Here is a 57671-nt window from a genome sequence, read left to right on the forward strand (position 1 = left end):
GTCTAATTTCGGATAACAATCATCCGTATTCAAACTTGAAGGTGTTTTTATTTGTCTCATCTTATGGGGTCAGTCCCACCGGGAGAGGTTTTTTTATGTTTCACGTGTAACATATTTCGACAAAATGGAACAAGGTATATTAATGTTTATCATCAGGGATGCTTATAAGCATACAGAAAGAAAAAACGGCTTAGCAGTGGTACGATGTTGATGAGGTGACAGTGATGATTTCATTAAGCATATTAGATCAATCTCCTGTATCAGAAGGGAGTTCCGCGGAAAGCGCGCTGCGGGATACAGTAAGACTGGCGCAGGAGGCGGAAAAGCTTGGATATAAGAGGTTTTGGGTGTCAGAGCATCATTTTTCAGAGCGGTTGGCGGGTTCAAGCCCTGAAGTGCTGATCAGCCATATTGCGGCGAAAACGAATGAGATTCGTGTAGGCTCGGGCGGTGTCATGCTTCCGCATTACAGCGCATATAAGGTGGCGGAGAATTTCCGCGTGCTTGAAGGGTTGACGCCGGGCAGAATCGATCTCGGATTAGGGAGAGCGCCGGGCGGAATGCCGATCGCATCATGGGCGCTGAATGACGGCGGGAAGCGTAATGCTGATCAATATCCGCAGCAGCTTCGTGAGCTGGCGATGTATTTGCATGATACAGCTGATGACAATCACCGTTTTCCGAATCTGACCGCATCACCCCTTATTAAGACGGCGCCGGAAGTCTGGCTTCTCGGTTCTTCGGGGGAAAGCGCGCTTCTGAGCGCAGAAATGGGAGCAGGCTATATGTTTGCCCATTTTATTAATGGAGAAGGCGGAGAAAGCACGACAGCACAATATAAGCGCAGATTTAAACCTTCCGCATTAGGAAAAGAACCAAAAACGGCCGTGGCTGTGTTTGTGCTGTGCGCGGACACGGAGGAGAAAGCGGAGGAACTCGCGGCCGTCATGGATTATACGCTGCTTGCGGGTGAACAGGGGATTCCGCTTCACGGCGTACCGTCTTACGAAACCGTCCGCGGAAATACGTATACACCGTATGAACAAAGACGAATTGCCGATAATCGGAATCGAATGATCATCGGAACGAAGCAACAAGTGAAAGAACAGATTCTGGCTCTCAGTAAAGCATACGGAACGGAAGAAGTGATGGCTGTAACCATTACTCATCATTTTGAAGATAAACTTCAGTCATACCGCCTGCTTCGAGAAGCTTTTGCCGAATGATCAGAAAGAAACCCTGCTGATGCTCCAGCAGGGTTGTTCGGTTATTCAATGATAAAAGGTTTTTCAGTCAGCACCTGGCTTGATTTCCCTTTGTTCGCGGCATAGGCCAGCATATAATATTCTCCTGCCGGCAGTGCGGTGTCACCATTGACTTTGCCGTTCCAGTCGAAATATTGATAGCCTTTATCCTGCTTTTTGTAGATGCCGGCTTGGCCGACAAAGTCAAGATTGCTGTCATATACAAGGAAGGCAAGCTCTTCGGCTCCCGCCGGAAGATAGGTTTCAATTTGGTAGGTTCCCTGCGTTGTGCCGTCCTGCACGTCGATTGACGTCACGCGCGGATAGTCCGGCTCTTTTACAATCAGCAGCGTCGGCACTTTTGCAACTGTTTTTCCGCCTTCTCGCACTGTGACGGTTCCCTCATAGGTGCCTGCCTTTACTTTTTTGGCATTGACCTTTACTTTCGCATTGACCTTTCCGGTTTGATGAGCGGGGATCACGACCCGGTCTGTGCCCGAAACGGTAATGCCCCTGCCGTTGAAAGAGTACTCGAGCTGATATGATTTTCTGATGGACGATTGATTTTCAATCGTAAAGGTTTCTTTTTTCGTTTCATTGCCTTTGTCTTTCATAAACGTTCCGTAAGAATAACTTCCCGGGGCGACAAGGGAGTCTGCTTTGATCGCCTTCATGATTCTGATGCTTCCGGCACCTTGCGCATTATGCGGGTATACGTCACCGTCCGCGTCCGTTAAGGTTTCCGCCGTGTTCATGAGAGCGGCTTTTATTTGTTCCGGGCTCCATTTCGGTTTGGCCTGCTTGATGACGGCAGCTGCGCCGGCTACATGCGGGGAAGCCATGCTCGTTCCCTGCTTCGATCCGTAGCCGTACGGGTCGGCCGGATCATGGGTCGGAATGGTGCTGACGATGTTTACGCCGGGAGCGGAGACGTCAGGTTTAATCATCCACGTGTCCATAACCGGACCGCGTGACGAAAAGTCTGCCATTTGTTCAGTGAGCGATTTAGCCACGGATAAATTGAATGTCGCTTTTGTGCCGCCCGCTTTTAATTGGCTGACGAGTTTTTCGCCGTCTTCTGATGAAAGCTTAATCGTCGGCACGGACATGCCCGGTACGTTGGCTTCAATTTCTCCCGGGGCATTGTTATACACAACCATACCGATCGCGCCCGCTTTTTTGGCGTTGTCTGCTTTATCCACAAAGGCGATGCTGCCCCGTTTGACGACAGCGACTTTTCCCTTCAGATCTTTGCCTTCAAAATCCTTTTGCTCGCCGATACCCGCCTCTATGAGCTCTGTTTCTTTTTTATTCAGTGCTTTTATGTCATCTTCTTTGTTGTAGCCCATTACTTTCGCTGAGGAATAGGAACCGAAGGACACGGCGTACTCGTTCAGCGGCAGCTGGGTCGCTCCGACGGAGATGGCTTCTCTGGACGTTCCCGGAGAGCCGACGGTCCAATTGTTCGGCCCGCTGTTTCCGTTTGATGTAACGGCCGTGACGCCTTCTGACATCGCCCAGTCAAGCGCCGTGCTTGTCGCCCAGTCTGGGTTATTCACAGAATTGCCGAGAGAAAGGTTCATGACATCCGCTCCGTCCTGTACGGCGCGTTCGATGCCGGCGATGACGTTCTCCGTTGTTCCGCTTCCGCCCGGACCGAGCACACGGTAGGCAAGGAGTGTAGCATCCGGGGCGACGCCTTTGATCGTTCCGTTTGCCGCTACCGTGCCCGCGACATGGGTTCCGTGGTCAGTCGACGCGCCTCTCGGATCACCGGACGGCGTTTCTTCAGGATCGTAATCGTTATCCACAAAATCGTATCCTTTATATTGTCCGAAATTTTTCTTTAAGTCAGGGTGTTTATATTCGACACCGGTGTCAATAATGGCAACCTTGACGCCTTTACCCGTATAGCCGAGCTTCCACGCGTCATTTGCCCCTATATAAGGCGCGCTGTCATCCATCTGCGGAGACACGGCATCCTTAGATAGGGTGATGTCTTTATCTTTGAGCTGATCGGTATGATAGGTGACATTCGGATAAACCGCTTTGACATCCTGATCACTCAGCAGTTTGGGGATTTCATTTGCCGGGAGTTTCATGGAGAAGCCGGAAAACACTTGCTCATATTCCCTGTTAATTTTTCCGTGTTTAATGGTTTTGAGCGCTTTCTTTTTCACTTTTGCGCGTTCGCTTTTCAGCTTGCTTTTTGTCTGTGCTTTGCCGAGTTCCTTTGCTTCCGCCAGTGACTTTTCCTTCAGCTCCACGATGACTGTCGTTTGTTTGCCGGTGGTCATATCAATGTCACCGAACACCTCAGCCTTCTCAAGATCAGGAGTTTGCGGTTTTGAAGCCGGCGCAGCCTGTGAACTTGTGGATAAGGTAAAGGATAAGACAAAAGCCGGAAGCAGATAACGGATGATTCCTTTTTTCAATCGTGTTTCCCCCTTTTTCTTTATCTAAATTAGAAATCTAGTATATATTTCTTGAAAATTCAAAATAATCCTTGTGTCATATGACTCATTTATGGAAATTGGTCTGTGAATAAGGAGGGAGTTATACACAGAATCCTGTGTATAACTGAATAAATTTGTGTATATATATTGTTGGGAACGAGTGTTCCTATACAAAATATAGATCGAGTTTGTGGATATGTGGATATACCCTGTGTTTAAGCTGTGCTTAACCAAGGGATAAGGTGTGTATAACTTTTTTTATCGGCTTTTCCATTTTTCAGGTCATTTCCATCAGCTTTCAACAAAACTTCTGAAAACTAGTTTGTTTTTTCACTCATATTGTGACAAACAATTCGCCCGGCCGCGTCTATCATAGAGTCATAGGGTTGCTAGACCCGCTAGTTTTTAGCGGAGAAGGATCGGCCGCCTTTTCCGTTAAAGCGGAGAGAAAAACAGGCCTGCGAACAAGCTGTCTGTCAAAAAGAAGCGGAGGGATGATTTGCAATGAAACGTTTGCTAGTATCTTTACGGGTGTGGATGGTCTTTCTGATGAACTGGATGGCGCCGGGTAACGGAAGATATCCATTAGCCGCCGTGTACGGAAACCAAGCGGCTTATCATAAGAAAGCGAAGCGGACGGCTGGGGCTTTTTCGTTTGTGAGCCGTGTCCGATCGGCGGATTTGACCGATGAAACGAAATCGGCCCGCGGCAGGCTGGATAAAAACCGATGGATGCCTGTCCGCAAAGAATTGCCGAAACGGGAGCGCGCGGGTCCGGCACCTTTACATCATATGAAAAAGAGGGTACAATCCCACTAAACATATGAACGGGAGCGAACCTCTTGAGAATAGACAAAGTATTAAATAACAATGCGGCGTTAATAAAAGAAGACGGACGGGAAAAGATCGTAATGGGTCCCGGAATCGCTTTTCAAAAGAGAAAAAATGATGTGATTCAAAAACATAAAATTGAAAAAATATTTGTCGTGCACGACGAAAATGAAAAGTTCAAACAAGTGTTAGAAACGCTTCCCGAAGAGCATATAGAGGCGGCTGAAGATATCATCAGCCATGCGGAGGGAGAGCTTGCGGCACCTTTGAGCGATCACATCCACATTGCGCTGGCGGACCATTTATCCTTTGCGATCGAAAGGATTCAAAACGGCCTTCAGGTGCATAACCGATTGCTTCATGAAATTAAGGCGCTTTATAAAAAAGAATATGAGATCGGCCGCTGGGCGGTTGAACACGTGAAACAAACCCTCGGTATATCATTGCCTGATGATGAGGCGGGGTATATCGCGCTTCATATCCACACTGCCAAGGCGGATGCCAAAAGCATGTATTCGGCGATGAAGCATACAACCATGATCAAAGAAATGATCGAAAAGATCGAATCCTTTTTCGAACAGAAGGTGGATGAAGACAGTATTTCCTATCAGCGCCTCGTCACGCACTTACGGTATGCGGTCAGCCGGTTGGACTCAAATGAAGCACTCCATTCCATGGACGAGGAGATGCTTTATTTCATCCAAAAAAAGTATCCGTTTGCTTATCGGTGTGCGCTTGAACTGGCGGCGTTTTTAAAAACTGAATATGATTTGGAGCTGCCGGAATCCGAGGCCGGCTATATCACGCTGCATGTCCAGCGTCTGCAAAAAAACCCGGAATAACGCGTCTGTTTCGAGAAACAGACTTTTTTTTTGAAAACATATTGACGAAAGCGCTATCATGAAATAGAATGAAAGCGCATTAAAAAAACTGAATCCGGCGGGATTGTGACTGGTAATGCAGGCAAGACCTAAAATTTGCGTACATGAAAAAGGGATCATGCTGACCTTTTTCGTTGGCGAATTTTAGGTCTTTTTTGATTTTAGAAAGGGGGATACATCATGAATTATCAAGAAACGGCAAAACAGCTTATCAAACATATCGGAGGGGAATCAAATGTCATCAGCGCGACACATTGCGCGACGCGGCTCAGGCTCGTCATTCAAGATGAACAGAAGATCAGCCAGGCCGGCATTGAAGAAATAGAAGGCGTAAAAGGGGCTTTCAGCAGCTCGGGGCAATATCAGATTATATTCGGCACCGGTCTCGTGAATAAAGTGTATGACGCTTTTTCAAAAGAAGCCGATTTGGGGCGGGAAGATCGTGAGACACATCAGGACGCAGCGAAAAAAAAGCTGAATCCGGCCGCAAGATTTGCGAAGACACTGTCTAACATATTCGTTCCCATCATTCCGGCTATCGTGGCAAGCGGACTTTTAATGGGGCTGCTTGGCATGATGAAGGCTTTTCACTGGGTGTCTGAACAATCATCGCTGTTTAAGCTTTTAGACATGTTTTCAAGCGCGGCGTTTATCTTCCTGCCCGTATTCATCGGGTTCAGCGCGGCGAAGGAATTTGGCGGTAATGCCTATCTCGGTGCCGTGCTCGGGGGAATTATGATCCATCCGGCGCTTTTGAATCCGTGGGGGCTTGCGGATGCATCGCCTGATTTTATGCAGCTCTTCGGCTTCGACATTGCGCTGCTCGGCTACCAAGGGACGGTCATCCCCGTACTGTTAGCCGTTTACATTATGAGCAAAGTGGAAAAGGGCACGAGAAAAATTGTGCCTCACGCATTCGATTTATTGGTCACGCCGTTTGTCACGGTGATTGTCACAGGATTTATTACCTTTATCGCAATCGGTCCGCTTGGCAGGGCGATCGGATCAGGCATTACCGTCTCGCTGACATATGTGTATGATCATGCGGGCATTGTTGCCGGACTGCTTTTCGGCGGTCTTTATCCGCTTATTGTGCTTACCGGTGTGCATCACAGCTTTCATGCGATTGAGGCCGGCCTCATCGCTGATTTGGGCAGAAACTATATCCTTCCTATCTGGTCGATGGCGAATGTCGCTCAGGGCGCGGCGGGACTGGCTGTATTTTTCCTGACGAAAAAAGCGAAAATGAAAGAAATCGCTCTGCCGGCCGCATTTTCTGCTTTTCTCGGTGTAACCGAACCAGTCATTTTCGGTGTGAACCTAAGATACCGCAAGCCGTTTATCGCGGGAATGATCGGCGGAGCGCTGGGCGGAGCCTATGTCGTGGTGACCGGTGTCGCCGCCAATGCCTACGGTCTGACCGGAATTCCGATGATTGCCATCACGGCTCCGCTCGGTTTAGGAAATCTTATAAACTATCTGATCGGAATGGGCATCGCCTCTGTCTCGGCGTTTATTGCCGCTTACATTATGGGAGCTAAAGAAAAGGAGGCCGTCAAATGAGGATACCGGATCAAGAGCTGCGCCTGCAGGCTGAGGAAGCAAAAAAGAAGCGGGGAGAAACAGCCGCGTCAGATCCATACCGCCAGAACTATCATATTATGCCGCCGGTCGGGCTTTTAAATGATCCGAACGGCGTGATCCAATGGAACGGCGTATATCACTTGTTTTTTCAATGGCAGCCATTTCATACGGGGCACGGCGCGAAATTTTGGGCGCATGTGACGACGAAGGATTTCGTTGAGTGGAAAGAGGAAGAAATCGCGCTTGCGCCGGGTGAGTGGTATGACAAAAACGGCTGCTATTCCGGAAGCGCCATCGAAAAAGACGGGCGGCTCTGCCTGATGTACACAGGCAATGTCCGTGACGGAGAAGGCAATCGGGAAACGTATCAATGCCTCGCCGTATCCGAAGACGGGATCGTATTTGAAAAAAAAGGAGTTGTCGCGCGTCTCCCGGAAGGCTATACCGCTCATTTCCGTGATCCGAAGGTTTGGAAGAAAGACGGAGCGTATTACATGGTGCTTGGCGCGCAGACAGAAAAACTCACCGGAAGCGCTGTGTTGTTCACATCAGAGGACTTGACGGATTGGACGTTTCTCGGTGCGATTGCGGGAGCGGACTCCGGCGGTCTCGGGTCATTCGGTTATATGTGGGAATGTCCCGACTTGTTTTCCCTTGACGGAACCGACGTGCTGCTCGTATGTCCGCAGGGGCTTGAAGCCGACGGGATAAAATATCATAACAGCCACCAGGCGGGCTATTTCCTCGGCAGGCTGCATACAGAGCCGCCAGAATTTAAGCACGGTGAATTTACGGAGCTTGACAGAGGATTTGATTTTTATGCGGCGCAGACGCTGGAAGATGATAAGGGACGGAGGATTCTGTTCGCGTGGATGGGCGTTCCGGATCAGCATGAGGACAAACATCCGACCCATGCGTATCACTGGATTCACTGCTTAACGATGCCGAGACAGCTGTCACTGTCCAACGGTAGAATCATACAGCGCCCGCTTTCGGAAATGAAATCACGCCGCACGGATGAACAAAAGCACCGTCTTCAATTGAATTGCTCGTCTGTAAGCCTCCCGGTGAAAGATGCGTCCCGGGCTGAAGTGCTGCTGGAGGACATCACTTGCGAATCCGGTTTTGAAATCTCAATTCGGGGCGCGGCCCGGTTTATATTTCATCAGGAAGAGGGGCTGGCTGTGCTGGAGCGCACCGCTTTCAGCGGAGAAGAAAAAGAAAAGAGAAGCTGCTCCATCAGCGAGGTGCATTCCGTGCAGCTCTTTCTGGATGCATCCTCGATTGAATTGTTTTTGAATGATGGAGAAGAGGTATTCAGCGCCAGATATTTTCCTTTCCCGGGAAATGATGACGTAACCGTCACTTCGGCAGGAAAAACGGAAATAAATGGCTCAATTTGGACACTTTTGTAGAAAATCGTTCTTTTTTCTTATGTGAAACCTATGCCATCTGTGCTATTCTTCAAACGAAAGCCTATGATTCCAGGAATAAAAGGAGTTGTTTTCTCAGTTTTGAAAAATCAGAAGATGACGCCGAAATGTTTACTTGTCAAAGCCGCAGAGCAAGTGGAAGATAAGCGGGAAGAATATAAAGAAGTATTGCTTCAGCTGAATCGCATGCTCAAGAGAGCTGAGCCGCACAATGAATGGAGTGATCGGCTGATGCATACATATGAACAGATGAAGGAATATGCGCTGTTTGTGCAGTCTATTGAGATGTTTTTGCGGTCATCCGCGAAAAAAATGAAATAATCCCCCTCGGGTAATGAGGGGGATATTTATTTTATTTTCCGCTAAGACGCATCGCCGAATGTTTAGTCGGTCCGATGTATTGGTTCAGCGGGAAGGATTCTTTGATTGCCGCGGTGATAAATTCTTTTGCCGCATAGATGGCTTCCTTCACTTCAGAGCCTTTGGCCAGTTCTGCCGTCACGGCGGCGGAGAATGTGCATCCGGCTCCGTGCGTGTAAGGTGTATCAATCATTTCGCTTTCTAATACTTCCGCGGTTTCTCCGTCATACAGCACGTCGATCGCTTTTTCATGTTTCAATTTGCCTCCGCCTGTAATCAATACATATTTCGCGCCGAGTTCGTGAATTTTCTTGGCCGCTTCTTTCATGTCTTCCACCGTTTTTAATTCATCCATACCGCTCAGCTGGCTTGCTTCAAACAGGTTTGGCGTGATGACGGTTGCCAGAGGCGCCAATTGGGTGCGAAGCGCTTCGGCATGCTCCGGATACAGCACTTCGTTCGCTCCTTTGCAGACCATGACAGGATCGATAACGACATTCTTCAGCTGTTTTTCTTTAATCGTTTTCGCCGCAAGCTCTATGATCTCCACGGTAGGGAGCATTCCCGTTTTCATGGCGTCTACGCCGATTCCGTCAACAATCGTCGCCAGCTGTGCGCGAATCGTATCGGCATCGATCGGAAATACTTGATGATCCCAGCTGTTCTCCGGGTCCATCGCTACGATCACGGTCAAAGCCGTCATTCCGTATACGTTTTTTTCTTGAAATGTTTTTAAATCGGCCTGAATTCCCGCGCCGCCGCTGGAATCAGAACCGGCAATAGTAAGTGCTTTGTGCATTGACATATCAATGGCCTCCATCAGTGTTTTATATCTCATTATAGTTAGATTTTCTTTCGATCACAATACGGAAGGCTTGGAGGAATGATTTGACAGCCACGGGGGATGTGCGTACAATACCTACATAAGATTACTAGGTAAGGGTGAGAAAATAAATGCTCAACAGGGAGCTTGTAAAGGGAAGCACGGTCATTCTGGTGCTGACGCTGCTGAATGAACGGCCCATGTACGGGTATGAACTTGTGAAAGAAATGGAGAAAAGAAGCGGGAATGAACTGCAAATGAAGGAAGGCACGCTGTACCCATCGCTTCATAAGCTTGAACGCCAAAGCTATATTTCTTCTTACTGGGAAAAGCAGACCAAAGGGCCGGACCGAAAATATTACCGGATCACCGATGAAGGAAAAAACATTCTAGCCGAACGGACGAAGGAATGGAATCTGTTCTCTGCTCTGATGGACCGGATGCTGAAGCGGGGCGGGCAGAATGGATAAGGACCTTTATGTGCAGGAAATCAGAAAAGGGCTGGAAGGCAAGGCCGGAAGCCGTGAATTATTAAAAGAAATCGAAAGCCATATTCATCATGCCATTTGTGATCATCTGGAAAAAGGCAAAACCGAAAGCGAAGCGATGGCGCTTATTCTGCGGGAAGTGGGGACTCCGTCTGAGATTATCTCTGCTTTTCAAAAAGCTTCGGCGATGCCCGCGCGGACTTTTATGCTCTTTTATCTGTTCTGCAACTGCGGTCTTTTTGTGATGGGGGCGATGATTACGATGATGCACGCGTGGAGGATTCATCCCGCTGTTGACGCGCTGTGGAAAGGGATTTCCGTGTCAGTATGGCTGATTATGATCGGTTATGTGCTGTATTGGTTCCAAATCGGCTATCAAGCTGGCAAAGAGTTCGGGGCTGGCGGAAAAAAGCTTGCTGAGCGGACGGTATGGGCTTCAATGGTGCCGAATCTATGTTTTATGTTTGTCTTTTTGTTCAACCTGGTTCCGGCTGGGCTGTTTCCTTCGGCGGTCACACCGAGTTTTGCGGCAGTATGCGCCGTTGTGACGGTATGTTTTCCGTTTTGCGGAAAAATAGGTTTTTACGCAGGCAGGCAGAGACTTGCCTGATCTTTTTCACTATATACATAGGGAATCTATATAGGGGTGTTAAAATGAGATTAGGTTCGTGGATGTACGGCGCGTGCGCCCAAATAGCCGTAACCGTATTTACCGTCTGCAGCTTGGTTCTTGCATTGCCCGTTGTGAGTCTTTTTATTATGGTTCTGAATGGGATGCAAGACGCTGTTTTTGTTGTTTTCAGTATTTTGCTTCTTCTATTATTTTATGCGCTGGGATGGATTTGGGCCGTTTCGTTTGCGCGTGAGTGGAAGGTGAAACTTTTCGAGCTGCAGATCAGTTCGCTCATTCCGCTGGCGGGTATATTATACTTGTACATTGACAGCGGGGTGAGTATACCGGAACTGATTCATGATTGGCATGAGGATGGATGTGCGCTTGTCCCGCCGGCTTTTGTCTGCTTGTGCACAAGCTATGCGATGGTGTTGGTGCCTGTTTATCAATCAAAACTTTGGAACGCCATGGAGGCGGGCAGACTTAATGCCAAGGCGGTATGCACTGTTTGGGGAGACCTTCTGATCATTCTCGTTTTGCTGGCGGGCATGACCTGGATTTGTTTCTGAATGGGCCGAAATCAAAAATCCCCCCTGATCTCTTCGCCGCTTTATGTTTTAATAGAACATGAGAAAAAGCAGAAGGAGCGGATCATGAATATATCAATTGTCATAGTCACGTATAATCGGATTCCGGCTTTGTGTGAGCTGCTGGAGTCGATTTCCATGCAGACCATAAAGCCTTATGAAGTGATCATTGTAAATGATGCCGGGGAATCGGTCGAACAAGCGAAGCAGCTGTACAGCGATCTGCCGATTCAGATTATTGATTTAGAACAGAATGTCGGACATGTGGAAGCGCGGAACGCAGGTGTGAAAAAAGCGTCGGGTGATTGCATCATGCTGTGCGATGATGATGATTTCATTACGCCGGGCCATTTGGAAAGAATGGCGGCTGCACTTGCTGATGCGGATTTTGTCCATTCTGACGCGGAAATTGTGTCATTTGAAGAACGGGGCGGCACGAGATACCCGGTGTCACGAAAGCCTTTCGCCTATACGGCGGATTATGCGGATATGCGGGTATTTTCCACGTACGTTCCGTCAGGCAGCATGTACAGACGTTCTCTGCATGACACGTTAGGGTATTTTGATCCGGATGTCCATAATTATTGGGACTGGGACTTTTATTTGCGCGCCGCGAAACAGCACCGTGTGAAGCGTGTTCCTTGCGCGAGCGTCATATATGCGTTTTTTGAGGGAGGCGGCAATCAGTCCGCGGATCTCGGCGGCAAACGGAAGCGGTACTTAGACCGGTTAAGCGAAAAGCACGGGCTTGGGGAGCTCCCGACGAAAAACTTCGCGGTTCTTCTTGAAGAGCCGGACATGAAGAGGCGGGAGGCGCCGACTGACATTGTGTGGGACGGAAAGCCCGTCCATTCAAGACTGCACAGTTCATAAGGGGGACGGACAGTTTGAAACAGCTTTTAAAGGACAGCTGGTGGAATCAGCTGAAAGATGAATTTGACAAACCGTATTATCAAGAGCTGAGAGAGATGCTGAAACAAGAATACAGCAGCCAAACGATTTATCCTGACAGCCATGATATTTTTAACGCCTTGCATTATACGCCCTATGAGGATGTAAAAGCGGTCATTCTCGGACAGGACCCGTATCACGGGCCAGGACAGGCGCACGGGCTTAGTTTTTCCGTTCAGCCCGGGGTCAGGCAGCCGCCGTCTTTGAAAAATATTTTCATAGAGCTTCAGGACGATATCGGCTGCTCCGTACCGAACCACGGATCGCTCGTCAGCTGGGCGAAGCAGGGAGTGCTTTTGTTAAACACAGTGCTTACGGTTCGCCGCGGTCAGGCCAATTCCCACAAAGGCAAGGGATGGGAGCGGCTCACTGACCGCATCATTGATGTGGTGAATGAAAGAGAGAAGCCGATTGTCTTTATCCTATGGGGGCGTCACGCGCAGATGAAAAAAGAGCGCATTGACACATCGAAACACATTATTATTGAATCGACTCATCCGAGCCCGTTTTCGGCAAGGAACGGTTTTTTCGGGAGCAGACCGTTTTCCCGTACAAACGCCGCCCTTGAAAAAATGGGGGAGCAGCCGATCGATTGGTGCATCCCCGACCTGCCGCAATAAACGGTTTTTTTGAGGCGCTTCCGCCCGGCGGAAAGCGCCTTTTTTGGCGTTCAGGGCGGTATGCCGTCAGAAAAAATAACAAACTCAATTCTGCGATTCGCTCAGAAATTTGATAAAATGCAGGAAGAAGACAAATTACTGCTGGAGGATTTACTCATGAACATACATATCTCTGCTTTGATTCAGAAGATGGAAGAAGAACTGAGGCAGGCGAAAACGGCGACCCACACCGAGGAGGTCAAAATGCACGCGGCCGCCATCCGCTCTCTGTGTGATGTCGTGCTCGGCACTCAGACGCACACCGCTCCGGCGCCTGTGCAGAATCCGATTCCGAAAGCGGCGCCGAAACCTTCCGCGTCTCCTTCGACAGACCCGCTGCTGCTTGAAAAAATGATGGGCAGCGCCGGGCTGAACCAATATCAGAAAAAAGCGAAAGACGAACGTGAGGAAGACGGAAACGGGGATTCCATTTTCGATTTTTAACAGGAGAGGTTGATTGACTTGAAACTGATACTCGGGGGTTTGCAATGGACGGCATTTATGATTGCGGCTGCGATTGTAGTTCCTGTCGCCATCGCACAATCATTTCACTTGAACCATGCCGATTCTGCCGCATTGATTCAGAGCACATTTTTTGTGCTTGGCGTCGCCGCGGTCATCCAATGTCTCCAGGGACATCGTCTGCCGATTAATGAAAGCCCGGCAGGCTTATGGTGGGGCGTATACACGATTTACGGCGGACTGACTGGCACGGTGTTTGCGACATTCGGCGAGACGCTGCGGGCGCTGCAGGGGGCGCTGTTATTAAGCGCTGTCTTTTTCTTTTTGTTCAGCCTTTTTAAAGTGATTGAACGGCTGGCCGTGCTGTTTACGCCGGTTGTGACCGGTGTGTATCTGCTGCTGTTGGTCATGCAGCTGAGTCAGCCGATTGTGAAAGGCCTTTTGGGCATCGGCTATTTAAAAAACAGCGTCGACGGCCTTGTATTCGGGCTCGCCATGGTTGTGACGGCGGCGATGTTCATCATGTCCCGATCGAATGTTACGTTCTTAAGACAGTATGCGATTCTCCTTTCGCTTGCCGGCGGATGGATCTTATTCGCCGTCTTTGGCGCTGCCAAACCGATTCAAATACCGGACCGCGTGATTCAGCTGCCGGCTCTTTTTCCGTTTGGAAAACCCGTGTTTGACAGCGGCCTGATTATTACATCACTCTTCATTACCGTGCTTTTGATTGTCAACATGCTCGCGAGCATCCGGGTTGTAGAAGCGGCGGTGAAAAAATTCGGCGGCACCGTCGGGAAACGGCGTGAGCGTCCGGCTGGGTTTGCGGCTTCGATCAGCCACCTTTTGAGCGGACTGTCAGGGGGCATTGCGCCTGTGCCGATTTCAGGGGCGGCCGGTTTTATTGAGACGACGAAGCTTCCTTCGAAAAAGCCGTTTCTTTTGGGAAGTGTATTTGTCGTGATCATCAGTATGATCCCGCTATTTATGAATGCGTTTGCGAGTCTGCCCTCACCGGTCGGCTTTGCGGTAAACTTCGTCGTTTTCTCCACGATGGCCGGTCTCGCCTTTACGGAGTTTGACTCTTATGAGAAAGCGGAGCAAAAACGAATCCGCTCCATTATCGGTCTGGCGCTCCTGACGGGGGTCGGCGTAATGTTTGTGCCGGAGAGCGCGTTATCGGGGATGCATCCGATCCTGATTTCGCTCTTAAGCAACGGTCTTGTGCTCGGGACGCTGCTGGCGATAGCGATTGACCGAATCCAGCTTATCAAAAAGAAAAAATCCGACAATCTCGTGTCATCGGACGGCGGACGTTGAATTTTGCCGATGTTGGGTTATGATTGAATTGGAAACTTTAACGAAAAGGCGGGAGAAAAATAGATGAAAGTGTTTATTATTCTTGGTGCGATTAACGCTTTATTGGCCGTGGCGCTGGGCGCTTTCGGCGCGCATGGGCTTGAAGGGAAAATCCCCGATAAATATTTGCAGGTGTGGCACACAGGCGTGCAATATCATATGTATCACGCGCTCGGTCTTCTGGCTGTCGCGTTTTTGGCCGAAAAGCTTTCTGGCGCAGGCAGTGTTTCTGTTGCGGGCTGGCTGATGTTTGCGGGCATCGTTCTGTTTTCAGGAAGCCTGTACGTATTGAGCGTGACGCAGATTTCCATTCTCGGCGCGATTACACCGCTCGGCGGCGTGGCGTTTATCATCTCTTGGATTATGATTATCGTCGCGGCCGTCAAATATTTATAAAGAAAAAAAGCCAATCCTCTGTCAAGTGAGCGATTGGCTTTTTGATTTATCTCGGAGAATAAGAAGACATGGAGTACGGATAAGTATAAGCGATTTCCTCATCAAACGTGATGTAATCAAGGTAAATGGTCAGAAGCAGATAGCGGGTGCCCGTTTTCGGATCGCTGATGATGATATGGTCACGTCCCGCCGCCTGAATCACACCGCGGAAAATCTTTGAATTCCATTCTTTGCTGTTTTCAAATGTCATATAAATCGTCGCTGTTTTGCCCCGGTTCAACCGCAGAATATTTTCAATGTATGACTCTTCAATCGGCAGCATGCCGGGAACGTTTTGTGACGATGATGGACCTGACGGAATCTGAAAGCTGCCGCCGCCCTGCTGCTGCGGCTGGCCGGGGAACCCCCCGCCGAAGCTCTGCTGGCCTTGCTGCATCGGCATTGTCATTTGCTGCTGCATCGGCATCATTTGTGATCCTTGGCCCTGAGGCTGCGGATAAGGATTAGGCCCGAGCTGCGGCTGGTATCCTTGCATATCCATTCCCATTCCCATCCCCATCCCCTGCATTTGCTGATATTGATTCTTTTTCGGTTTCATATTGTTCCTCCTTTGATGAAAACCTCTTGATGCTGAAACCTCCTGACAAGTATCAGACAGCCGACAGAGCGGCTGCTGTTTTTATCTATTCCACCATATGAGCCCAAAGAAAGATTTATGCGGAAAAAGAAAATACGCTCCAATGAGTCCGGACATCAGAGCCGGCTTTTTTTGTGCGCGCAATGCTGACTTTTCACATAATAGTCTGTATTCCTAGCGCATCTTCCGCATAAGGAACATATGATAGCGGTAGTTTCAGGTGCGAAAAGGGGGTGACGAGTTGCCTAAAGTGTCAGTGATCATGACGAGCTATAACAAAAGTGACTATGTGGCCCGCTCTATTAAAAGTATTCTGTCTCAGACGTTTACGGACTTTGAGCTGTTCATTATGGATGACAACTCAAATGAAGCGACATTGGCGGAAATACGTCCTTTTCTCACGGATGACCGCGTCCGGTTTTATCAAAGCGATGTATCGGGCGTCAAAGAAAGAACGGAAAAAACACGCTACGCCGCCTTGATTAATCAGGCAATAGAAATGGCGGAGGGCGAGTACGTGACGTATGCGACCGACGACAACACGTATGTGCCGGAACGGCTTGAGAAAATGGTGAAAGAGCTTGATGAAGACCCGGAAAAAGCCGTCGTGTATTCAAGTTCCAAAACCTATCATCTGAATCAGCGGAAAGAGACGGTGAAGGAGACGGCCAGGCCCGCCGAACGGATCGTGTGGAACGCGCCGTGCGCCATTGACCATTGTTCGGTCATGCACCGGTTTTCCGTGCTGGAACAGGTCAAATCGGCATTCGGTTCCTATTGGGATGAAAGCCCGGCGTTTTACCGGATCGGTGACGCCCGTTTCTTCTGGAGAGTGAATCATTTTTATCCGTTTTACCCGATTTCTGAGGAGCTTGATATCAATTATATTACCGATCAATCCATCCATTATCAGCTTTTCGCGGCGGAGAAAAACGAGTTTGTGAACAGCCTTCCGCAGCAGACCACGTGCCGGGAGCTGAGGGAATCATTAAAAAAGCTTGGAAAGGGGTGAGGGCTTGTCGGCATACTTAGCGAACTATTGGGTGCTGTACCGGCAGTATATTGACCTTTTTCAGTCACTTCGCTACAAAGACATCCCGCTCGCATTAATCAGTAATTTTTATCAATATATCAGTCCGGCGCTTCGGGAGAGCATGGAGCAGAACCCAGAGCTTTTCGGTCCGGCTGATCAGCATATTCCTGAAGCCGGTATACAGCCATATTATGATCAAAAAAGGCAAAACATTAAGAAAACAGATGAGAAACCGGTAAACGGAAAGGTCATTCTGCATTTCGATCATCTTCGGTTCACCGAGGGAAACTACCGGCAGTTTGATCCGGCAAAAACAGCGGTACTGGCCAGATGGAGTCTGCCTGACCATTACGGGCTGCCCGTTATCTGCAAATTGGAGCTGACGGGAATGGGGCAAAAAGGGAACCCCGTCCCTTATATTGAAAAAGCCCATTCCATTTTGAAAGAGCTTCACAGCCATCCCGCTTTCGGAAACAGAGAATTTCAGGAACGTTTGTATAAAGACATCCCGTTATTTATTGAAGCGATTGACGCCATTGATATTTTGTTTACGGCCGAAAAGATTTCCGCCGTTGTAGTCGGCACGACGGAGGATATTTACAGCCGTGTGCTGGCGCTGATGTCCGCGAAAAAAAACGCCGTCAGCATCTGTCTGCAGCACGGAGCGCTCATGGGAGATGAAGCGTTTCTGCCCGTATTTACGGACTATCAGGCCGTATTCGGGGCTTATGAAGCGGAGTGGTATAAAGCAAAAGGCTGCAGGGATGAACAAATCATCATCACGGGGCATCCCCGTTTCGACGAGATTTTCTCAAGAGAGCCGATAGATCAGGACACGTTTTACCGCAAACTTTCTTTTCTCCCGTCACAGCGGACGGTGCTGATCGCCACGCAGCCGTTTTCTGATGAATTTTATACGGGCGTGCTTGAAGAGCTTGCCGGGCAAAAGAACATGCAGCTCATTATTAAACCGCATCCGTGGGAAATTGGCAAAAACAAGCTGGATGCTTACAATCAGGTGCTGCGGAAATATAAAGCAGGCAAAATCATCAAAAAAGAGATGGAGCTGTATGATATTCTCCCGTATGTTGACGCTGCGGTGACACAGACATCAACGGTCGGTCTTGAAGCGATGCTGTTTCAAAAGCCCGTGCTGATCGGAAAATCAGCGGGAACCCGCCGATACCCTTATTATCATTCACTTGGAGAATTTGTTTTTGAGGACCCGCAGGCACTCGCTCAGGAATTAATCCGGATATGCGAAAGCCCCGCAGAATATCAAAAAGCGGAACAGGCGCGCCGTGCTTTTGTCGCCGCGAACTACCCGGTTCAGGATTCGCTTGCCGCTTTATGCCAAGTGCTTCAGGAAAAAACCGGAGTCAGCTTCAGACGGGTTGACCCTTCATAAAAAAGATAGGAGCGCAAAGAAAATGGTGCAAAAAAGATCAGCTTTTCTTCCCTATTCATTGCCCATGATCGGGAAGGACGAAATTCAGGAGGTTATTGATACGCTTGAATCGGGCTGGCTTTCAAGGGGACCGAAAGTAGAGGCGTTTGAAAAAGCCTTTGCCGCCTGGACGGGGGCAAAGCACGCGATCGCGCTGAACTCATGTACCGCCGCTTTGTTTTTGGCCCTGAAAGCGAAAGGGATCGGTCCCGGCGACGAGGTCATCACGTCTGCCGTGACGTTCAGTTCAACGGCCAATACAATCGTGCACACAGGCGCCGTTCCGGTGTTTGTTGACATCGATCCGCTTTCGCTGAATGCGGACCCTAAAAAAATTGAGGCGGCCGTCACCCCGCGGACAAAAGCGATTGTACCCGTTCATTTCGCCGGCCAGTCGTGTGATATGGATCAGATTCTGGCCATTGCCGAAAAGCATCAGTTATTTGTCTTAGAGGATGCCGCACATGCCGTGTATACCACGTATAAACAGAAAATGATCGGATCAATCGGCGATGCGACGGCATTCAGCTTCTACGCGACAAAAAACCTGGCAACCGGTGAAGGCGGCATGCTGACGACGGACGATGACGGGCTCGCCGATCAGATCAGGGTGCTCAGCCTTCACGGCATGAGCAAAGGCGCGTGGAACCGCTATTCTTCAAACGGAAGCTGGTACTACGAGGTCGAAACGCCCGGCTATAAAATGAATATGTTTGATCTTCAGGCAGCGCTTGGGCTTCATCAGCTGAAACGGATTGACAGCATGCAGCAAAGAAGAGCCGACATTGCGAGCCGCTACCAGGACGCCTTCAGACACATGAAAGGGCTGACCATCCCGCATGTCAGTGATGACGGGCGGCATGCATGGCATCTGTATGTTCTTCAAATAGAGGAGCAGGAGGCCGGGGTCAGCCGGAACGATCTGATTTCCGCTTTAAAAGACCAATATAATATCGGCACAAGTGTTCATTTTATTCCGGTTCCGTTCCATCCGTATTATCAAAAAACGTACGGGTATAAGGAAACTGACTTTCCGGCCGCGGCCGCGTATTATCACCGCACCGTGTCACTCCCTCTTTATCCGTCAATGACAGATGACGACGTTGAATACGTCATTGCAGCCGTTACGGATATCGTCAAAGGGGCTGATTAGGTGTACAGACTGAGGGAAAATCTTGCGCAGGACATGATTCATACCTTCCTGCATCAGAAGGGCATCCAGCCGGAAGCCTATGAATCGTCGCTCTGTTTATTGGAAGAAAACAGCCTTCAAGGCGTGATTTTATATGAAAACTCTTCGTGGGAAAGTCAATTGTTTCGAAAAAATATCATCAATGTGAAGCTTGCAGCCGCAAACAGCGCCGGACAGCTCAAAAGGCTGTTTCAGGAATTTTACGCGGCAAGGCGGGCGGCAGGCACTGATTTTATATTTATTAAAATACCGGCTGAAGATATCGGCGCGATGCAGGTCGTTCAGCAGCTTCCGAACGCTTATTTTGTAGGGAGTCTTCTCAAGCTCGTCAGTCCGGTGCGTGTATATAACAGCACGCCGCCATTTGAGATTACAGAAGCCGGACCCGGCGACACGGAAGCGATCAGCCGGCTGGCCCGCGACGCCTTTACAAAAAGCAGGTATTATCAAGACCCCCATCTCAGCTATGAAAGTGCAAACCGCCTGTTTGAAGAGTGGGCGCGGAATAATGCGGAAGGCAGAGCTTCGTTACAATTCGCCGCCACATATAAGGGAGAGACTGTGGGCTTTGTTCAGGGGCTGTCTAAAGGCGATGAATTCGTCCTTGATCTGATGGCGGTAAAGCCGGGATTTGAAGGAAAGGGAGCGGGATTCCATTTAGCGGCGCACGTGATTGAACAATCATTGCGCTTTCAGCATAAGACTGTATCAGCGGGAACGCAGCTCCACAATGTAAGAGCCATCCGCCTGTACGAAAGAATGGGATTTAAAGCGGATGCGTCCTATTACTACTATCATGTGTGGCCCGGGAAGGAGGCGGACTGATGGCATCATGCCAAATCGGAACGAAGTCAATCGGCGAAGGTTCGCCCGTATTCATCATCGCCGAAGCCGGAATTAATCATGACGGAAAACTGAGCCAGGCGTTTGAATTGATAGATGCGGCCAGTGAGGCCGGCGCGGACGCGGTCAAGTTCCAAATGTTTCAGGCTGACAAAATGTATCAGAAAGACCCAGGCTTGTACAAAACCGCTGCGGGAAAAAACGTCTCTATTTTTTCTTTGGTGCAATCAATGGAAATGCCCGCCGAGTGGATCGAACCGCTGCTTGAATATTGTAAGAAAAAAGGCGTGCTGTTTTTAAGCACGGTCTGTGACGAAGGCTCTGCCGACTTACTGTATGCGACTTCGCCTTCAGCCTTTAAAATCGCCTCCTACGAGCTGAATCATCTGCCGTTATTGAAATATGTCGCGGGGCTGAAGACACCGATTATTTTTTCCACCGCTGGCGCTGATATTTCAGATATTCAGGAGGCTTATCAAACCATTACCGGCGAGGGGAACACAGAAATTGCGATCATGCATTGTGTGGCGAAATATCCCGCGCCGCCTGAATACAGCAATCTGAGCGTCATTCCCATGCTTGCCGCCGCATTCCCGGATGCAGTGATCGGTTTCTCCGATCACAGCGCCCATCCGTATGATGTGCCGTGCGCGGCTGTCAGGCTCGGAGCGAAACTGATTGAAAAGCATTTTACGATCGATAAAAACCTGCCCGGTGCTGATCACTCCTTCGCCCTCAATCCGGATGAATTAAAAGAAATGGTTGCGGCAATCCGCTCAGTTGAAGCGGAGCTGCGGCAGGGGCATCACGCTCCGGTGCCGGAAGTGCTGTCGGGAAGCTCCCATAAAACCACGACACCGATTGAAGGGGATATCAGAAGGTTCGCTTACAGAGGCATTTTTTCAACAGCGCCGATTCAAAAAGGCGAATGTTTTACGGCGGAAAACCTTGCCGTCCTTCGTCCCGGCCAAAAACCGCAGGGGCTCCACCCGAGATATTTTGAGCTTTTAACTGACGGCGCGCGTGCGGTCAGGGATATTCCCGCCGACACGGGCATCACTTGGGATGACCTTTTGACGAAAGGCAGCTCATATGATGACTGACATTTTGTTTATCATTCAGGCGCGGATGGGAAGCGGGCGTCTTCCCGGTAAAGTGCTGAAACCGATCGGCGGGTATACGATCCTCGATATGATTGTCAAAAGGGTTCGGCAAAGCGCGTATTATGATCAATCGCGGGATAATCTGATCGTCGCCGCGTCTGACAGCAAGACCGACGACATTCTGTCTGCGCACTGCCTCAGCAAGAACTACCGTGTGCACCGCGGCAGCGAGCAGCGCGTGCTTGACCGGTTTTCACAAGTCATCGAACAAGTTAAACCGGACATCGCAGTCAGACTGACGGGGGATAACCCGTTTGTCGACCCTTCGCTGCTTGATTTTCTGATTCAATCGCATTTAGATCAGCACGCAGACTACACGTATATCTGCGGTACACCGCTCGGCATCGGCGGCGAGGCGGTAAACGCGCGACTTTTAACGGAGATCAATGCCGACAAAACGCTGGCGGACAAATACCAGGAACATGTCACGCTTTTAATAAGAGAATCTCCTGAGAGGTACCGGCTTCTCTTTCCTGAGCCCCCGCAGGAACTCCGGGCTCCTCACTTGCGGATGACCGTCGATACAGAAGAGGACTACAGGCTGGCCCGCGAGCTGTACGTAAAAGCGGGCTCGCGTCCTGATATTCCGGCAAAAGAATTGATCCATCTGCTGAATAGTGATCCGGAGCTCAGGGCCATTAATCAAATGATCCGGCAAAAAGAGGCTGATTAGCATGCGGGTTCTGATTTTCGCTGACGGGGGCCGTGACATCGGCATGGGGCACGCGGTCCGGATGAAGCTGCTTGCCGGTGCCATTAAGAACAATTGCTCAATAACGTTCTACACAAATAAAGAGGCTTCTTCTTATCTGTCATCTGATCAATGGGAAGTGATCATCAAGCCTGACAAGGGACAGAAGGAATTTATTGTCCGGGAAATAAACAGGCAGGCTCCTGACCTTCTCATATTCGATCTGCTCGATATGCCGTGTGACTGGTTAGAGGAAGTCAAAAAGCATTCATCGGCACGCATCGTCTTATTTGAAGAAAAACGGGAACATGTCATTCATTTATGCGATGCCGTTATAAACGGCATTTACGGAGGGCTGAAAAGCCGGACGGTCCAAATGGGCAGCGCCGCTGTATATGAAGGCCCGGAATATATGATTCTTCATCCGGGTTTTGAAAAAGCAAAGCAGCTCTATCAGCTGAATAAAGAATGCCGGACCATATTGGTCTCATTAGGAGGAAGCGACCCGAAGAAGCTTGTCTTTAAAGTGATGGAAGCATGCCGCCGCATCCCCGACATTCATCGAAAACGAGTGATCATCGTCATGGGCGGCGCCGCGGCTCATGCTGATGACGTGCGCGCGCATCTTACACAAATGCCTTATGCCGAGATGGTAAGGCAGACAAATGACATGGCCGCGCTTCTTTCGAGGGCTGATATGGCCGTCGTGTCCGGCGGGATCACTTTATATGAAACCATTTGTACAGGTGTGCCCTGCATCGTACTTTCTCAAGTGGAGCATCAAACTGAGACGGCGGAAAAATTCGCCGCACGGGGGGCCGCCGTTCATCTCGGCCTTGGTGAATGCATATCACCGGACGTTCTCGCTCGGCATATGTCTGACATGGCCGCTGATTATCCGATGCGGACCGGACTTCATCAAAACGGAAAGCCGCTGGTTGACGGCAGGGGCATCAAACGGGCGGCGGCGATTCTTTATGATTTGTGATAAAACCACACGTAAGGAAGTGTTCATGTGAAAGGTGTTATCTTAGCCGGAGGCACCGGCTCACGCCTTATGCCGCTGACAAAAGCGGTCAATAAGCATTTACTCCCTGTCGGTCCATATCCGATGATTTACTGGTCGATCATGAAGCTGGAAGAAGCGGGGATTACAGATATTTTGCTGATTACGCAAAAAGAATATATCCCGCAATTTCATAAACTTCTCGAAACCGGAGAAGAGCTAGGCGTCTCGATCACATATCAGGTTCAGCCAGCCGCATCCGGCATTTCCGACGGTTTATCATACGCAAAGCGATTTACAGGTCGCGATCCGTTCGTTCTGCTTTTGGGAGATAATATTTTTGAAGATTCATTAAAACCTTATACGGAGCGTTTCGCAAAGCAGGGAAAAGGAGCGAAAGTGCTGCTGAAAGAAGTGGACGATCCGGAGCGCTTCGGCATCGCCGAGATTGATGAGGAAAACAAACGGATCAAGTCGATCATTGAAAAGCCGGAGCAGCCGCCGACCAGACTATGCGTCACAGGGATCTACATGTACGACGCAGAAGTGTTTTCCTATATTGAACAAATTTCCCCTTCAAAACGCGGCGAACTGGAAATTACGGATGTCAATAATTTATACATTGAACACAGTGAGCTGACGTATGATGTGTTAACGGGCTGGTGGGTGGATGCGGGCACGCATGAATCGCTCTACCTCGCCGGAAGCCTGGCGCATCAGGCATTACAGAAAGGACAGGAGCATTAATCATGCCAAAATCATATTTAATTACAGGGGGCGCCGGATTTATCGGCCTTACCTTTACAAAGATGATGCTGAAAGAAACGGACGCGCAGATTACCGTCCTGGATAATCTCACGTATGCAAGCAGGCCGCTTGAAATAGAAGCCTTAAAAAAGAACGGCCGTTTCCGTTTTATCAAAGGTGACATTTCTGAAAAAGAGGACATTGACAAAGTCTTTTCCCAAATGTATGACGCTGTCATTCATTTTGCGGCTGAATCCCATGTGGACAGAAGCATAAATCAGGCAGAGCCGTTTATCACAACAAATGTGATGGGCACATACCGACTGGCGGACGCGGTGTTACAGGGAAAAGCCGGCAGGCTGATTCACATTTCCACAGATGAGGTGTACGGAGATTTGGCGCCGGATGATCCCGCTTTTACGGAGACGACGCCGCTTTCTCCGAACAATCCGTATTCCGCCAGCAAGGCAAGCTCAGACCTGCTCGTCATGTCTTACGTGAGAACCCATAAGCTTCCTGCCATCATTACAAGATGCAGCAACAATTACGGGCCGTACCAGCATCACGAGAAAATGATTCCGACCATTATCAGGCATGCCGTAAACGGCACGCCGGTTCCGCTGTACGGCGACGGGATGCAGATCAGAGACTGGCTGTTCGCCGAAGATCATTGCCGCGCCATTAAGCTCGTGCTGGAAAAAGGAACACTCGGTGACATTTACAATATCGGCGGAGGAAATGAACGGACGAATAAAGAGCTTGCGTCATTTATCATGAAGGAGCTCGGTGTCGAGGAACGGTTTGCTCATGTCGAAGACAGAAAAGGGCATGACCGCCGTTACGCCATCAATGCTTCAAAGCTGAAAAATGAGCTGGGATGGCGGCAGGACGTCACATTTGAAGAAGGAATGAGAAGAACCATTCGCTGGTATACAGACAGCCAAGACTAATCGGAAAGAAGGGGATCCGATTGACGAAGGTATTAGTAACCGGAGCGGCCGGCCAGCTGGGGCGGGAGTTATGCCGCCAGCTGAAGCGGGAAGGGTATGAAGTGATCGCCTTGACAAAAGCGATGATGAACATATCCGACCAGCGTTCGGTGCGGCACTCGTTCAGCCATTACAAGCCGGATATCGTCGTCAATACGGCGGCATACACCTCCGTTGACAAATGTGAAACGGAGCTCGACAAAGCGTATTTAATAAACGGAATCGGCGCTTATTATGCCGCGCTTGAGGCTGAAAACACCGGCGCGAAATTCATTCACATCAGCACCGATTACGTCTTCAGCGGCAAAGGAACACGGCCATACCAGACCGATGATCCCGCAGATCCGGGCACGATTTATGGAAAAAGCAAAAAACTCGGCGAAGAACTGATCCGGTTAACGGGGAAAAACCACACCATTATCAGAACATCGTGGGTGTACGGCAGCGGCGGGCACAACTTTGTCAATACGATGCTGAAACTTGCGGATACACATGATCAGGTGCGTGTCGTTAACGATCAAGTCGGGGCGCCGACGTACACAAAGGATTTAGCCGAAACGGTGATCGGTCTGTTTGACAGGCCGCCGGGCTTATACCACGCCGCAAACAGCGGAGTGTGCAGCTGGTATGAATTTGCCAAGGCTATTTTTGAAGAAAGCGGCAGAACCGCCTCCGTGCTGCCCGTCACGACGGAGGAATACGGAAATGAGACGCCGCGCCCCGCTTACTCGGTGTTGAGTCTTGAGTCGATTGAACGGCAGGGGCTCGGGATGAGGCATTGGCGGGAAGCGCTGCATGATTATTTACAAAGGGAGGGACAATGCAAGTGATCGAAGGCGTAAAAATCAAAAAGCTGATCAAACACAGCGATGACCGGGGTTTTTTCTCAGAACTCGTCCGTGACGATGAACATCTCTTAGAGCGTTTCGGGCAGGCTTCCTGGTCCAAAAGCTATCCCGGCGTCATTAAAGCGTTTCACTATCATGAGAAACAGGATGACCTATGGTTTTTTCCGACGGGCCACGCCCAGGTCGTGCTGCATGACCTTCGCGAAGAGTCTGCAACCAAGGGAGAAACGGATGTCTACTACATGGGAGAAGACAATCCGATGCTCCTTCTCATTCCCAAAGGCGTCGCACACGGGTACAGAGTGCTGGGTGAAACCCCGCTGACCATTATTTATTTCACGACAATGTCCTACAATCCGGATCAGCCTGACGAAAAAAGAATTCCGTGGAATGATGACACCATCGGATTTGACTGGCAGACGGCTCACCGATAGCGCACAAGACGAAGACAGCGGATGTCTTCGTTTTTTGTGCTGATTCATCTCGTGAAAAATAAATGATTGAATATTCTAAAAAATAATTTACTTCCATGGATAAAGGTGGTAGATTATTCTCAGGAAAAGAGAAACCCAATTCGCGAATGGAACCATCAGACACGCTTTTCCGGCAGAGGACGCTCTGAATCCCATATGATCTGGAGGAATTCATGATGTTAAAAAGAAAATCATTTTCGGCCTTTCTCATCAGTGCTGCGGTATTTTCATCTGTGTTCTTGCCATCTTTTCATGCGAACGCCCAATCTGCCGTTATTGAAGCGAAAACCGTCAATAGTACGAAAGAATACGCGACGTCTGATATTGAAGTCACATACAAGCCGAATGCGCTGCTTGCCGTCGGCGCCGTTGAATTTCAATTTCCTGACGGGTTCAACGCCACTGTGAGGGACTCTGTAAACGGAAGAACACTGAAAGAAACGCAAATTCTCAACTACGGAAAAACGGTCAGACTTCCGCTTACCCTTGACTTATTGGGCGCGTCTGAATACAATCTCGTCCTAGTGCGTAAAAACCTTCCGCGCGCGGGCGCGTATACAATTAAAGGCGATTACGTAAACGGTTTGGGGGCCGGCAGTCTTTATGCCGAAACAAAGCTGGTTATTGACCCGCGTTAATCGGGGATGAAAGAGGCTGACAACAGCCTCTTTTTTTTTATGCGCAAAAAACCTGGCATGAATCTTGCATATAAAAAAGGGCGTAACGACAATGTGAAAGGGATTGATGGGTTTTGGTGTAAAAGCGCTTACATTTTGTTCTGCCGGTAATTGAAGCTTACACGTAAAATACGATGAGGTGATAAAACATGTCAGCCAACCCGATTTCTAAAAGCAATCAGAAAGATGAAGAAAAAGAAGTTCTTAATTTGTTCTTGTCAACACAATCGATCATAAAAGAGGCCCTGCGAAAACTGGGGTACCCTGACAATATGTATGAACTGATGAAAGAGCCGATGCGGCTTTTGACCGTCCGCATCCCTGTCAAAATGGACAATGGCTCAGTACAGGTTTTCACGGGCTACCGCTCACAGCATAATGACGCAGTCGGCCCGACAAAAGGGGGCGTGCGGTTTCATCCGGAAGTCAGTGAAGAAGAGGTTAAGGCGCTTTCCATCTGGATGACTTTAAAATGCGGCATCACAAATCTTCCTTACGGGGGCGGAAAAGGCGGCATCATCTGTGATCCTCGGACGATGTCATTCGGAGAGCTGGAACGGCTGAGCCGCGGATATGTGCGTGCGATCAGCCAGATCGTCGGTCCGACAAAGGATATTCCGGCTCCCGACGTATATACCAACTCGCAGATTATGGCATGGATGATGGACGAATACAGCCGCCTGAGAGAATTTGATTCACCGGGATTCATTACGGGCAAACCGATTGTTCTCGGCGGTTCACAGGGGCGGGAAACGGCGACCGCGCAAGGCGTCACGATTTGTATTGAGGAAGCCGTTAAGAAAAAAGGGATTCCATTGGAAAATGCGCGGATCATCATTCAGGGGTTCGGAAATGCGGGGAGCTTTCTCGCTAAATTTATGCATGACGCCGGCGCCAAGGTGATCGGCATCTCAGACGCCCACGGCGCTTTGTATGACCCTGACGGCCTTGACATTGATTACCTGCTGGATAAGCGGGACAGCTTTGGCACGGTGACGAATCTCTTCTCGGATGTCATAACGAACCGGGAGCTGCTGGAAAAGGACTGTGATATTCTCGTGCCCGCTGCAATCTCCAATCAGATTACGGCTGAAAACGCCCATCACATTAAAGCTTCAATCATTGTGGAGGCGGCAAACGGCCCGACAACGATAGATGCCACGAAAATTCTGAATGAAAGAGGCGTGCTTCTCGTGCCGGATATTTTGGCAAGCGCCGGCGGCGTGACGGTGTCTTATTTTGAATGGGTGCAAAATAATCAAGGCTTTTACTGGTCTGAGGAGGAAGTCGCCGGAAAACTGCGCAGCGTCATGGTGAATTCGTTTGAATCCATTTATCAGACAGCGCATATCCACAAAGTCGATATGCGTTTGGCCGCCTATATGACGGGCATCAGAAAGTCGGCTGAAGCGGCCCGGTTCCGCGGCTGGGTATAAGTGTTATCCGCAAAGAGATTTTGCATCAGTTATATAGCGGATCGCAAAATTTCTTTGCGTTTTCAGATTACAGCTGACAGATTAGGACACGCTTCGTCCGCTTTCGGCAAAGATTTTCTTATTTTTATCACAAATTGCTATGCTGGTATGCTTCTTGCATCTTCATAAAGCGTGAGCACACATTACAAAATACGGGGAGGAATTCTAATGACAGTTTCATACGCACACGAACCATTTACAAATTTTCAGGAAGAGACAAATAAACAATCGTTTCAGGAAGCGCTGGCTTATGTGAATTCACAGCTCGGCAAGCATTATCCGCTTATCATCAACGGTGAAGCGATTGAAACGGATAAAAAGATCATTTCCGTCAATCCGGCAGATAAAAAAGAAGTGATCGGTTCTGTATCGGCCGCCGGAAAAGAACTTGCGGAAAAGGCCATGCAGGCTGCGCTGCAGGCATTTCAAACATGGAAAAAAGTACGGCCGGAACACCGCGCGAATGTGCTGTTTAAAGCGGCGGCGATCATCCGCAGAAGAAAGCACGAATTCTCCGCATATCTAGTGAAAGAAGCGGGAAAACCGTGGAAGGAAGCGGATGCGGATACGGCGGAAGCGATCGACTTTTTAGAGTATTACGCCCGTCAGATGCTGAAACTGAAAGACGGTTCCCCTGTAAAGAGCCGTGACGGAGAATATAATCAGTATCACTATGAGCCGCTTGGGGTGGGGATCGTCATCTCTCCATTCAACTTCCCGCTTGCGATTATGGCGGGAACGGCGGCGGCAGCCATCGTAACAGGCAACACGATACTGCTGAAACCGGCGGATGCGGCGCCTGTCGTGGCGGCGAAATTCGTTGAAGTGATGAAAGAAGCGGGCCTGCCGGACGGCGTGCTCCAATTCATACCGGGCGACGGAGGAGAAATCGGCGACTATCTGGTTGAGCATCCGAAGACGAGATTTGTGTCGTTTACAGGTTCCCGCGCGGTCGGATGCCGCATCTATGAACGCGCCGCAAAAGTACAGCCGGGCCAAAAGTGGCTGAAACGGGTCATTGCCGAAATGGGAGGGAAAGATACGGTGCTTGTAGACAGAGATGCTGATCTTGATCTTGCCGCTTCCTCAATCGTGTATTCCGCCTTCGGATTCTCAGGCCAAAAATGTTCAGCCGGTTCCCGTGCGGTCATCCATCAGGACGTCTATGATGAAGTTGTTGAAAAAGCCGTCGCTTTAACAAAATCACTCACCGTCGGAAGTCCGGAAGATTTTGATACATACATGGGGCCAGTCATCCACGAAGCATCTTATAATAAAGTCATGAGTTATATCGAAATCGGCAAAACAGAAGGAAAACTCCTGACGGGAGGCGAAGGTGATGATTCAAAAGGATACTTTATTCAGCCGACCATTTTTGCGGATGTTGATGAAAACGCCCGCCTGATGCAGGAGGAAATTTTCGGGCCGGTCGTCGCGATCTCAAAAGCCCGTGATTTCGACCATATGCTTGAGATTGCCAATAATACCGATTACGGACTGACGGGCGCTCTGTTATCGAAAACCCGCGCGCACATTGAACGCGCCCGCGAAGATTTTCACGTCGGGAATCTATACTTCAACCGCGGATGTACGGGAGCAATTGTCGGATACCAGCCGTTCGGCGGCTTCAATATGTCAGGAACCGATTCAAAAGCCGGAGGACCTGACTATCTGATTCTTCATATGCAGGCAAAAACAACGTCTGAAGCCTATTAATCTTTCGGAAATAGCGCGATGAAAAAGAGAGTCGCGCTATTTTCTCTATATGAGGGTAAGGAGGATGGAATATGTATCAGCAGCTCAGCAAAATGCTTCCGGAGGAGAAAATAGAAGCCATTACGAAATCACTGGTGGCGTTAAACAGCATCAACGGCACATTGGGAGAAGGAAAAAAAGCCGACTATATCAAAGATATGATCAAGAGCTTTCCCTACTTTCAGGAGAATCCGTCACATGTGTGGGAGCAGGCGATTCCTGAGGACCCTTACGGCCGCAAAAATATTTTCGCATTTATTGAGGGAAACGGCGAAAGCCTGAATACGGTCATTTATCACGCTCATCTTGATACGGTCGGCATCGAGGATTTCGGCCCTTTAAAAGATATCGCTTTTGATTCCGACCGTCTCGCGGAGTATTTCTCAAACTATGAATTTGATCGGGATGTGCAGCGGGACGCCCGCTCAGGCGAGTGGATGTTCGGAAGGGGTTCGGTTGATATGCAGAGCGGTATTGCCGTTCATCTCGCCAATCTGCTTCACTTTTCTGAACGGCGTGATCAGCTGCCGGGCCATATTCTGTTCATGGCAAACCCGGATGAAGAAAGCCAGCATTCCGGCATTTTAACCAGCATTTCTGAATTAAAACGGCTGAAACAAGAAAAGCAGCTTCGTTATTTAGCAGCGATTAATAACGATTTTATCACCCCGCTGTATGAGGGTGACACGACAAGGTACATCTACACGGGCGCGGCAGGGAAGCTTTTGCCTTGCTTTGCGATTTACGGGCGGGAGGTGCATGTCGGTGATACGCTGTCCGGCATCGATCCGAATTTGATCGCGTCAGAAATCACCAGAAGAATTCACAACAATATTCATATGGCGGAAAACATTGAAGGGGAGCTTGTGCTTCCGCCGACCTGCCTGTACCAGCGTGACAACAAGGAAGCGTATAACGTGCAGACCGCCGTCAGCAGCTATGTCTATTTTAATTATTTTATTTACGAGAAAACCGCCAAAGAAGTCATGGATCAGCTGACCGCCGTGGCTGACGAAGCCTGCAAAGAGACAGAACGAAAATTATCTGATTATTACGACGAATACTGTGAGAGAACGAGCCTGCCGAAAAAAGAGATGTCATGGAACGTTCAAGTGTACAGTCTGGAAGATTACCTGAAAAGGCTGAGAAGCCGCGGGATAGACCCTGCACAGTGTATCGGGCAGGCATTTAAAACATATGAACATCTTGAACTGCGGATGAGATGCTTTAAAGCCGTCGAGGAACTGCAAAAACTCGATCCTGAGCAGGGAGCCAAGGTCATTATTTTCTATGCGCCGCCTTACCTTCCGCACAATTATCTGAAAGAAGAGAGCACACGGGACCGGCTTTTGCAGCATGTCATTCAAGAAGCGGTCGATAAAACAGCGGCGTCAACCGGAGAAACATTCGCCTTTAAAAAGTTTTTCCCTTATTTAGCGGACGGAAGCTTTTTATCGCTGCATGAAACAGACGAGGAGGTCTCCGCCTTTACCGATAATTTTCCGGGCTGGGATGTCATAGGGACGATTCCTTTTAAAGAAATCAGGGAATTGAATATTCCGTCGGTCAATATAGGGGTATACGGAAAGGACGGCCATAAATGGACGGAACGCGTGTACAAGCCGTACACATTCCATGTGCTGCCGGAACTCATTCAGCAGACGACAATGCACCTTTTGCACAGCTACCGATTAGACATACGCACAAATGGCTGACATAACGGAATAAGGGGGATGTATATGCAGGGAGATACCAATCAAACTGAATTGCAGCGCACGATGAAGGGCCGGCATTTGTTTATGATCGCCCTCGGCGGCGTGATCGGGACGGGGCTTTTTCTGGGCTCCGGTTTTACGATCAGTGAAGCGGGACCGATCGGCGCGATATTGGCTTATGTGATCGGCGGATTTTTAATGTATCTGGTGATGCTTTGTTTGGGGGAGCTCGCGGTCGCCATGCCGGTCGCAGGATCATTTCAAGCGTATGCGGCAAAGTTTCTCGGGCCGTCGACGGGTTTTACGATCGGATGGATGTACGCATTCAGCTGGGCCAATACAGTGGGGCTTGAACTGACGTCGGCGGGGATTTTAATGCAGCGGTGGTTTCCGGCCGTTCCGATTTGGGTGTGGTGCCTTGTATTCGGCGTCGTCATTTTTTCCATTAACGCGCTGTCTGCACGGAGTTTTGCGGAAATGGAATTTTGGTTTTCCAGCATTAAGGTCATGGCCATTGTATTGTTTATTATTCTCGGCTGCGCTGCGGTATTCGGCTTTGTCGGTTTTAACGGCGGGCAGACGGCTCCGTATCTGTCAAACTTTACGACGGACAAAGGGCTTTTCCCGAACGGTGCCCAAGCCGTGCTGTTTACCCTTGTCATGGTGAATTTTTCATTCCAGGGCACCGAGCTGATCGGAATCGCCTCGGGAGAAAGCGAAAATCCGGAAAAGACGCTTCCCCGCTCAATCCGAAACGTCATATGGCGGACGCTGTTTTTCTTCGTGCTGGCGATGTTTGTTCTCGTGTCCATTTTGCCGTACCAAACGGCAGGCGTCATCGAAAGCCCGTTTGTGGCTGTGCTGGATAAAATCGGCGTTCCCTATGCGGCTGATATCATGAACTTTGTCATTCTGACCGCCATGCTGTCGGTGGCGAATTCCGGGCTGTACGCTTCATCCAGAATGATGTGGTCCCTATCAAAAACTAAGATGGGCCCCGCTTCCTTAACGAAACTGACGAAAAAAGGCGTGCCTCTGAAAGCTCTTTCCATCACCATCGCTATCTCCGGTTTATCCCTGCTGACAAGTGTATTCGCGGCTGAAACGGTGTATGTGTGGCTCATTTCCATCTCCGGTATGATTACCGTCGTCGCGTGGATGTCAATCTGCGCTTCACAATTCGTTTTCCGGAGACGCTTTCTCGCTGAAGGAGGAAATCTGAAAGACCTGGCATTTAAAACGCCGCTTTATCCGATCGTGCCGATTCTCGGATTTTCGATTTACGGGCTTATCTTAATCAGTCTCATCTTTATCCCCGACCAGCGTATCGGTCTGTACTGCGGCGTCCCGCTGATGATCATCTGTTACGCGTATTATCACTTCGGTATTAAAAAACGCCTGAAGCGTGAGCAGGCTTCTTCGGAAAAAGGCGCTGCCGGATAAGAAAAAAAGCCCTCCGCAAAAAGCGGCGGGCTTTACTTTGTTTTTCGTTTGGCCGACAGGACATAGGATAGAACGGCAAAGAACTCAAAACCGAAAATGCTGACGGCCATCGGCCAGGCATTTTCTTCTCCGGCAATACCGACCAGGGGAGCGGCAGCCGCACCGCCGATAAAGGGCAGGAGTCCGAGAAGAGCTGCAGCGCTTCCCGCGCCTTTCTCCTGTTTCTGCATAGCCAGAGAAAATCCCGTCGTCGTGACGATCCCGACAGAAGAAACAATGATGAATAATGAAATGCAGACCGCCGTCAGGCCTAAACCAAACGCAAGTGATAAAAGCAAAGCGATGCTTCCGATGACGGCGATCAACAGCCCGGAGACAAACAGCTTCCGTTCATCATGTGTTTTGGCCATCCGTCCGGTGATTTGGGTTGCGCATATGATTCCCGCACCGTTTACGGCGAACAGCAGGCTGAACATTTGCGCCGATACGCCGTAGATGTTTTGCAGTACAAACGGCGACCCGGCAATATATGCGAACATGCCGGTCATCACAAATGCCTGGCTGAGCGCAAATCCCATAAACATCCGGTCGCCAAGCAGGCCCCGAAACGTCATCAGCGTCTCCCGGAGTCCGCCGCTTGTCCGCTTTTCCGGCGGGAGTGATTCAGGCAACGCCGTAAGCACGGCGGCAGAAATGATACAGCCGATCACCGCCAGCACGACAAATACGATTTTCCAGCCGGCGAACTGAAGGATAAATCCCCCTGTAATCGGCGCTAAAATCGGCGCCGCCCCATTGACGAGCATCAGTAATGAGAAAAAAGCCGTCAATTCTTTTCCGGAATACATATCGCGTGCGGAAGCCCGTGCGATGACGATTCCGGCCGCCCCGGTGAATCCTTGAATAAACCTCATGACAATTAAAAACGAAACAGAAGGGCTGAAGGCGCATAATAAAGAAGACAGCGTATAAAGCAGCAATGACAGAATGAGCGGCTTCCGGCGCCCGATCATATCACTGAGCGGCCCGACAACGATCTGCCCGACCGCCAGCCCCAAAAGACAAAACGTCAGGCTCAGCTGCGCAAGTGACGCTGTCGTATGAAGATCGGCCGCCACTTCAGGCAAAGCGGGCAGATACATATCGAGCGAAAGCGGCCCGAATGAAGCGAGCGTTCCGAGAATCAGTACCATGCCGAGGCCTGCGCGGGCGGCCTTTGAATCAGTGTTATTCATTCCATGACCCCCACCTTAACAAATGATTCTATCACTATAGCATAACCGGACGGCGTATTTTATATCATTTATTGAATACAAACTAAATATTTTATTTAAAATCTGAATGTAAATAAAAAAACAGAATTAGTTTTCATGTGAAATGTAAAATGAAACATAAGGATGCTAAACTATAAAACAACAAAAGGTAGAAAAGTTTTACGGAAGAGGTGTTCAAAGAGCATGAACAGCAAACAAACCGATCACATCGAAACGAAACGCCGATTTCCGATCTGTCTCGCGCTTGCTTTGACATTAGGCGTATTTGCCGCCGGTTCTGAAGAGCTGGTGATTTCTCCGCTGCTTCCGGATTTAGCGCGGGCTTTCAGCTCGGATGTCAGTGTGCTGGCGCTTTCCATCAGTATTTACGGAGTGATGATTTTTATCGGCGCGCCGCTTCTCGTTCCGCTGGGAGATAAATATTCCCGGGAACTCAGCCTGATGACGGGGCTGCTTATATTTACGGCCGGCACGGTGATCTGCGCGTTGGCGCACAATCTCTTTTTCTTCTTTCTGGGCAGGGCGCTTTCCGGGCTTGCGGCGGGTGCGTTTGTGCCGACAGCTTATGCGGTGGTCGGCGACCGTGTGCCTTATGCGTACCGCGGCAAGGTGATGGGCCTGATCGTGTCAAGCTGGTCGCTCGCTTTGATTTTCGGCGTTCCGATCGGCTCTTTTATCGGCGGCGTTTTAAATTGGCGGTGGACGTTTTGGATTTTCGCCCTCATGTCTGTCCTCGTTGCTTCGCTCATTTTCATTGAGGCGCGCCGCAGCACGGCGGATGGGGATAAAACAGAAGAGGAAAACGGACGGCAGGCAGGCACTTTCCGGGATGCGCTGAAGGTGCCCCGTGTCCCTGTATACCTCACGATCACTTTTTGCAACATGATCGGTTTTTACGGCATGTATTCCTTTCTCGGCACCTATCTTCACCGCGTGCTGCCGGGGGGGAATACAGCTTCAGGGCTGCTGATCATGGTGTATGGAATCGGTTTTTCCATGAGCGTGTTCACCGGAAAAATCGCAGATAAGGCGGGGAAAATGCGCTCTTTGATCGCGGCATTGGCCGTGATCAGCATATGGCTTTCCTGTCTCGCCTATGCGCCGTCATCAATGCCGTTTTTGGTCATCGGGTTATTCGTCTGGGGATTGATGCAAAGCCTGACGGTGACCTTGCTCAGCACCATTTTAAGTGATTGCTCACAGAGCCGCCGGGGCAAAATCATGGCATTTTACAGCCTGGCGTCCAATTTGGCCGTCACCTTGGGTTCTGCTGTCATGGGTCCGGTCTATGTCGGATACGGATATGCAGCTGTTGGATTTATCTGTGCGGCCGTCACCCTCATCGGCTTTGTCCTCAGCGTTTTCGCATACAGAAGGTATGGGAAATATGAGCATCAGGCCGACCAATCATTGTATCGGTAAAATAAAGTTTCTATAATTTTGTAAATGTTAATTTTTAGCACCCTATTTCATAGGGTGTTTTCTAATATATAGGAATAATTATCAATATTTTCAAATAATATTGACAGCTTGAACGTCTATGGATAATATTTACTTAAAATTTAACAGATTGGTTGGTGCTCATGATTATATTGGATAATAGCATTCAAACGAAAAGCAAGGCTTATTCAATATCTAAACTGATTACGATCAACACGCTCGGTCCTGAAGGGACAAGCAGTGAGTACGCAGCAAAAAACTTCATCACCAATTTTACCCTTCTCCAAGGGGTGAACAGTAAATTATCACTGCATGATACATTTGAATCGTGCATTGAAAAAACGCTTCAAAGTCCGCTGGAATACACAATTGTGCCTCACGCGTATGACGGCATTAAGCACTTCTACATGAGACCGGATCTGCAGCTTCTGCAAATTTTCAGGTGCGACACCCCGATGTACGGCCTGGCTGTCCGGCCCGGTTTTGAATATACGGATGACATGCTTGATCAGACTGTCATCGTATCCCACCCGTCTCCTATCAATTTGATTAAGTATTTTACCCGTAAAGATGTCACGTTTGATCTGGTGAACTCAACGAGCGCAGCCGCGAAAAGAGTGAAGGACGGTTTGTCCGACATCGCGCTGACAAATGAGCTGGCCAGGCAAAAGTACGGCCTTCACTTTGTCAAAACATTTAAAAGCATTCCCATGAGCTGGTCATTATTCGGAAAAGGAGAGATTCATGATGAAAACTGAACAAGATTTGCAGGAACTTTATTTCCCGACGCCTAAATTAATAGAATGGGATAACGGAGTAAGACAATATTCGTCCGTCAGAGGAGATACGGAAGTTCTGCTTTCTTACGTTCCGCCGCATACAAACGTGGAACCGCATCAGCATAAGGAAGTCCAAATCGGCCTTGTCGTTTCCGGCGAGCTGTCCATGACTGTCGGAGATGTCACAAGAAAGATGACAGCGCTGGAATCAGCCTATATCGCGCCTCCTAATGTGCCTCACGGCGCAAGAAATGAGACGGATCAAGAAGTGATCGCCATTGATATTAAACGCCTGAAAGCCGGTGAAACCTACACAAGCCCTGAAGATTATTTTTTGAATATTTTTAAAACGAGAGACTTATTGCCCGGTATGGAAGTCACGTTCTTCGTGGAAGACTGGGTGGAAATCATGCTTGCCAACATTCCGGGCAACGGGGGAGAAATGCCGTTCCATAAACACCGCAATGAACAGATCGGCATCTGCATCGGCGGCGGCTATGATATGACCATTGAAGGCTGCAAAGTGGATATGACATTCGGCACAGCTTATTTCTGCGATCCGAGAGAAGATCACGGCGCCATCAACAGATTTGAAAAAGATTCAAAATCAGTCAATATCTTTTTCCCTCCGCGCTATAACAGAGCAAAAGCGAAAAAATTAGAGGCGAAAGAGTCATGAACCTGACGGATAAAACTGTCCTCATCACAGGGGGCGCATCAGGCATCGGTTATGCCGCGGTTCAGGCGTTTCTGAATCAGCAGGCGAATGTGGTCGTCGCGGATATTGATGAGGCGCAGGGAGAAGCGATGATCAGGAAAGAAAACAATGACAGGCTGCATTTTGTGCAGACGGATATTACAGATGAGCCGGCATGTCAAAACGCCATCCGGTCAGCGGCGGACAAGTTCGGCGGATTGGACGTGTTAATCAATAACGCCGGCATCGAAATTGTCGCCCCGATTCATGAGATGGAGCTGAGCGATTGGAACAAGGTGCTCAACGTCAATCTGACGGGCATGTTTCTTATGAGCAAGCACGCGCTCAAGTATATGCTCAAAAGCGGCAAGGGCAATATCATTAACACGTGCTCCGTCGGAGGAGTCGTTGCATGGCCCGACATTCCCGCATATAACGCATCTAAAGGCGGCGTATTGCAGCTGACGCGTTCGATGGCCGTCGATTACGCCAAACACAACATCCGCGTCAATTGCGTGTGCCCGGGAATCATTGACACACCTTTGAATGAAAAGTCGTTCCTTGAAAACAACGAAGGCACGCTTGAAGAAATCAAAAAAGAAAAAGCGAAAGTCAATCCGCTGCTGAGACTCGGCAAGCCTGAAGAAATAGCGAACGTCATGCTGTTTCTCGCGTCGGATTTATCAAGCTATATGACCGGAAGCGCGATCACCGCAGACGGTGGATACACCGCACAATAGAGAAGGAGTGTTTACATATGGAGAGAAAAACAGTATTGGTTATCGCTGACCTTGGGGGATGCCCGCCGCATATGTTTTACAAAAGCGCAGCCGAAAAATACAACCTCGTCAGCTTTATTCCAAGACCTTTTGCAATTACAGCCTCTCATGCGGCATTAATTGAAAAATACTCGGTCGCGGTCATAAAAGATAAAGACTATTTTAAGAGTCTGGCTGATTTTGAGCATCCCGATTCGATTTACTGGGCTCATGAAGATCATGACAAACCTGAGGAAGAAGTAGTCGAAGAAATCGTCAAGGTGGCCGGCATGTTCGCGGTTGACGCCATTACGACCAACAATGAACTGTTTATCGCTCCGATGGCAAAAGCGTGTGAACGTCTCGGCCTGCGGGGAGCGGGCGTACAGGCCGCTGAAAATGCCAGAGATAAAAACAAAATGAGAGCCGCTTTCAACCGGGCCGGCGTCAAGTCTATCAAAAACAAACGGGTGACGACGCTGGAAGATTTCCGCGCCGCGCTTCAGGAAATCGGAACGCCGCTCATTCTAAAGCCTACATATCTGGCGAGCTCCATCGGCGTGACGCTCATCAAAGAGAGGGAAACGGCAGAAGCCGAATTTAACAGAGTCAATGAATACCTGAAGTCGATTAACGTACCGAAAGCGGTCACGTTTGAAGCGCCGTTTATCGCGGAAGAATTTTTGCAGGGCGAGTATGACGACTGGTACGAAACAAGCGGTTATTCCGACTATATCAGCATAGAAGGCATCATGGCCGACGGAGAATACTTCCCTGTCGCAATTCATGATAAAACACCGCAAATCGGATTCACGGAGACATCGCATATTACGCCGTCCATCCTGGATGATGACGCGAAGCGGAAAATCGTCGAAGCAGCCAAAAAGGCGAATGAAGGACTCGGCCTCGAAAACTGCGCAACACATACAGAGATTAAATTAATGAAAAACCGGGAAGCCGGACTGATTGAATCAGCGGCACGATTTGCGGGCTGGAACATGATTCCGAATATTAAAAAGGTCTTCGGCGTCGATATGGCGCAGCTGTTATTGGATGTTCTCTGTTTCGGAAAAGAAGCCGATCTGCCGAAAGGATTATTGGAGCAGGAGCCATGCTATGTCGCCGACTGCCACTTGTATCCTCAGCATTTCAAAGAAAACGGCCAGCTGCCTGAGACGGCTGTCGATTTCGTCATTGAAAGCATTGACATTCCCGACGGCGTCTTAAAGGGAGACACCGAAATCGTTTCTTTCTCGGCGGCCGAGGCGGGTACATCTGTGGATCTGCGGCTGTTCGAAGCGTTCAACAGCATTGCGGCGTTCGAGCTGAAAGGAAGCAATTCGGGTGACGTGGCCGAATCAATCAAACAAATTCAGCAGCAGGCGAAGCTGACTGCAAAGTATGCGTTACCGGTATGAAACAGCTGAAACCGAACTCTAAGTATTTGCTTTTCGGGCAGGCGCTTTCGTTTATGGGAGACTATTGCGTTCTCCCGGCCCTGCTCATTTTGTCTACATACTATCACGACTACTGGGTGACGTCCGGCGTCATCGCGGTCCGCAGTATTCCGATGGTGTTTCAGCCGTTTTTAGGCGTGCTCGTGGACCGGCTCGACAGGGTGAAAATCATGCTGTGGACGGATGTGATCAGAGGCGTCATCTTTTTGGGGCTGACATTTCTCCCGAAAGGCGAATATCCGCTGCTTTTTCTGGCGCTGCTGTTTGTTTCTTACGGAAGCGGCGTGTTTTTTAACCCGGCACGTCTCGCGGTCATGTCGTCTTTAGAAGCGGATATTAAAAATATCAACACTTTGTTTGCAAAAGCCACGACGATTTCGATTATTGTCGGCGCTGCAGCCGGCGGACTTTTTCTGTTAGGCGGTTCTGTGGAGCTTGCCGTCGCGTTTAACGGGGTGACCTATCTTGTCTCCGCGTTTTTCATCAGCCGCATTAAGCTTCAATACGTGCCGATTCAGTCAGAAAACGTAAGGGAAGCTTTTCAGTCGTTTAAAGAAGGCCTGAAGGAAATCAAAACAAATGCTTTTGTGTTAAACGCCATGTTCACGATGATTACGATGGCGCTTTTGTGGGGTGTCGTCTACAGCTATTTCCCGATTGTCAGCCGCTTTTTAGGCGACGGGGAAATCGGCAATTTCATCCTGACGTTCTGCATCGGCTTCGGCGGCTTTATCGGCGCCGCTCTTGTCAGCAAATGGGGCTTTAACAACAATAAAGGGCTGATGTATTTTACAGTGTTATCGATCGTCTCGCTTGCGCTGTTTTTGTTTACCCCGATTTTCGCCGTGTCAGTCATTGCCGCTATTCTTTTCTTTATCGCAATGGAATACGGTGAAGTGCTGGCGAAGGTCAAAGTTCAGGAGAACGCGGCGAACCAGATTCAGGGCCGGATTTTTTCGGTGGCGGAGGCCTCCATCGGATTGTGCATCGCCGTCGGTTCCATGCTGATCAACATTGTAGACGCGGCAGTCATCATGGCGTTTATCGTCCTTTTGGTCAGCGGGCTGTTTCTGCATACAAAACTGGTCAATAAATCCTTTTCAGAACGGAATAACGAATCAGAGCAAATTCATTTATAAGGAGCCTTTCAGATGGAAATCATACCGTCCGACGTCATCAAGACACTTCCGAAACAGGAATTTTCGCTCGTTTTTCAAAAGGTAAAAGAGATGGAGAAAACGGGAGCCCAGATCATTAATCTCGGGCAGGGGAATCCCGATCTCCCCACACCGCCGCATATCGTTGAAACATTGCGGGAGGCTGCGCTGAATCCTTCGTATCACGGATACGGCCCGTTCAGAGGCTATCCGTTTCTGAAAGAAGCCATCGCGGAATTTTATGAGAGAGAGTACGGGGTATCGGTCAATCCGGAGACAGAAGTCGCGCTGTTCGGCGGAGGGAAAGCTGGTTTGTACGTTTTGACGCAATGCCTGCTGAATCCCGGCGATATCGCCTTAGTCCCGAACCCCGGCTACCCTGAGTATTTATCGGGCATTACAATGGCCAGAGCGGAGCTGCATGAGATGCCGCTTCATCCGGAAAACGGCTATCTGCCGGATTTTGAGCGGATTGATCCCGCCGTCCTGAAAAAAGCCAAGCTGATGTTTTTGAATTACCCGAATAACCCGACGGGCGCGACTGCGGATCAGGCGTTTTATGAAAAAGCGGCAGCGTTTGCAAAAAAACATGACATCCACCTTATTCACGATTTTGCATACGGCGCGTTCGAATTTGATCAGAACCCGGCCAGCTTTCTTCAGGCGAAAGAAGCGAAAACGGTCGGCGCGGAGCTTTATTCATTTTCGAAAACCTTCAATATGGCAGGCTGGAGAATGGCATTTGCCGTGGGGAATGAGAAAATCATTCAGGCGGTCAATGAGTTTCAGGATCACGTCTTCGTCGGCATGTTCGGCGGTCTTCAGCAGGCGGCAGCGGCGGCGCTGTCAGGAAATCCTGAGCATACCGAGCGTCTGAAGCGCACATATAAAGAACGGATTGACTTTTTCACGGTGTTATGTGAAAAGGAATTAGGCTGGAGCATTGAAAAATCGAAAGGGACTTTTTATGTATGGGCTGAAATTCCGAATGAATTCGAGTCTTCACACCAGTTTTCGGACTATCTGCTGGAGCATGCCCATGTTGTCGTGACGCCCGGCGAGATTTTCGGCAGCGGCGGAAAGCGTTATGTCAGAATATCAATGGTGGCCAAGCAGGGCGATTTGAGGGAATTCGTGCTGCGGATTCAAAAGCTCGGTTTGTCCTTTCCTTCATTACAAGAAACATCCCGCTGAGAGCGGGATGTTTTTATTATATGCTTTTCATGCTGCCGCCGTCGGCTGATACTTGCTGTCCGGTAATATAGGAGGCTTCTTCAGAGGCAAGAAAGGCAGCCAGCGCCGCGGTTTCTTCCGCAGTTCCGACACGCTTCATCGGGACGCCTGAGGCAATCCGTTCTTCCGCTTCCGCTTTAGAAATGCCGTTTTGCTTCATGACATTCTTCACGAATTGGTGATAACGGTCTGTGGCGATAAACCCGGGATTCAGACAGTTGACAGTAATGTGAAAAGGCGCAAGCTGAATGGCGATGTTTTTGCTGGCATTAATTAAAGCGGCGTTCATCATGCTGTTGGTAAACATATTGGCGCCGGGTTCTTTCCATAGGTTTCCGACGATATTAATGATTCTGCCGAATTCGTGCTGTTTCATGATTGCTGCGGCCGTCTTCATAGAGTCGATATAGGCGATCGTTTTATTCGTAAAGGTATTTGTCATATCCTCTATATCGCAGTTTTCAAAGGTATCCGGCGAGCCGCCCGGAATGTTGTTGATCAATACATCAAGCCGTCCGCATTGTGATCTGATCTCTTCAAAAATGCCGGCTCTTGTCTTCTGGTCCGACATATCCCCGGCCAGAACGGTGACGCCCGCATCCGGATGTTTGGCGAGGATCTCTTCTTTTACCGATTCGATATTTTCGGGAACTCGTGAATTAATGACGGTATGAAAGCCATTGTCCGCCAGTTTCAGAGCGATCGCTTTGCCGATCCCCTGACTGGCTCCCATAATAAACGCGGTTCGTTTTGACAACTGTCTGCACCCCTTTACCAAAATGGAATCTCCTTTACATCGTAAAAAAAAATGATAAAAATAGCAAATTTTATTTAAATTCCGACAAATAAAAACCCGCCGGACAGGCGGGTGGGTGTTACACGTGCAAAAACTTCGGAAGCGTGTCGAGAGACAAGCGGTTTCCGACAAAAAATGAACCAAATTCGCCGTAGCGCGCGCTGACTTCGTCAAAGCGCATTTCATAAACAAGTTTTTTGAACTGAAGCACATCATCGCTGAAGAGCGTAACGCCCCATTCGTAATCGTCAAAACCGACAGATCCCGTGATAATCTGTTTGACTTTGCCGGCATAGCTCCGTCCGATCAAGCCGTGGCTTCTCATCAGGTTTCTGCGTTCATCCATAGAAAGCATGTACCAGTTGTCATTGCCGCTTCTTCTTTTATCCATCGGATAGAAGCAGACGTATTTCGCTTCGGGCAGCTCAGGATACAGGCGGGCGCGGACATGCGGATTTTCATACGGATCGCCTTCTCCGCTTGCGAGGTAGTTGCTCAGCTCAACCACGGACACGTAAGAATAAGCCGGGATTGTAAATTCAGCAAGCTTTGATTTGTTAAATTCAAGCTCGATTTCGTTCAGCTCTTCCATTGTCGGGCGAAGAATCATCAGCATAAAATCAGCTTTCTGTCCGACGATGCTGTAGATGGTTTGCGAGCCTTTGCCTTCTTTTTGGGCGACACCCCATTTTTCAAGCAGTCCCGTAAATTCGTGAATAATCGACAGGCGCTCATCGCTGGATAACATCTTCCATGACGTCCAGTCCATTGTGCGGAAATCGTGAAGCGCGTACCAGCCGTCAAGCGTTTGGGCGGCTTCGTTCGTTTTTTGCTGCTCACTCATGTATCTTCACTCCTATATCTTTTCATTACATTGATGCCTTCACTATATCACAGTTTAACCGTTTCGGCTGTGGAGAAACCTTGAATAATCCGAAGCCTTGTGTCAGAAACTATGCCGTGAACAAACGGTCAATTAAATTAGTTAGAAAAATAAGATTTCTTTTTGAAAGCGCTATAATAGAAGTTGGTTATTTGAATTTAGCTGGAAGAAGAGTATGCTGTAAAAGTAAGCGTTTTTTGTCAACATAGAGGAGGGTATTTCGTGGCAGATTTATTTACAAAAGTACAAGAAAAAGTCGCAGGAAAAGATGTGAAAATCGTATTTCCTGAAGGGTTGGACGAACGTATCCTGGTTGCGGTCAACAACTTGGCGGGCAACAAGGTATTAAAGCCGATCGTAGTCGGCAATAAAGAAGACATTCAAGCAAAAGCGAAAGAATTAAATCTTACGCTTGACGGCGTGGACATTTTTGACCCGCATACATATGAAGGCATGGAAGAACTCGTTCAGGCTTTCGTAGAACGCCGCAAAGGCAAAGCGACGGAAGAACAGGCCCGCAAAGCTTTGCTGGACGAAAACTATTTCGGCACGATGCTTGTGTACAAAGGTCTCGCAGACGGACTTGTCAGCGGAGCTGCACATTCTACTGCTGATACGGTGCGCCCTGCACTGCAAATCATCAAAACAAAAGAAGGCGTGAAAAAAACATCAGGCGTCTTCATCATGGCCCGCGGTGACGAGCAGTATGTGTTCGCTGATTGCGCGATCAACATTGCTCCTGACAGCCAGGACCTTGCCGAAATCGCCATTGAAAGCGCCAATACGGCTCAAATGTTTGACATTGACCCGCGCGTTGCCATGCTCAGCTTCTCTACAAAAGGATCGGCGAAATCAGACGAGACGGACAAAGTGGCTGAAGCGGTGAAAATTGCGAAGGAAAAAGCGCCTGAGCTTACGCTTGACGGCGAATTCCAATTCGACGCTGCATTTGTGCCGTCTGTCGCGGAGAAAAAAGCGCCGGACTCCGACATTAAAGGAGACGCGAATGTATTTGTATTCCCAAGCCTTGAAGCAGGAAACATCGGCTACAAAATCGCTCAGCGCTTAGGCGGCTTTGAAGCGGTCGGACCGATTCTGCAAGGATTAAATATGCCTGTAAACGATCTTTCCAGAGGATGTAATGCGGAAGACGTCTACAATCTTGCGTTAATTACGGCTGCTCAAGCGCTGTAATCCGCAAAAGCCGGCCTTTACGAGGGCCGGCATTTTTTTATAGAAAGAACGTCACTGCGGCCCAGCCGAACAGGGACAAACAGAGAGAACCGATCAAGCCTGCTGCGAGCGCCCGCCAGCCGTTATGACGAAACGCCGATATATGGACTTTCAAACCGAGACCCGCCATCGCCATGCCGATTAAAACATAAGACACTTGAACAAGAAACGCGGAAAACGAGGCTGAAATAACGCCTGATGTATGGATGGCGCTCATTCCGAGAAATCCGAAGATAAACCAAGGGATGGGGAGCGAAGCGGCAGAAGCCGTCTTTGACTTTCCGCTGCGGCGCGCCCGCATTCCGAGCATGAATGCGGCCGGGACGAGCAGCGCGACCCGGGTCAGTTTGACGATCACCGCCATCTCGACGGCTGCTTTTCCTCCGGCGCTGCCGGCCGCCGCCGCATGCGCCACCTCGTGAAGCGTTGCCCCGCAAAAGGCTCCGTAAGCCGCAGGAGAAAAGCCCAATCCATGATAAGCAAGAGAATATACAACAGTAAAAACGGTTCCTAATAACGAAACGGCGGCCGCGCTGATGGCGGCTGCATTTTCATTTGATCTGATCTGCGGCGCGATCGCGGCAATGGCAGCCGCCCCGCAGATCGCTGTGCCGCAGGCTGTCAGCGTGCTGAGTGTCTGATCTATACGGAACAGCCGGGACAGTCCGTATACAACGGCACCCGCAAACATCATACAGCAGACGGCAATTGCAAATACGTGCCAGCCCGCATGATAGATATCCGCCAGATTCAGTCTCATGCCAAGCAGGATGATGCCTGCTTTCAGCAAGTATTTGCTTGAGAACGCGATCCCCGGCTCTAATGCCGCCCGCTGTCCGAATACGGCGCGCCAGAGCATGCCGATCAGCATTGCAAGGACAAGCATTCCGAGCATTTGCAAAAACGGCAGGCGGCTGACATAGAAAGCCGCAAACGCAATTCCTGCGGTAACTGAAACACCTTTTACCATCTTCATCTCAGTCACTTCCCATTATCTTGATAACTCCACTTTACTGCGGTCTTAATCATTAGTAAAATATATTTATATGATCTAAACGATTAGGAAAAATAATGATTAGGGGCGATGCTTTTTGTATTATGGGGAACTGAAAACATTCATTGCCGTCGTGGAAGAAAAAAACTTTACAAAGGCGGCGCAGAAGCTGATGATTTCTCAGCCGAGCGTCAGCCTTCACATTAAAAACCTGGAGAAAGAATTTCAAACCGCCTTGCTGAACCGCTCTCCGAAGCACTTTACGACTACGCCGACGGGGGACATTCTCTATCAGCGCGCCAAGCAGATGGTCTTTTTGTACGAACAGGCGAAATCCGAAATTTACGCCCATCATCATTATGTCAAAGGGAAGCTCAAAATCGCCGCGAGCTTTACCATCGGCGAATATATTCTGCCGCCGCTTCTCGCAAAGCTTCATAACGAGTATCCCGAGCTGAACCTGGACGTCATGATCGGAAACACGGAGGAGGTCAGCGAAGCGGTTCGGATGCTTCAAGCCGATATCGGATTAATTGAAGGGCATACGGGGAAAAACGAGCTCGACATTCAGCCGTTTATGGAGGATGAATTGTGCATTGCCGCACCGAACGGACACCCGCTCGCCGGCAGAAAAAACATCCCGGCTGCTGAATTGCAAAATCAAGCGTGGGTGACGAGGGAGAAGGGTTCGGGAACGAGGGAATATTTAGACCACGTCCTTCAATCAAACGGACTGCGGCCGAAATCCATGATGACGATCAGCAGCAACCAGGGCGTCAAGGAAGCCGTGATCAGCGGAATGGGTCTTTCCGTACTGTCAAAAAGCGTGCTGCAAAAGGATCTGCTTCACGGCAGCATTTCCGTGCTTGAGATAAAAGGATTCTCCTTAAAACGGAAACTGTCTATCATCCAATCTTCCATTATGGAGAACACAAAAAACAAAGAAATCTTCATCGCTCTATTGAAAAGCCAATTTCAATCATCACAAGCGGAGTGATATAATAAATGCATGGAAAGCCTATGACGAAAGGGATTTAAAATAGATGGGAAAGCAACCGATTGATTTACTGATGCAGCCGAGCTGGAGAATCATTGACCAATCCAGCCTCGGCCCTTATTTTGATGCGAAGCAGTCATTCGCAATGGATGATACGCTGTGCGCCTCCGTAGGCAAAGGGGAATCGCCTGCGACGGCACGCTCTTGGGTGCACCACCGGACGATCGTGCTCGGCATTCAGGACACGCGCCTGCCGTTTTTAGAGGACGGCGTGAAATTGCTGGAGGACGAAGGCTATCGTGTCATTGTCCGCAATTCCGGAGGCCTCGCCGTCGTACTGGACGAAGGCGTATTGAATATCTCCCTTATTTTTGAAAACGAGAAAAAAGGCATCGACATCGACAGAGGCTACGAGGCGATGACAGAGCTGGTGCGGCGGATGCTGCGTCCGCACCATGCCGAAATTGAAGCATATGAAATTAAAGGATCGTACTGTCCGGGCAGCTATGATCTCAGCATCGGCGGCCGAAAATTCGCGGGAATTTCACAAAGACGCCTGCGGGGCGGAACCGCGGTTCAGATTTACCTCTGCGCCGATAAAAGCGGAAGCGAACGCGCCGATCTGATCAGACGTTTCTATCAAGCCGCTTTAAAAGACAAAAGCAACGATACAAAAGGCGTATATCCCGATATCCGGCCCGAAACGATGGCTTCATTAAGCGAATTGCTGCAAACGGACATTACCGTGCAGGACTTAATGCTGGCGCTTTTGACTGAACTGAAGGAACTCAGCGGACGCCTGTATGCAGCCGGATTATCGCCGGAAGAGGAAATGGTATTTGAAAAAAATCTGACCCGAATGCTGGAACGGAATGAGAAGGTGTTCGGCACGCAGGAAAGCTTGGACTAAGTCCGGGCTTTTTTTGTTTTTGGTAATTATATACTATTTAGTTATAGTGAAAAAAGAAGTGTTATATGAAAACTAGTTTACATTATATACCTTATTTGATTAATATATTTATGTAGGTTCCAAATAATTCTATAAACTAAAGGAGATGGAGATATGAACTTTAAAAAAATAAAAGAAGAAAAAAGAATCACGATCCCGACACATTTGTTAGCCGGAGATGCGGAACAATCAGGCAATTCTTTCGCTTGGAGCGGCTGGGTGCTTGTAGTGCCGAGCCAAGAAGACAATCAAAACCCGAATTTGAATTTCTCTGATTTAGCCGCTCAAAAGTAGGATAATCACTGTTTGGAGCCTACACATCTGAGACGAGGCGGTGAGAGTTTGACACAAGAGTATATAAGAGAAATTAAGCGGGGAGCACTGTCATGGATTGTTAAAAATATCCATTATTTTGATATGAATCATAAAGTAGCGAATGATTTCAGATGGCGCCTTAAAACATTTATAGAACTCATTTTTCTTACCAATTACCTGATCAGAAATCAGGCAGATGATAAGGAAGTTGCTGTTTTAACGGAGTTTATTACAGAAAGGCTCCGTAATGATCAGCTTGAAGAATTTATTCATTTTGATCCGGACGGTCTCGCCGGATTGGCTATTGCGGGTGAATTTCTTACCTTGACTGATCATCCGTCACGGGCTTCGGTGATATGGGAGCTGGAAAAATTCACGGCAGCGCGTTTTGATTGCAGCCTTGCTAAAGTTCCCTTTCGGAAAATGGATCTGAAGTACAGTCTGCAAAGAGCAGGCGTAACCTCGGAAATAACGGATTTTTCTGACTTATATCACTACACAGCAGCTGGTCAGGATATCCCAAATACATATATGACGGATCATGATGCGTACAGCATCACTCATACGATTTTTTATATAACAGACATGGGATGTTCTTCGCTTACGGATAAAGAGTATCATCTGCCGTCCTTAAAAGAAAAGGTCCTGAAATTTCTCGGGATCTATATCTGTCTTGAGAATTTAGATATTACCAGTGAATTATTGATGTGCAGCTCTTTTTTACATATCAACATGGATAAGGACAACCATAAACCGCTCTATGAAGCAGCCTGGAATAAAATCTATCAGGGCCGAATGAAAGAGGGGAATGTCCCGAGCATCACCTATCAACATAAACCCGGTTTGACAGGTGAACAGCGAAGAGAAGATGTGTTCAAACATTGCTATCATACAACACTTGTCGCCGCTGGTGCCGCGCATGCCTGTCTTAGAGCAGAAAGGAACGATTAACTTGAATAGATTAGCTGAAGAGACAGATCAATTTTTATTATCTTTTGCTGAACAATCGCTTCCGGATCAAAAGAGCATTCAGCTGTTTGCCGGCTTCTGCAAGTACTACAGGAAGACGAGCCATTCTTCCGCTGTAAAAGAACATACTGAAAGGATTGCCTCCGCTTTCGTTGATAAGTCATGCTGGGAAGATCTGTTTCACTGTAACACGGCCATTGTCAATGAGTTGATTCATATCTATTTAACGGCAAAAGCTTATAAAAAGAAGCAGGGAATGGATTCGGATGATCAGGTCATACGTCACGGATTGCAAAACGGCTATCTTATAAAAAAAGAATGGCCTTATTTTAAATACGCCGAATTCGTCGGTTTGCTGAGCGAGCTGGGAATGTCAACTGACCATGAAAAAGTGCGCTTTTACAAGAATTCGATGTTTCAGCCTTTGCTCCATGACGCATGGAAAAGAACAGCTGAAAACGAGCTGGAGTTTGTCGAGTACTGTCTTCTTCATTTGAATGAGGGAGAGCATCTGCTTCATCCCGGCTTGAAGGTGTCTATTCAAAAATGGCTTGTGTTTTGTCTCGGCAGCCGAAAAATGAAACAGCTGTGCAATATGTTATTTATCCAATCGTGTATCGATCCATTTTTTTATGGCTGTCAAGCGGCTCTTCATCATATAAATAGCGAGAGTCCATCCATTCATTGTGCTCCGGCTCTTCTGCCGGCGATTGAGATTCTGAATCTGGAGTGTGGAACATGCAGATAGTCGAAGAACATTTTAATATAAAAAAAACAGAAGAATGGCTGCTGGGTTTTTGGAAGAACATTCAGCTGCAGCCGGAAGAAATAGAAGCAGATGATCTCATGCACCTGTTTTGCGGTTTAGCGGCATGTCATCACTTTGAAAAAAGAAAGGATACAGAAGAAGTCATTCTATTCCTAGATCGTTATTTTGGAGAAAAAACGCACGAATGCCATCCGGTCCTGTTCGCGTATGCGTATCATGTGTACCGCAGGATAGATGCCGCAAAAAGCATCTTTTTTCATAACGGACTTGAACAAATGGTCCGCGGTTTACAAGAGGAACTGAAATCAGAGCCGTCCTCTATGATCCTCATGGTGTTAGGAGCTTATTTTGGGGCGGTGACTCCGGAAGAACTGATCGTGTTCTTAGAAACCGGGATGAAACGTGAGGCCGATTTGCTCATGGCACCGGGCGGCATGCAGGAAGAACAGGCGGATGCCCTTTATGCCGTCACTTATTTGCAAATGAAAGAATTGCAGCCTTTTCTCACGGAATGGTACAAAACATCAGACTTTGCTTTTTCAGGTTTAATGTTAGCCGAGTGCAGAAAGTATCACATTGACGCCGTTGCAAAATACACAGCCATTATGAAATTTCTCCGATTCGATGAGGCGCTTTTTATACGGGAAGGGCGGGAATTTCTACGCTTTCAGCAGCGAAGCAGCGGGAGCTTCGGTTATTTGAATCCATTAGCGATGGACCAAGGGGCGGTCAGCGGCAAATTGCTGGACCGTCAATATTTCCTGCCGTCCGCTCATTATGCCGCCGCCTCTCTGTCTATGCTGTAATGTCTCTCTTTTGAAAGACGGAAAAAGAAATCAATAAACAAATAAGAAAGTAGATCGCTATAACCGTCACGGAATAGGGGATGTTTAACGTTGAAATCGCATCACCCGCGCTTTTATTTACATAAGCAACGAGATTTAAATGCGGAAAGAGCGTAAATTTATACCACGTAAATTGGGCAAGCAAATCAGTTCCGCCCAATATACTGCCGGCAAACAGCAGTAAAATGGATAAGCAAAGGGAGAGCGCCTGGCTTTTGCACAATACTGACAAAGTGAACGCAATGGTGACAATGCTTATAATTGATATGAAACGCAAAAGCAGAATGATTCCGGATGCTTTGATTGAACTGATGGTATACAGACTGTCATTTAAATGAGTATAGACGAGCGGATATGAAGCATTGGAAAAACCGAATAACACGCCGCCGATCAGCAAACAGCTCACACAGTAAAATAAGTAAACCATGCCGGTAAACAGAAGAGAGGCCAGAAATTTCGATGTTAAAATCCGCCATCTTCGGTTCGGGCTTGTAGCGATAAACTTAATCGTCCCAAGGGCAAACTCTTTAGAAACAACCCCGCTGACGGTTAAAATCGCGGTCAAGCTGACGAAAATCTCAAGCCCGTTTGAAGTAACCGTGCCGAAAAACCTCCAGCCGTTCCATTCATAAGGGTTGATGTTATGCTCCAAATAATAGTCTTTATTCTTAACATCAGCAGAATAATAAACGCCTGTCGTTTCAGCCGGTTTATCAATTTCTTCCTGTTTTTTTTCGGCGAGAAGCCGTTCTTTCCAATTGTTATCCGAGGAAGCATCTAACTCATGATTCATAATAAGGCCGGCCAGCAAAACGATGAGAAACAGGAAAAAAAGAGATAAAAGTGTGCCTTTTTTTCGGGTTATTTTTATGAATTCGTTCTGCGCCAGATGAAATATGCTCATACCGCGTCCTCCTGATCTGTAATCATCATGTATTTCTCTTCCAATGACAAAGTTCTTGCAGAAACGCGGGAAATCAGAATCTCTTTCTCTGCCAAAGATTTAATGACATACGGGATGGTATCTTCTTCCGCTTCCAATTCAATGATGCGGCTGTCTTTTTGCTGTACTTGAAGAATACCGTCCTGCTCTAATATTTCTTTCGCCCTTGCCGGATGATCGACCGTGACGGTAAACAGCTTTTTCTGACCAAGGTCATGTCTGTTCTTCATGTCTTCAATTCCTAAAATCCGTCCCTTTTTAATATAGGCAACCCTGTCGCAAATCTCCTCCATTTCCGACAATAAATGGCTTGATAATAAAATGGAAACCCCTTGCTTCGATAAATCGGAAAGAATGGTGCGCAATTCTTTCATTCCTTTAGGATCGAGGCCGTTCATCGGTTCATCCAGAATTAATAATCCGGGATTGTGAAGAAGAGAATAAGCGAGCCCCAAGCGCTGTTTCATGCCTAATGAGAAATGTTTCACTTTTTTGCGGGCAGCCTGCTCTAGCCCGACTTTTGCAAGGGTATTCATAAGGTCATCCGTTCGCAGCGAGGTGCTGCGCAGTTTAGTAAAATATTTTAGGTTTTGTAAAGCGGTCATATTCGGATACATATCCGGGCCTTCAATGATAACCCCGATATGTCTCATAAAATATTCAAAGTCGCTGTCCGGTCTGCCTCTGAATGAAATGGCTCCTTCTGTTTTTTTAATAAGCTGTACGATCATTCTGAAAATAGTGGTTTTTCCTGAGCCGTTCGGCCCTAAAAGGCCGAAAATCTCGCCTTTTCTCACATCGAAAGAAATTGACTGTACAATAGGGGTATGATTGATTGTTTTAGAGACATCTTTTAATATCAGGGCTGGTTCAGTCATGATATTTGCACACCTTCCTTATGATTTAGGGTAAAAGCCGTCAAAACCGAAGAACATGCTTCCGATCAGGCCGGCAGCGATTAAAATGAGAGCAATGCTATACCACATTTTTCGATTCAATGGTTTCCCTCCTTACAACGCTGACATTCCATTTGAAATAGCGCAAAAAGATGCGGAATATCAGTTTCGAAAGATCAAATCCGGCCATAAACACCGCCATACCCGCTCCAAGAACCATACATCCGTTAAAAATGGCTGTTACAATCGGCACTTTTACGAGGAGAAAGAATGATCCGGTCATCAGCATCAGGCCGATCGCCATCAAACTTAACACCGCAACAGAGGCAAAAAGAAATGGTGTCAGCATAAACATGAAGTTGAACATGCCCATCCCCAGCATCAGGCCGAATGCTTTGAAAAAGGAGCGCCATGTTTTCTGCTCCTCGGCATCACTGATGAAAATATCCGCTTTTAAGGCGCGCGCAAGTGTTTTGGGGTTTCCTAAATTGTTGGCGATTTGTTCATCGCTTTTTCCTTCAGCGCCGCCCATTTGGAATATTTCGCCGATATCGGCGAGTATCTCTTTTTGCTCAAGTTCCGGCAGATCTTTTATTTCCCGCCGGAGATGTTTTAAATATTGGTCTTTACACATTCATTTTCCCTCCTTAATGATGCTGTTCACTTTTTCGGACAGGTCAAGCCATTCCGATTTTAATGTTTGATGATAAAAGGCGCCTTCTTCTGTTACCTTGTAATATTTGCGTGACGGGCCTTGATCGGAAGCTGCTGTATACGTTTTTAAATAGTTGTTTTTTGTAAGTCTTCGTAATATGGGGTAGATGGTACCCTCCGATACAGGGAACGTTTCACTTATGATCTTGATTAATTCATAACCATATAAATCTTCATAAAGAAGCAGGGACAACACACAAAGTTCCAACGCTCCTTTTCGTAATTGGCTACTCATTTACTATCATTCCCATCATATCTAATAATTGTATTCTCTATACAGTGTATTGCACAGTAGCTAATCGATCAATAATTCCCAAGAACCATTTGGGATGAGGAATTGAATCTTTATGCTTATGTGCGGGCGGGGACCGAGATGCGCAGCCCTTGCGGGAAGAAGGCCTCCTGAACAATGTTTACATTAATATAGATCAGGATGCGCGTCATTGACAAATGGTAAAAACCCCTTTTTCCATGACAAGGAAAGGGGTTTTTCCGTTATTCGGCCATTTTTTCTAAATTGCCGTTCCGGTCCATTTTGAAGGACGGAGAGGCATGTTCGTCGTCTTCAAATAAAACTAGTTTTCTGGCTCTGTTCATAATTTTCACCAAGGTTTCGTAGTCTTCCTGAATGGTTTTTTGATCTTTTTCAAGCTTTTCGACGGCCGCTTCCAGCTGCTCGGTTTTAGACTGAAGTTCTTGGTTTTCCCGTTTTAAACGGTCATTTTCCATTTGCAGGGCGGAAGTTTGCTTTCCGCTGCCTTCATAGCTCTTCAGAAATTGAATGACGTCTGCCATTGTGAGCTCCGCCTTTTGGCTCGGCTGCTGAGGCGCCAGCAAATGTGATAAACTAGCTAACTCTTCCTTGAAGCTTTCATCGACATAAGGCATATGTTCGCCGGACATGACGGCTTGCCGATCCTCTTTTGGCGCTTCCGTTTGAACCGTCTCTTCGGCTGCGGTTTCCTGCATGATGTCCGCATCCGGCGCAGGCGGCTGATATAATAGTTTCTTCTTGGCCGGCTGGCCGTTTCCGAGCGCGCGCATCCGCTGTTTCCGCTGTTTTTTGGCGAGCTGAAGCGCTTTTTCGTATTGATGGCGGACGACGGCATTCCATCTGAAACCGCACGCTGCCGACGTTCTGTTTAATTTATCGCCTACCTCTTCAAAGGCGTTCAGCTGCGTGCTTCCTTCCCGAACGTGCCGGAGCACGGTTTCCGCAAGCAGCAGGTCATTTTCCTCCGACCAGGCGTCCTGTCTTTGTTTTGTCAATGTTCTCAACCCCCAATATCTTTGATGGTATTAGAATGTCCAGATTGGAAAATATTTATACAAATTGGCTGAAAGAATGAGAGATACGCAGAGCCTTGCAGGATAAGATGAATCCTTGTACAATGAGATGTGATGTGATTTTTTTCGTTTTTAAAATTAAGTTTTAACATAGAGGAACATTGAATGAAGGGAAGCGTACATCATGGCTAATGAATTCCGAGTGTGTGATGATTGCCAGGCCACCAATATTAAGACTTTGCTGCCGCGTTTGAAAGAAGCTGACCCGGATGCAAAAGTGGAGGTCGGATGTCAGTCATATTGCGGGCCCGGACGCAAAAAATCGTTTGCTTTCGTAAACAACCGCCCGCTGTCGGCGCCGACTGAGGACGAGCTGATTGAGAAAGTGAAAAAGAAGATCAAAAAGTAAATGTGTATTTTTACGACAGCCTCGCCCGATGGGTCAGGCTTTTTTGCTTCAAAAAATCAATGTCGGAAAACTGGAACAAAACGCCGGACAAATTCAAGGATGTTTTCAAATTACAGAGCCGATATAATAGAATCACGGCTAAAAAAAAGAGGGAATGACGATGGCGTATCCAAACGGAAAATTATCAGAAGAAAAAGTGTTTAAAGATCCCGTTCACCGCTATGTTCATGTGCGGGACAAGCTGATCTGGGATTTGATCGGCACCCGTGAATTTCAGCGGCTGCGCCGGATCAAACAGCTCGGTACGACGTATTTGACGTTTCACGGCGCGGAACACAGCCGTTTTAACCATTCTCTCGGCGTCTATGAGATAGTCAGACGAATGGTTGATGATGTTTTTAAAGGGCGTCCTGAATGGGATGACAATGAACGCGAACTCTGTCTCAGCGCCGCGCTTTTGCACGATTTGGGACATGGGCCGTTTTCGCATTCCTTTGAAAAGGTTTTTCATCTGGATCATGAAGACTATACGAGGGAAATCATTCTCGGCGACACCGAGGTGAATCAGGTTCTCAGAAAGGCGGGACCGGGATTTCCGCAGGATGTTGCCGAAGTCATTGCCAAAACATACAAAAACAAACAGGTGGTCAGCCTGATTTCGAGCCAGATTGACGCCGACAGGATGGATTACCTTCAGCGGGACGCATACTATACGGGCGTCAGCTACGGACATTTTGATATGGAACGGATTTTAAGGGTGATGCGTCCGCGAGAGGATCAGATCGTCATTAAGCAAAGCGGCATGCACGCTGTCGAAGACTATATTATGAGCCGCTATCAAATGTACTGGCAGGTGTATTTTCATCCCGTGACGAGAAGCGCTGAAGTCATATTGACGAAAATTCTCCACCGTGCGAAGCAGCTCCATGAAGAAGGGTATATCTTCACTCATGCTCCCGTTCATTTTTATTCCATTTTTGAAGGGAAGCTGACGCTTGCGGATTATCTGAAGCTTGATGAAGCCATCATTTTATATTATTTCCAGGCTTGGGAAGAAGAAGAGGACCCGATTCTGTCCGACTTGTGCCGCCGCTTCATTAACCGCCAGCTGTTTCAATATGCCGAATTTAACCCCAATGAGGAAATGTCGGCTTATTTTGAACTGACCGCTCTGTTTAAAGAGGCGGGAATTGATCCCAATTACTATTTAGTGGTCGATTCTTCATCGGATCTGCCGTATGATTTTTACCGGCCGGGTGAAGAGGAGGAGCGTCTGCCGATTCACCTGTTAACGCAGAAGGGCCAGATCAAAGAGCTGTCCAGGCAGTCCGCCATTGTCGAATCCATTTCGGGCAAACGCCGGACGGACCATAAGCTCTACTATCCGATGGACCTCATTTGTGACGATTCAGAAAACCCTGAAGCAAAATTAAAAATCCGGCAGCTGCTGGGACTGACATAGAAGGATTTTGGTAAAGAAGGAAAAGGAGATGTCGGGAATTTGTTGAAAGAACATGCAAAACTGATGAAGGTGTTCTCGGATTCTGGAGAAATCATCGGGCGGAAAAAGCTGCAGAAAATCATTTATATCGCGAAGAAAATGCAGTATCCTTTCTACGAAAAATATGATTTTCATTTTTACGGCCCGTATTCCGAAGAACTGACGCTTCGAATTGAAGAGCTGTGCAATCTTGGGTTTCTGGATGAGGTGAAGGAAAAAAAGGGCGGCTACTTTCAATACCGGTACTCGCTGACGGAGACGGGAGCCGAGTTTTTACATCATGCGGAGCTTACGATGCCGGATATGAAGAAGTACATCGACAGCGTCAACAGCCGCTCATCGCGGTTTCTGGAGCTGGTGTCTACGATTTTGTATTTTGACGGCCTTGAAGCTGAGGAAAAGAAAGAGAAAGTGTTTACGATAAAAAGCAAACAGAAATATACGGATGAAGAATATGATGAGGCGCTTCACTACATAGAAGAGCTGAAACACATTTGTTAAAGGCGATGGCTTTCGTCTTTTTTGATGAAAAAACCAGGCCGCACATAAAGCGGGCCTGGTTTTGTTTATTGTCTCAATTTGCTGTGCTTGTACGAATATAAAAAGTAAACGATCACGCCGATGATCAGCCAGACGGCAAAATAAAGCCACGTTTTCAGCGGCAGATTGACCATTAAAAACAAACAGCAGATAATGGCCAAAATCGGCAGTACGGGTACAAAAGGCACTTTAAATCCCCGTGGCAGATCTTTATGGGTGCGGCGCAGAATCAGCACGGACAGACTGACCATGGCAAATGTCAATAGCGCACCGATGTTTGAGAGATCTGACAGCTCTTTCAGATCAACAAAACCCGCGATGCATGCGCTGATCAGTCCGATCAGCCACGTATTAAAGATCGGCGCTCCCGATTTCTTTCCGACAATGGTAAAGACTTTCGGCAGCATTCCGTCTCTTGCCATCGCAAAAGATATACGGGTCGCCGCATAGGTATGGGCGAGAACGACGGCCATCAGTCCGATTACCGCACCGGCAGCGATAACGCCCGCCACCGCGTTTTGTCCTACAGTCTGTAACACATAAGACATGGCTTCCGGCACATTAAGCTGTGAATA

At 48.4% G+C, this 57671-nt stretch carries 60 protein-coding genes (1 of these 60 running past the window's edge); 47 read left to right on the forward strand and 13 right to left on the reverse strand.

What is annotated here, in order from left to right; translation table 11 throughout:
* Positions 1-224: 224 nt before the first annotated feature.
* The gene (locus AC3WTF_RS13380; protein ID WP_038464400.1) at positions 225-1226 is read left to right on the forward strand and encodes an LLM class flavin-dependent oxidoreductase; all 1002 of its coding nucleotides are present in this window, start codon (positions 225-227) and stop codon (positions 1224-1226) included.
* Between the two features lie 41 nt (positions 1227-1267).
* On the opposite strand, the gene AC3WTF_RS13385 is transcribed toward AC3WTF_RS13380, so the two are convergent.
* On the reverse strand, positions 1268-3679 hold the full coding sequence (locus AC3WTF_RS13385) for a S8 family peptidase (RefSeq protein WP_434787594.1): 2412 nt from the start codon (positions 3677-3679) through the stop codon (positions 1268-1270).
* A 525-nt stretch (positions 3680-4204) separates the two neighbouring features.
* Between AC3WTF_RS13385 and AC3WTF_RS13390 the strand changes: the two genes are divergently transcribed.
* The 5 genes from AC3WTF_RS13390 (at position 4205) to AC3WTF_RS13410 (ending at position 8750) form a co-directional block, all read left to right on the forward strand.
* Positions 4205-4519 carry a hypothetical protein gene (locus AC3WTF_RS13390; RefSeq protein WP_003150952.1) on the forward strand — a complete coding sequence of 105 codons (315 nt, stop codon included), beginning with the start codon at positions 4205-4207 and terminating at the stop codon, positions 4517-4519.
* 23 nt (positions 4520-4542) lie between these two features.
* Positions 4543-5373 carry a PRD domain-containing protein gene (locus AC3WTF_RS13395; RefSeq protein ID WP_007407705.1) on the forward strand — a complete coding sequence of 277 codons (831 nt, stop codon included), beginning with the start codon at positions 4543-4545 and terminating at the stop codon, positions 5371-5373.
* A gap of 219 nt (positions 5374-5592) precedes the next feature.
* Entirely contained in the window at positions 5593-6975 is a 1383-nt protein-coding gene (locus AC3WTF_RS13400) for a sucrose-specific PTS transporter subunit IIBC (protein WP_020958006.1), read from the forward strand.
* Positions 6972-8411: a sucrose-6-phosphate hydrolase gene (locus tag AC3WTF_RS13405; protein WP_032868199.1), complete on the forward strand. Its 1440-nt coding sequence runs from the start codon at positions 6972-6974 to the stop codon at positions 8409-8411. The genes AC3WTF_RS13400 and AC3WTF_RS13405 overlap by 4 nt, the downstream gene beginning before the upstream one ends.
* A gap of 63 nt (positions 8412-8474) precedes the next feature.
* Complete coding sequence (locus AC3WTF_RS13410; protein ID WP_042635591.1) at positions 8475-8750, forward strand: hypothetical protein; 276 nt, start codon at positions 8475-8477, stop codon at positions 8748-8750.
* A 31-nt stretch (positions 8751-8781) separates the two neighbouring features.
* Here the strand turns inward: AC3WTF_RS13410 and AC3WTF_RS13415 are convergent, their stop codons facing one another.
* A complete protein-coding gene (locus AC3WTF_RS13415; RefSeq protein WP_007407701.1) occupies positions 8782-9594 on the reverse strand; it encodes a bifunctional hydroxymethylpyrimidine kinase/phosphomethylpyrimidine kinase in 813 nt (270 codons plus the stop codon).
* Between the two features lie 149 nt (positions 9595-9743).
* Here AC3WTF_RS13415 and AC3WTF_RS13420 point away from each other — a divergent pair, with 149 nt between their 5' ends.
* From AC3WTF_RS13420 to AC3WTF_RS13455, 8 genes are all read left to right on the forward strand, one after another.
* Positions 9744-10082, forward strand: a complete 339-nt coding sequence (locus AC3WTF_RS13420; protein ID WP_003150960.1) for a PadR family transcriptional regulator — start codon at positions 9744-9746, stop codon at positions 10080-10082.
* Positions 10075-10710: a permease prefix domain 1-containing protein gene (locus tag AC3WTF_RS13425; RefSeq protein WP_007407700.1), complete on the forward strand. Its 636-nt coding sequence runs from the start codon at positions 10075-10077 to the stop codon at positions 10708-10710. The genes AC3WTF_RS13420 and AC3WTF_RS13425 overlap by 8 nt, the downstream gene beginning before the upstream one ends.
* 44 nt (positions 10711-10754) lie before the next feature.
* Positions 10755-11282: a hypothetical protein gene (locus tag AC3WTF_RS13430; protein ID WP_007407699.1), complete on the forward strand. Its 528-nt coding sequence runs from the start codon at positions 10755-10757 to the stop codon at positions 11280-11282.
* A gap of 84 nt (positions 11283-11366) precedes the next feature.
* On the forward strand, positions 11367-12173 hold the full coding sequence (locus AC3WTF_RS13435; RefSeq protein ID WP_020958001.1) for a glycosyltransferase family 2 protein: 807 nt from the start codon (positions 11367-11369) through the stop codon (positions 12171-12173).
* Between the two features lie 14 nt (positions 12174-12187).
* Entirely contained in the window at positions 12188-12871 is a 684-nt protein-coding gene (locus AC3WTF_RS13440; protein WP_012118732.1) for a uracil-DNA glycosylase, read from the forward strand.
* A gap of 60 nt (positions 12872-12931) precedes the next feature.
* Positions 12932-13354, forward strand: coding sequence for a YwdI family protein (locus tag AC3WTF_RS13445; protein ID WP_492314277.1), 423 nt, complete (start codon positions 12932-12934; stop codon positions 13352-13354).
* 18 nt (positions 13355-13372) lie between these two features.
* Positions 13373-14692 carry a purine/pyrimidine permease gene (locus tag AC3WTF_RS13450; RefSeq protein ID WP_007407695.1) on the forward strand — a complete coding sequence of 440 codons (1320 nt, stop codon included), beginning with the start codon at positions 13373-13375 and terminating at the stop codon, positions 14690-14692.
* Between the two features lie 63 nt (positions 14693-14755).
* Positions 14756-15127, forward strand: a complete 372-nt coding sequence (locus tag AC3WTF_RS13455; protein WP_003150969.1) for a DUF423 domain-containing protein — start codon at positions 14756-14758, stop codon at positions 15125-15127.
* A gap of 46 nt (positions 15128-15173) precedes the next feature.
* Here the strand turns inward: AC3WTF_RS13455 and gerQ are convergent, their stop codons facing one another.
* On the reverse strand, positions 15174-15725 hold the full coding sequence (gene gerQ, locus AC3WTF_RS13460; RefSeq protein WP_007407693.1) for a spore coat protein GerQ: 552 nt from the start codon (positions 15723-15725) through the stop codon (positions 15174-15176).
* 280 nt (positions 15726-16005) lie between these two features.
* On the opposite strand from gerQ, the gene AC3WTF_RS13465 reads away from it, so the two are divergent.
* From AC3WTF_RS13465 to AC3WTF_RS13540, 16 genes are all read left to right on the forward strand, one after another.
* Positions 16006-16776 (forward strand): glycosyltransferase family 2 protein, encoded by a 771-nt coding sequence (locus AC3WTF_RS13465; protein WP_003150972.1) that lies wholly within the window; start codon positions 16006-16008, stop codon positions 16774-16776.
* Between the two features lie 4 nt (positions 16777-16780).
* Positions 16781-18205 carry a capsular polysaccharide export protein, LipB/KpsS family gene (locus tag AC3WTF_RS13470; protein ID WP_047936285.1) on the forward strand — a complete coding sequence of 475 codons (1425 nt, stop codon included), beginning with the start codon at positions 16781-16783 and terminating at the stop codon, positions 18203-18205.
* 22 nt (positions 18206-18227) lie between these two features.
* Positions 18228-19397 (forward strand): DegT/DnrJ/EryC1/StrS family aminotransferase, encoded by a 1170-nt coding sequence (locus AC3WTF_RS13475; RefSeq protein ID WP_326244818.1) that lies wholly within the window; start codon positions 18228-18230, stop codon positions 19395-19397.
* The gene (locus tag AC3WTF_RS13480; RefSeq protein ID WP_032868197.1) at positions 19398-20261 is read left to right on the forward strand and encodes a GNAT family N-acetyltransferase; all 864 of its coding nucleotides are present in this window, start codon (positions 19398-19400) and stop codon (positions 20259-20261) included.
* Positions 20261-21382 (forward strand): N-acetylneuraminate synthase family protein, encoded by a 1122-nt coding sequence (locus AC3WTF_RS13485; RefSeq protein WP_032869411.1) that lies wholly within the window; start codon positions 20261-20263, stop codon positions 21380-21382. Before AC3WTF_RS13480 ends, AC3WTF_RS13485 begins: the two co-directional genes overlap by 1 nt.
* Positions 21375-22115 carry a cytidylyltransferase domain-containing protein gene (locus AC3WTF_RS13490; protein ID WP_032868195.1) on the forward strand — a complete coding sequence of 247 codons (741 nt, stop codon included), beginning with the start codon at positions 21375-21377 and terminating at the stop codon, positions 22113-22115. The genes AC3WTF_RS13485 and AC3WTF_RS13490 overlap by 8 nt, the downstream gene beginning before the upstream one ends.
* A 1-nt stretch (position 22116) precedes the next feature.
* Positions 22117-23121, forward strand: a complete 1005-nt coding sequence (locus tag AC3WTF_RS13495; RefSeq protein WP_007407686.1) for a PseG/SpsG family protein — start codon at positions 22117-22119, stop codon at positions 23119-23121.
* 27 nt (positions 23122-23148) lie between these two features.
* Positions 23149-23886: a sugar phosphate nucleotidyltransferase gene (locus AC3WTF_RS13500; protein ID WP_003150981.1), complete on the forward strand. Its 738-nt coding sequence runs from the start codon at positions 23149-23151 to the stop codon at positions 23884-23886.
* 2 nt (positions 23887-23888) lie between these two features.
* Complete coding sequence (rfbB, locus tag AC3WTF_RS13505) at positions 23889-24836, forward strand: dTDP-glucose 4,6-dehydratase (RefSeq protein ID WP_007407684.1); 948 nt, start codon at positions 23889-23891, stop codon at positions 24834-24836.
* 20 nt (positions 24837-24856) lie between these two features.
* Positions 24857-25705, forward strand: a complete 849-nt coding sequence (rfbD, locus tag AC3WTF_RS13510; RefSeq protein ID WP_007407683.1) for a dTDP-4-dehydrorhamnose reductase — start codon at positions 24857-24859, stop codon at positions 25703-25705.
* On the forward strand, positions 25702-26157 hold the full coding sequence (locus AC3WTF_RS13515) for a dTDP-4-dehydrorhamnose 3,5-epimerase family protein (protein ID WP_003150986.1): 456 nt from the start codon (positions 25702-25704) through the stop codon (positions 26155-26157). The genes rfbD and AC3WTF_RS13515 overlap by 4 nt, the downstream gene beginning before the upstream one ends.
* Before the next feature lie 215 nt (positions 26158-26372).
* Positions 26373-26834, forward strand: a complete 462-nt coding sequence (gene bslB, locus AC3WTF_RS13520; protein ID WP_022537147.1) for a biofilm surface layer hydrophobin BslB — start codon at positions 26373-26375, stop codon at positions 26832-26834.
* 188 nt (positions 26835-27022) lie between these two features.
* A complete protein-coding gene (locus AC3WTF_RS13525) occupies positions 27023-28309 on the forward strand; it encodes a Glu/Leu/Phe/Val family dehydrogenase (RefSeq protein WP_025285442.1) in 1287 nt (428 codons plus the stop codon).
* 207 nt (positions 28310-28516) lie between these two features.
* The gene (gene pruA, locus AC3WTF_RS13530; protein ID WP_003150992.1) at positions 28517-30064 is read left to right on the forward strand and encodes an L-glutamate gamma-semialdehyde dehydrogenase; all 1548 of its coding nucleotides are present in this window, start codon (positions 28517-28519) and stop codon (positions 30062-30064) included.
* A gap of 71 nt (positions 30065-30135) precedes the next feature.
* A complete protein-coding gene (locus AC3WTF_RS13535) occupies positions 30136-31818 on the forward strand; it encodes a M20 family metallopeptidase (RefSeq protein WP_007407678.1) in 1683 nt (560 codons plus the stop codon).
* Between the two features lie 24 nt (positions 31819-31842).
* Positions 31843-33261, forward strand: a complete 1419-nt coding sequence (locus tag AC3WTF_RS13540; protein WP_047936280.1) for an amino acid permease — start codon at positions 31843-31845, stop codon at positions 33259-33261.
* Positions 33262-33293: 32 nt separating this feature from the next.
* Here the strand turns inward: AC3WTF_RS13540 and AC3WTF_RS13545 are convergent, their stop codons facing one another.
* A complete protein-coding gene (locus AC3WTF_RS13545) occupies positions 33294-34496 on the reverse strand; it encodes a multidrug effflux MFS transporter (protein WP_007407676.1) in 1203 nt (400 codons plus the stop codon).
* A gap of 222 nt (positions 34497-34718) precedes the next feature.
* Between AC3WTF_RS13545 and AC3WTF_RS13550 the strand changes: the two genes are divergently transcribed.
* The 7 genes from AC3WTF_RS13550 to bacF all read left to right on the forward strand — a co-directional run bounded on the left by AC3WTF_RS13550 (position 34719) and on the right by bacF (position 42017).
* Positions 34719-35957 (forward strand): MFS transporter, encoded by a 1239-nt coding sequence (locus tag AC3WTF_RS13550; RefSeq protein ID WP_007407675.1) that lies wholly within the window; start codon positions 34719-34721, stop codon positions 35955-35957.
* Between the two features lie 161 nt (positions 35958-36118).
* On the forward strand, positions 36119-36733 hold the full coding sequence (locus AC3WTF_RS13555) for a bacilysin biosynthesis protein BacA (protein ID WP_015418458.1): 615 nt from the start codon (positions 36119-36121) through the stop codon (positions 36731-36733).
* Positions 36723-37433 (forward strand): 3-((4R)-4-hydroxycyclohexa-1,5-dien-1-yl)-2-oxopropanoate isomerase, encoded by a 711-nt coding sequence (gene bacB, locus AC3WTF_RS13560; RefSeq protein WP_003151000.1) that lies wholly within the window; start codon positions 36723-36725, stop codon positions 37431-37433. Before AC3WTF_RS13555 ends, bacB begins: the two co-directional genes overlap by 11 nt.
* A complete protein-coding gene (bacC, locus tag AC3WTF_RS13565; RefSeq protein ID WP_007407673.1) occupies positions 37430-38191 on the forward strand; it encodes a dihydroanticapsin 7-dehydrogenase in 762 nt (253 codons plus the stop codon). The genes bacB and bacC overlap by 4 nt, the downstream gene beginning before the upstream one ends.
* 17 nt (positions 38192-38208) lie before the next feature.
* Positions 38209-39627 (forward strand): alanine--anticapsin ligase, encoded by a 1419-nt coding sequence (gene bacD / locus AC3WTF_RS13570; protein ID WP_007407672.1) that lies wholly within the window; start codon positions 38209-38211, stop codon positions 39625-39627.
* On the forward strand, positions 39624-40805 hold the full coding sequence (bacE, locus tag AC3WTF_RS13575) for a bacilysin exporter BacE (RefSeq protein WP_007407671.1): 1182 nt from the start codon (positions 39624-39626) through the stop codon (positions 40803-40805). The genes bacD and bacE overlap by 4 nt, the downstream gene beginning before the upstream one ends.
* A 12-nt stretch (positions 40806-40817) precedes the next feature.
* Positions 40818-42017 carry a transaminase BacF gene (gene bacF, locus AC3WTF_RS13580; protein WP_007407670.1) on the forward strand — a complete coding sequence of 400 codons (1200 nt, stop codon included), beginning with the start codon at positions 40818-40820 and terminating at the stop codon, positions 42015-42017.
* 16 nt (positions 42018-42033) lie between these two features.
* Here bacF and bacG read toward each other — a convergent pair whose 3' ends face one another.
* Entirely contained in the window at positions 42034-42813 is a 780-nt protein-coding gene (bacG, locus tag AC3WTF_RS13585; RefSeq protein WP_007407669.1) for an NADPH-dependent reductase BacG, read from the reverse strand.
* A gap of 118 nt (positions 42814-42931) precedes the next feature.
* Entirely contained in the window at positions 42932-43696 is a 765-nt protein-coding gene (hemQ, locus tag AC3WTF_RS13590; protein ID WP_003151011.1) for a hydrogen peroxide-dependent heme synthase, read from the reverse strand.
* 261 nt (positions 43697-43957) lie between these two features.
* Between hemQ and pta the strand changes: the two genes are divergently transcribed.
* Positions 43958-44929 (forward strand): phosphate acetyltransferase, encoded by a 972-nt coding sequence (gene pta, locus AC3WTF_RS13595; protein ID WP_003151012.1) that lies wholly within the window; start codon positions 43958-43960, stop codon positions 44927-44929.
* Positions 44930-44966: 37 nt separating this feature from the next.
* Here the strand turns inward: pta and AC3WTF_RS13600 are convergent, their stop codons facing one another.
* Positions 44967-45944 carry a YeiH family protein gene (locus tag AC3WTF_RS13600; RefSeq protein ID WP_015240790.1) on the reverse strand — a complete coding sequence of 326 codons (978 nt, stop codon included), beginning with the start codon at positions 45942-45944 and terminating at the stop codon, positions 44967-44969.
* 115 nt (positions 45945-46059) lie between these two features.
* Between AC3WTF_RS13600 and cysL the strand changes: the two genes are divergently transcribed.
* From cysL to AC3WTF_RS13630, 6 genes are all read left to right on the forward strand, one after another.
* Positions 46060-46959, forward strand: a complete 900-nt coding sequence (gene cysL / locus AC3WTF_RS13605; protein WP_007407666.1) for a cysJI operon transcriptional regulator CysL — start codon at positions 46060-46062, stop codon at positions 46957-46959.
* 46 nt (positions 46960-47005) lie between these two features.
* Entirely contained in the window at positions 47006-47869 is an 864-nt protein-coding gene (gene lipL / locus AC3WTF_RS13610) for an octanoyl-[GcvH]:protein N-octanoyltransferase (protein ID WP_042635578.1), read from the forward strand.
* A gap of 153 nt (positions 47870-48022) precedes the next feature.
* Positions 48023-48202 carry a hypothetical protein gene (locus AC3WTF_RS13615; RefSeq protein ID WP_003151018.1) on the forward strand — a complete coding sequence of 60 codons (180 nt, stop codon included), beginning with the start codon at positions 48023-48025 and terminating at the stop codon, positions 48200-48202.
* A 48-nt stretch (positions 48203-48250) separates the two neighbouring features.
* The gene (locus tag AC3WTF_RS13620) at positions 48251-49174 is read left to right on the forward strand and encodes a DUF6895 family protein (RefSeq protein ID WP_015240789.1); all 924 of its coding nucleotides are present in this window, start codon (positions 48251-48253) and stop codon (positions 49172-49174) included.
* On the forward strand, positions 49143-49940 hold the full coding sequence (locus AC3WTF_RS13625; protein ID WP_106079902.1) for a hypothetical protein: 798 nt from the start codon (positions 49143-49145) through the stop codon (positions 49938-49940). Before AC3WTF_RS13620 ends, AC3WTF_RS13625 begins: the two co-directional genes overlap by 32 nt.
* A complete protein-coding gene (locus AC3WTF_RS13630) occupies positions 49931-50767 on the forward strand; it encodes a hypothetical protein (protein ID WP_106079903.1) in 837 nt (278 codons plus the stop codon). The genes AC3WTF_RS13625 and AC3WTF_RS13630 overlap by 10 nt, the downstream gene beginning before the upstream one ends.
* Here the strand turns inward: AC3WTF_RS13630 and AC3WTF_RS13635 are convergent.
* The 5 genes from AC3WTF_RS13635 to AC3WTF_RS13655 form a co-directional block, all read right to left on the reverse strand.
* Complete coding sequence (locus tag AC3WTF_RS13635) at positions 50757-51710, reverse strand: ABC transporter permease (RefSeq protein ID WP_042635574.1); 954 nt, start codon at positions 51708-51710, stop codon at positions 50757-50759. The two genes, AC3WTF_RS13630 and AC3WTF_RS13635, sit on opposite strands and share 11 nt — an antisense overlap.
* Positions 51707-52627, reverse strand: a complete 921-nt coding sequence (locus tag AC3WTF_RS13640; RefSeq protein WP_007407659.1) for an ATP-binding cassette domain-containing protein — start codon at positions 52625-52627, stop codon at positions 51707-51709. The genes AC3WTF_RS13635 and AC3WTF_RS13640 overlap by 4 nt, the downstream gene beginning before the upstream one ends.
* Before the next feature lie 97 nt (positions 52628-52724).
* Entirely contained in the window at positions 52725-53279 is a 555-nt protein-coding gene (locus AC3WTF_RS13645) for an HAAS signaling domain-containing protein (protein WP_427796257.1), read from the reverse strand.
* Positions 53280-53594 (reverse strand): PadR family transcriptional regulator, encoded by a 315-nt coding sequence (locus AC3WTF_RS13650; protein ID WP_007614461.1) that lies wholly within the window; start codon positions 53592-53594, stop codon positions 53280-53282.
* 260 nt (positions 53595-53854) lie between these two features.
* On the reverse strand, positions 53855-54628 hold the full coding sequence (locus tag AC3WTF_RS13655) for an RsfA family transcriptional regulator (RefSeq protein ID WP_007407656.1): 774 nt from the start codon (positions 54626-54628) through the stop codon (positions 53855-53857).
* Positions 54629-54830: 202 nt separating this feature from the next.
* Between AC3WTF_RS13655 and AC3WTF_RS13660 the strand changes: the two genes are divergently transcribed.
* The 3 genes from AC3WTF_RS13660 (at position 54831) to AC3WTF_RS13670 (ending at position 57057) form a co-directional block, all read left to right on the forward strand.
* Complete coding sequence (locus AC3WTF_RS13660) at positions 54831-55055, forward strand: YuzB family protein (RefSeq protein ID WP_003151034.1); 225 nt, start codon at positions 54831-54833, stop codon at positions 55053-55055.
* Positions 55056-55215: 160 nt separating this feature from the next.
* Entirely contained in the window at positions 55216-56517 is a 1302-nt protein-coding gene (locus AC3WTF_RS13665; protein WP_007407654.1) for an HD domain-containing protein, read from the forward strand.
* Positions 56518-56556: 39 nt separating this feature from the next.
* Positions 56557-57057 carry a YwgA family protein gene (locus AC3WTF_RS13670; RefSeq protein WP_007407653.1) on the forward strand — a complete coding sequence of 167 codons (501 nt, stop codon included), beginning with the start codon at positions 56557-56559 and terminating at the stop codon, positions 57055-57057.
* A 65-nt stretch (positions 57058-57122) separates the two neighbouring features.
* Here AC3WTF_RS13670 and AC3WTF_RS13675 read toward each other — a convergent pair whose 3' ends face one another.
* On the reverse strand, positions 57123-57671 hold the 3' end of the coding sequence (locus AC3WTF_RS13675) for an amino acid permease (protein WP_015240784.1). It continues 831 nt past the right edge of the window; 549 of the gene's 1380 nt are visible here — the last part of the coding sequence; its start codon lies off the right edge, out of view — the gene reads right to left on this strand; it ends in the stop codon at positions 57123-57125.

The sequence above is a fragment of the Bacillus sp. EB106-06-01-XG163 genome (assembly GCF_058791615.1).

What these genes read in the sequence shown, in the direction of transcription:
- AC3WTF_RS13380 (WP_038464400.1), top strand. Translation starts at nt 225, where the DNA reads ATGATTTCATTAAGCATATTAGATCAATCTCCTGTATCAGAAGGGAGT.
- AC3WTF_RS13390 (WP_003150952.1), top strand. Translation starts at nt 4,205, where the DNA reads ATGAAACGTTTGCTAGTATCTTTACGGGTGTGGATGGTCTTTCTGATG.
- AC3WTF_RS13400 (WP_020958006.1), top strand. Translation starts at nt 5,593, where the DNA reads ATGAATTATCAAGAAACGGCAAAACAGCTTATCAAACATATCGGAGGG.
- AC3WTF_RS13405 (WP_032868199.1), top strand. Translation starts at nt 6,972, where the DNA reads ATGAGGATACCGGATCAAGAGCTGCGCCTGCAGGCTGAGGAAGCAAAA.
- AC3WTF_RS13410 (WP_042635591.1), top strand. Translation starts at nt 8,475, where the DNA reads ATGATTCCAGGAATAAAAGGAGTTGTTTTCTCAGTTTTGAAAAATCAG.
- AC3WTF_RS13415 (WP_007407701.1), bottom strand. Translation starts at nt 9,594, where the DNA reads ATGTCAATGCACAAAGCACTTACTATTGCCGGTTCTGATTCCAGCGGC.
- AC3WTF_RS13420 (WP_003150960.1), top strand. Translation starts at nt 9,744, where the DNA reads ATGCTCAACAGGGAGCTTGTAAAGGGAAGCACGGTCATTCTGGTGCTG.
- AC3WTF_RS13425 (WP_007407700.1), top strand. Translation starts at nt 10,075, where the DNA reads ATGGATAAGGACCTTTATGTGCAGGAAATCAGAAAAGGGCTGGAAGGC.
- AC3WTF_RS13430 (WP_007407699.1), top strand. Translation starts at nt 10,755, where the DNA reads ATGAGATTAGGTTCGTGGATGTACGGCGCGTGCGCCCAAATAGCCGTA.
- AC3WTF_RS13435 (WP_020958001.1), top strand. Translation starts at nt 11,367, where the DNA reads ATGAATATATCAATTGTCATAGTCACGTATAATCGGATTCCGGCTTTG.
- AC3WTF_RS13445 (WP_492314277.1), top strand. Translation starts at nt 12,932, where the DNA reads ATGCCGTCAGAAAAAATAACAAACTCAATTCTGCGATTCGCTCAGAAA.
- AC3WTF_RS13455 (WP_003150969.1), top strand. Translation starts at nt 14,756, where the DNA reads ATGAAAGTGTTTATTATTCTTGGTGCGATTAACGCTTTATTGGCCGTG.
- gerQ (WP_007407693.1), bottom strand. Translation starts at nt 15,725, where the DNA reads ATGAAACCGAAAAAGAATCAATATCAGCAAATGCAGGGGATGGGGATG.
- AC3WTF_RS13475 (WP_326244818.1), top strand. Translation starts at nt 18,228, where the DNA reads ATGGTGCAAAAAAGATCAGCTTTTCTTCCCTATTCATTGCCCATGATC.
- AC3WTF_RS13485 (WP_032869411.1), top strand. Translation starts at nt 20,261, where the DNA reads ATGGCATCATGCCAAATCGGAACGAAGTCAATCGGCGAAGGTTCGCCC.
- AC3WTF_RS13490 (WP_032868195.1), top strand. Translation starts at nt 21,375, where the DNA reads ATGACTGACATTTTGTTTATCATTCAGGCGCGGATGGGAAGCGGGCGT.
- AC3WTF_RS13495 (WP_007407686.1), top strand. Translation starts at nt 22,117, where the DNA reads ATGCGGGTTCTGATTTTCGCTGACGGGGGCCGTGACATCGGCATGGGG.
- rfbB (WP_007407684.1), top strand. Translation starts at nt 23,889, where the DNA reads ATGCCAAAATCATATTTAATTACAGGGGGCGCCGGATTTATCGGCCTT.
- bslB (WP_022537147.1), top strand. Translation starts at nt 26,373, where the DNA reads ATGTTAAAAAGAAAATCATTTTCGGCCTTTCTCATCAGTGCTGCGGTA.
- AC3WTF_RS13525 (WP_025285442.1), top strand. Translation starts at nt 27,023, where the DNA reads ATGTCAGCCAACCCGATTTCTAAAAGCAATCAGAAAGATGAAGAAAAA.
- pruA (WP_003150992.1), top strand. Translation starts at nt 28,517, where the DNA reads ATGACAGTTTCATACGCACACGAACCATTTACAAATTTTCAGGAAGAG.
- AC3WTF_RS13535 (WP_007407678.1), top strand. Translation starts at nt 30,136, where the DNA reads ATGTATCAGCAGCTCAGCAAAATGCTTCCGGAGGAGAAAATAGAAGCC.
- AC3WTF_RS13540 (WP_047936280.1), top strand. Translation starts at nt 31,843, where the DNA reads ATGCAGGGAGATACCAATCAAACTGAATTGCAGCGCACGATGAAGGGC.
- AC3WTF_RS13545 (WP_007407676.1), bottom strand. Translation starts at nt 34,496, where the DNA reads ATGAATAACACTGATTCAAAGGCCGCCCGCGCAGGCCTCGGCATGGTA.
- AC3WTF_RS13550 (WP_007407675.1), top strand. Translation starts at nt 34,719, where the DNA reads ATGAACAGCAAACAAACCGATCACATCGAAACGAAACGCCGATTTCCG.
- AC3WTF_RS13555 (WP_015418458.1), top strand. Translation starts at nt 36,119, where the DNA reads ATGATTATATTGGATAATAGCATTCAAACGAAAAGCAAGGCTTATTCA.
- bacB (WP_003151000.1), top strand. Translation starts at nt 36,723, where the DNA reads ATGAAAACTGAACAAGATTTGCAGGAACTTTATTTCCCGACGCCTAAA.
- bacC (WP_007407673.1), top strand. Translation starts at nt 37,430, where the DNA reads ATGAACCTGACGGATAAAACTGTCCTCATCACAGGGGGCGCATCAGGC.
- bacD (WP_007407672.1), top strand. Translation starts at nt 38,209, where the DNA reads ATGGAGAGAAAAACAGTATTGGTTATCGCTGACCTTGGGGGATGCCCG.
- bacE (WP_007407671.1), top strand. Translation starts at nt 39,624, where the DNA reads ATGAAACAGCTGAAACCGAACTCTAAGTATTTGCTTTTCGGGCAGGCG.
- bacF (WP_007407670.1), top strand. Translation starts at nt 40,818, where the DNA reads ATGGAAATCATACCGTCCGACGTCATCAAGACACTTCCGAAACAGGAA.
- hemQ (WP_003151011.1), bottom strand. Translation starts at nt 43,696, where the DNA reads ATGAGTGAGCAGCAAAAAACGAACGAAGCCGCCCAAACGCTTGACGGC.
- AC3WTF_RS13600 (WP_015240790.1), bottom strand. Translation starts at nt 45,944, where the DNA reads ATGAAGATGGTAAAAGGTGTTTCAGTTACCGCAGGAATTGCGTTTGCG.
- lipL (WP_042635578.1), top strand. Translation starts at nt 47,006, where the DNA reads ATGGGAAAGCAACCGATTGATTTACTGATGCAGCCGAGCTGGAGAATC.
- AC3WTF_RS13615 (WP_003151018.1), top strand. Translation starts at nt 48,023, where the DNA reads ATGAACTTTAAAAAAATAAAAGAAGAAAAAAGAATCACGATCCCGACA.
- AC3WTF_RS13625 (WP_106079902.1), top strand. Translation starts at nt 49,143, where the DNA reads ATGCCTGTCTTAGAGCAGAAAGGAACGATTAACTTGAATAGATTAGCT.
- AC3WTF_RS13630 (WP_106079903.1), top strand. Translation starts at nt 49,931, where the DNA reads ATGCAGATAGTCGAAGAACATTTTAATATAAAAAAAACAGAAGAATGG.
- AC3WTF_RS13635 (WP_042635574.1), bottom strand. Translation starts at nt 51,710, where the DNA reads ATGAGCATATTTCATCTGGCGCAGAACGAATTCATAAAAATAACCCGA.
- AC3WTF_RS13640 (WP_007407659.1), bottom strand. Translation starts at nt 52,627, where the DNA reads ATGACTGAACCAGCCCTGATATTAAAAGATGTCTCTAAAACAATCAAT.
- AC3WTF_RS13645 (WP_427796257.1), bottom strand. Translation starts at nt 53,279, where the DNA reads ATGTGTAAAGACCAATATTTAAAACATCTCCGGCGGGAAATAAAAGAT.
- AC3WTF_RS13650 (WP_007614461.1), bottom strand. Translation starts at nt 53,594, where the DNA reads ATGAGTAGCCAATTACGAAAAGGAGCGTTGGAACTTTGTGTGTTGTCC.
- AC3WTF_RS13660 (WP_003151034.1), top strand. Translation starts at nt 54,831, where the DNA reads ATGGCTAATGAATTCCGAGTGTGTGATGATTGCCAGGCCACCAATATT.
- AC3WTF_RS13665 (WP_007407654.1), top strand. Translation starts at nt 55,216, where the DNA reads ATGGCGTATCCAAACGGAAAATTATCAGAAGAAAAAGTGTTTAAAGAT.